At 73.5% G+C, this 56,287-nt stretch carries 50 protein-coding genes; 21 read left to right on the plus strand and 29 right to left on the minus strand.

The window, feature by feature from the left end; all coding sequences use genetic code 11:
• Window positions 1-142 precede the first annotated feature (142 nt).
• Window positions 143-721, minus strand: a complete 579-nt coding sequence (idi, locus tag ABT299_RS27810) for an isopentenyl-diphosphate Delta-isomerase (protein ID WP_190857452.1) — start codon at window positions 719-721, stop codon at window positions 143-145.
• 148 nt (window positions 722-869) lie between these two features.
• On the opposite strand from idi, the gene dxs reads away from it, so the two are divergent.
• Entirely contained in the window at window positions 870-2,780 is a 1,911-nt protein-coding gene (gene dxs / locus ABT299_RS27815) for a 1-deoxy-D-xylulose-5-phosphate synthase (protein ID WP_190857451.1), read from the plus strand.
• 27 nt (window positions 2,781-2,807) lie between these two features.
• Here dxs and ABT299_RS27820 read toward each other — a convergent pair whose 3' ends face one another.
• The 5 genes from ABT299_RS27820 to ABT299_RS27840 form a co-directional block, all read right to left on the minus strand.
• A complete protein-coding gene (locus ABT299_RS27820; RefSeq protein WP_190857449.1) occupies window positions 2,808-3,173 on the minus strand; it encodes a hypothetical protein in 366 nt (121 codons plus the stop codon).
• A gap of 117 nt (window positions 3,174-3,290) precedes the next feature.
• Window positions 3,291-4,640 carry an FAD-dependent oxidoreductase gene (locus tag ABT299_RS27825; protein WP_500252510.1) on the minus strand — a complete coding sequence of 450 codons (1,350 nt, stop codon included), beginning with the start codon at window positions 4,638-4,640 and terminating at the stop codon, window positions 3,291-3,293.
• A gap of 84 nt (window positions 4,641-4,724) precedes the next feature.
• Window positions 4,725-6,209 (minus strand): amino acid permease, encoded by a 1,485-nt coding sequence (locus ABT299_RS27830; RefSeq protein ID WP_387023972.1) that lies wholly within the window; start codon window positions 6,207-6,209, stop codon window positions 4,725-4,727.
• 103 nt (window positions 6,210-6,312) lie between these two features.
• Window positions 6,313-8,400 carry a 3-hydroxyacyl-CoA dehydrogenase NAD-binding domain-containing protein gene (locus tag ABT299_RS27835; protein WP_500252511.1) on the minus strand — a complete coding sequence of 696 codons (2,088 nt, stop codon included), beginning with the start codon at window positions 8,398-8,400 and terminating at the stop codon, window positions 6,313-6,315.
• Window positions 8,397-9,599 (minus strand): thiolase family protein, encoded by a 1,203-nt coding sequence (locus tag ABT299_RS27840; protein ID WP_433151161.1) that lies wholly within the window; start codon window positions 9,597-9,599, stop codon window positions 8,397-8,399. Before ABT299_RS27840 ends, ABT299_RS27835 begins: the two co-directional genes overlap by 4 nt.
• 231 nt (window positions 9,600-9,830) lie before the next feature.
• On the opposite strand from ABT299_RS27840, the gene ABT299_RS27845 reads away from it, so the two are divergent.
• A complete protein-coding gene (locus ABT299_RS27845) occupies window positions 9,831-11,678 on the plus strand; it encodes an AMP-binding protein (protein WP_500252512.1) in 1,848 nt (615 codons plus the stop codon).
• Between the two features lie 87 nt (window positions 11,679-11,765).
• Here the strand turns inward: ABT299_RS27845 and ABT299_RS27850 are convergent, their stop codons facing one another.
• The 6 genes from ABT299_RS27850 to ABT299_RS27875 form a co-directional block, all read right to left on the minus strand.
• Window positions 11,766-12,980 carry a sensor histidine kinase gene (locus ABT299_RS27850; RefSeq protein WP_500252513.1) on the minus strand — a complete coding sequence of 405 codons (1,215 nt, stop codon included), beginning with the start codon at window positions 12,978-12,980 and terminating at the stop codon, window positions 11,766-11,768.
• Window positions 12,977-13,639, minus strand: coding sequence for a response regulator transcription factor (locus ABT299_RS27855; protein ID WP_190857438.1), 663 nt, complete (start codon window positions 13,637-13,639; stop codon window positions 12,977-12,979). Before ABT299_RS27855 ends, ABT299_RS27850 begins: the two co-directional genes overlap by 4 nt.
• Before the next feature lie 60 nt (window positions 13,640-13,699).
• Entirely contained in the window at window positions 13,700-14,485 is a 786-nt protein-coding gene (locus tag ABT299_RS27860; RefSeq protein WP_190857436.1) for an SAM-dependent methyltransferase, read from the minus strand.
• A 100-nt stretch (window positions 14,486-14,585) separates the two neighbouring features.
• Entirely contained in the window at window positions 14,586-15,200 is a 615-nt protein-coding gene (locus tag ABT299_RS27865; RefSeq protein ID WP_190857434.1) for a TMEM175 family protein, read from the minus strand.
• Between the two features lie 14 nt (window positions 15,201-15,214).
• Window positions 15,215-16,081 (minus strand): hypothetical protein, encoded by an 867-nt coding sequence (locus tag ABT299_RS27870; RefSeq protein ID WP_500252514.1) that lies wholly within the window; start codon window positions 16,079-16,081, stop codon window positions 15,215-15,217.
• A 93-nt stretch (window positions 16,082-16,174) separates the two neighbouring features.
• Entirely contained in the window at window positions 16,175-16,942 is a 768-nt protein-coding gene (locus ABT299_RS27875; protein WP_500252515.1) for an alpha/beta fold hydrolase, read from the minus strand.
• A 209-nt stretch (window positions 16,943-17,151) separates the two neighbouring features.
• Here ABT299_RS27875 and ABT299_RS27880 point away from each other — a divergent pair, with 209 nt between their 5' ends.
• From ABT299_RS27880 to ABT299_RS27905, 6 genes are all read left to right on the plus strand, one after another.
• A complete protein-coding gene (locus ABT299_RS27880) occupies window positions 17,152-18,276 on the plus strand; it encodes a serine hydrolase domain-containing protein (RefSeq protein WP_500252516.1) in 1,125 nt (374 codons plus the stop codon).
• 159 nt (window positions 18,277-18,435) lie between these two features.
• Window positions 18,436-18,945, plus strand: coding sequence for a hypothetical protein (locus tag ABT299_RS27885; RefSeq protein ID WP_500252517.1), 510 nt, complete (start codon window positions 18,436-18,438; stop codon window positions 18,943-18,945).
• A complete protein-coding gene (locus ABT299_RS27890) occupies window positions 18,942-19,988 on the plus strand; it encodes a peptidoglycan-binding protein (protein WP_500252518.1) in 1,047 nt (348 codons plus the stop codon). The genes ABT299_RS27885 and ABT299_RS27890 overlap by 4 nt, the downstream gene beginning before the upstream one ends.
• Window positions 19,985-20,695 (plus strand): ABC transporter ATP-binding protein, encoded by a 711-nt coding sequence (locus ABT299_RS27895; RefSeq protein WP_190857424.1) that lies wholly within the window; start codon window positions 19,985-19,987, stop codon window positions 20,693-20,695. Before ABT299_RS27890 ends, ABT299_RS27895 begins: the two co-directional genes overlap by 4 nt.
• The gene (locus tag ABT299_RS27900; protein WP_500252519.1) at window positions 20,692-21,882 is read left to right on the plus strand and encodes an ABC transporter permease; all 1,191 of its coding nucleotides are present in this window, start codon (window positions 20,692-20,694) and stop codon (window positions 21,880-21,882) included. Before ABT299_RS27895 ends, ABT299_RS27900 begins: the two co-directional genes overlap by 4 nt.
• A gap of 98 nt (window positions 21,883-21,980) precedes the next feature.
• Window positions 21,981-22,343, plus strand: a complete 363-nt coding sequence (locus tag ABT299_RS27905) for a hypothetical protein (RefSeq protein ID WP_190857421.1) — start codon at window positions 21,981-21,983, stop codon at window positions 22,341-22,343.
• Between the two features lie 32 nt (window positions 22,344-22,375).
• Here ABT299_RS27905 and efeU read toward each other — a convergent pair whose 3' ends face one another.
• The 4 genes from efeU to ABT299_RS27925 all read right to left on the minus strand — a co-directional run bounded on the left by efeU (window position 22,376) and on the right by ABT299_RS27925 (window position 26,077).
• Entirely contained in the window at window positions 22,376-23,245 is an 870-nt protein-coding gene (gene efeU, locus ABT299_RS27910) for an iron uptake transporter permease EfeU (protein ID WP_387023918.1), read from the minus strand.
• A 172-nt stretch (window positions 23,246-23,417) separates the two neighbouring features.
• A complete protein-coding gene (locus ABT299_RS27915) occupies window positions 23,418-24,620 on the minus strand; it encodes a ribonuclease D (protein ID WP_500252536.1) in 1,203 nt (400 codons plus the stop codon).
• 487 nt (window positions 24,621-25,107) lie between these two features.
• Window positions 25,108-25,674, minus strand: coding sequence for a DUF3000 domain-containing protein (locus ABT299_RS27920; RefSeq protein WP_190857417.1), 567 nt, complete (start codon window positions 25,672-25,674; stop codon window positions 25,108-25,110).
• Between the two features lie 133 nt (window positions 25,675-25,807).
• The gene (locus ABT299_RS27925; protein ID WP_190857415.1) at window positions 25,808-26,077 is read right to left on the minus strand and encodes a hypothetical protein; all 270 of its coding nucleotides are present in this window, start codon (window positions 26,075-26,077) and stop codon (window positions 25,808-25,810) included.
• Window positions 26,078-26,317: 240 nt separating this feature from the next.
• On the opposite strand from ABT299_RS27925, the gene hemE reads away from it, so the two are divergent.
• The gene (gene hemE / locus ABT299_RS27930) at window positions 26,318-27,328 is read left to right on the plus strand and encodes a uroporphyrinogen decarboxylase (protein ID WP_387024024.1); all 1,011 of its coding nucleotides are present in this window, start codon (window positions 26,318-26,320) and stop codon (window positions 27,326-27,328) included.
• A gap of 58 nt (window positions 27,329-27,386) precedes the next feature.
• On the opposite strand, the gene ABT299_RS27935 is transcribed toward hemE, so the two are convergent.
• Together ABT299_RS27935 and ABT299_RS27940 are read right to left on the minus strand one after the other, a co-directional pair.
• Window positions 27,387-28,439, minus strand: coding sequence for a DUF4349 domain-containing protein (locus ABT299_RS27935; protein WP_500252520.1), 1,053 nt, complete (start codon window positions 28,437-28,439; stop codon window positions 27,387-27,389).
• Between the two features lie 145 nt (window positions 28,440-28,584).
• Window positions 28,585-29,715 (minus strand): hypothetical protein, encoded by a 1,131-nt coding sequence (locus tag ABT299_RS27940; RefSeq protein WP_500252521.1) that lies wholly within the window; start codon window positions 29,713-29,715, stop codon window positions 28,585-28,587.
• Window positions 29,716-29,830: 115 nt separating this feature from the next.
• On the opposite strand from ABT299_RS27940, the gene hemG reads away from it, so the two are divergent.
• The 3 genes from hemG (at window position 29,831) to ABT299_RS27955 (ending at window position 32,658) form a co-directional block, all read left to right on the plus strand.
• Complete coding sequence (hemG, locus tag ABT299_RS27945; protein WP_500252522.1) at window positions 29,831-31,321, plus strand: protoporphyrinogen oxidase; 1,491 nt, start codon at window positions 29,831-29,833, stop codon at window positions 31,319-31,321.
• The gene (gene hemQ / locus ABT299_RS27950; protein WP_190857406.1) at window positions 31,272-31,976 is read left to right on the plus strand and encodes a hydrogen peroxide-dependent heme synthase; all 705 of its coding nucleotides are present in this window, start codon (window positions 31,272-31,274) and stop codon (window positions 31,974-31,976) included. The genes hemG and hemQ overlap by 50 nt, the downstream gene beginning before the upstream one ends.
• Window positions 31,977-32,064: 88 nt before the next feature.
• The gene (locus ABT299_RS27955; RefSeq protein WP_500252523.1) at window positions 32,065-32,658 is read left to right on the plus strand and encodes a hypothetical protein; all 594 of its coding nucleotides are present in this window, start codon (window positions 32,065-32,067) and stop codon (window positions 32,656-32,658) included.
• Between the two features lie 27 nt (window positions 32,659-32,685).
• Here the strand turns inward: ABT299_RS27955 and ABT299_RS27960 are convergent, their stop codons facing one another.
• Window positions 32,686-33,378 carry a TIGR04222 domain-containing membrane protein gene (locus tag ABT299_RS27960; protein ID WP_500252524.1) on the minus strand — a complete coding sequence of 231 codons (693 nt, stop codon included), beginning with the start codon at window positions 33,376-33,378 and terminating at the stop codon, window positions 32,686-32,688.
• Window positions 33,302-33,703: a peptide-methionine (R)-S-oxide reductase MsrB gene (gene msrB / locus ABT299_RS27965; protein WP_433151264.1), complete on the minus strand. Its 402-nt coding sequence runs from the start codon at window positions 33,701-33,703 to the stop codon at window positions 33,302-33,304. Before msrB ends, ABT299_RS27960 begins: the two co-directional genes overlap by 77 nt.
• Window positions 33,704-33,767: 64 nt before the next feature.
• Here msrB and ABT299_RS27970 point away from each other — a divergent pair, with 64 nt between their 5' ends.
• The 3 genes from ABT299_RS27970 (at window position 33,768) to ABT299_RS27980 (ending at window position 37,661) form a co-directional block, all read left to right on the plus strand.
• Complete coding sequence (locus tag ABT299_RS27970; RefSeq protein ID WP_500252525.1) at window positions 33,768-34,853, plus strand: DNA polymerase domain-containing protein; 1,086 nt, start codon at window positions 33,768-33,770, stop codon at window positions 34,851-34,853.
• Window positions 34,854-34,926: 73 nt separating this feature from the next.
• Window positions 34,927-35,691: an MBL fold metallo-hydrolase gene (locus ABT299_RS27975; RefSeq protein WP_500252526.1), complete on the plus strand. Its 765-nt coding sequence runs from the start codon at window positions 34,927-34,929 to the stop codon at window positions 35,689-35,691.
• Between the two features lie 44 nt (window positions 35,692-35,735).
• Complete coding sequence (locus tag ABT299_RS27980) at window positions 35,736-37,661, plus strand: sensor histidine kinase (RefSeq protein ID WP_500252527.1); 1,926 nt, start codon at window positions 35,736-35,738, stop codon at window positions 37,659-37,661.
• Between the two features lie 82 nt (window positions 37,662-37,743).
• On the opposite strand, the gene ABT299_RS27985 is transcribed toward ABT299_RS27980, so the two are convergent.
• On the minus strand, window positions 37,744-39,717 hold the full coding sequence (locus ABT299_RS27985; protein ID WP_500252528.1) for a Xaa-Pro dipeptidyl-peptidase: 1,974 nt from the start codon (window positions 39,715-39,717) through the stop codon (window positions 37,744-37,746).
• A 222-nt stretch (window positions 39,718-39,939) separates the two neighbouring features.
• Between ABT299_RS27985 and ABT299_RS27990 the strand changes: the two genes are divergently transcribed.
• Window positions 39,940-40,131: a DUF4236 domain-containing protein gene (locus tag ABT299_RS27990; protein ID WP_190857340.1), complete on the plus strand. Its 192-nt coding sequence runs from the start codon at window positions 39,940-39,942 to the stop codon at window positions 40,129-40,131.
• Here the strand turns inward: ABT299_RS27990 and leuA are convergent.
• Window positions 40,128-41,813 carry a 2-isopropylmalate synthase gene (gene leuA, locus ABT299_RS27995; protein WP_500252537.1) on the minus strand — a complete coding sequence of 562 codons (1,686 nt, stop codon included), beginning with the start codon at window positions 41,811-41,813 and terminating at the stop codon, window positions 40,128-40,130. The two genes, ABT299_RS27990 and leuA, sit on opposite strands and share 4 nt — an antisense overlap.
• 305 nt (window positions 41,814-42,118) lie before the next feature.
• On the opposite strand from leuA, the gene ABT299_RS28000 reads away from it, so the two are divergent.
• Entirely contained in the window at window positions 42,119-42,814 is a 696-nt protein-coding gene (locus ABT299_RS28000; RefSeq protein ID WP_190857338.1) for a FadR/GntR family transcriptional regulator, read from the plus strand.
• On the opposite strand, the gene ABT299_RS28005 is transcribed toward ABT299_RS28000, so the two are convergent.
• Window positions 42,789-45,188 carry a HelD family protein gene (locus ABT299_RS28005; protein WP_500252529.1) on the minus strand — a complete coding sequence of 800 codons (2,400 nt, stop codon included), beginning with the start codon at window positions 45,186-45,188 and terminating at the stop codon, window positions 42,789-42,791. The two genes, ABT299_RS28000 and ABT299_RS28005, sit on opposite strands and share 26 nt — an antisense overlap.
• Window positions 45,189-45,400: 212 nt before the next feature.
• On the opposite strand from ABT299_RS28005, the gene ABT299_RS28010 reads away from it, so the two are divergent.
• On the plus strand, window positions 45,401-47,074 hold the full coding sequence (locus ABT299_RS28010) for an alkaline phosphatase D family protein (RefSeq protein ID WP_500252530.1): 1,674 nt from the start codon (window positions 45,401-45,403) through the stop codon (window positions 47,072-47,074).
• A gap of 42 nt (window positions 47,075-47,116) precedes the next feature.
• Here the strand turns inward: ABT299_RS28010 and ABT299_RS28015 are convergent, their stop codons facing one another.
• The gene (locus tag ABT299_RS28015) at window positions 47,117-48,208 is read right to left on the minus strand and encodes an ATP-dependent DNA ligase (RefSeq protein ID WP_387023884.1); all 1,092 of its coding nucleotides are present in this window, start codon (window positions 48,206-48,208) and stop codon (window positions 47,117-47,119) included.
• A gap of 64 nt (window positions 48,209-48,272) precedes the next feature.
• On the opposite strand from ABT299_RS28015, the gene ABT299_RS28020 reads away from it, so the two are divergent.
• Window positions 48,273-48,974, plus strand: a complete 702-nt coding sequence (locus tag ABT299_RS28020) for a dihydrofolate reductase family protein (RefSeq protein ID WP_500252531.1) — start codon at window positions 48,273-48,275, stop codon at window positions 48,972-48,974.
• On the opposite strand, the gene ABT299_RS28025 is transcribed toward ABT299_RS28020, so the two are convergent.
• Window positions 48,956-49,678: a pyrimidine reductase family protein gene (locus ABT299_RS28025; RefSeq protein ID WP_387023880.1), complete on the minus strand. Its 723-nt coding sequence runs from the start codon at window positions 49,676-49,678 to the stop codon at window positions 48,956-48,958. The genes ABT299_RS28020 and ABT299_RS28025 overlap by 19 nt on opposite strands.
• Before the next feature lie 154 nt (window positions 49,679-49,832).
• Between ABT299_RS28025 and ABT299_RS28030 the strand changes: the two genes are divergently transcribed.
• On the plus strand, window positions 49,833-50,234 hold the full coding sequence (locus ABT299_RS28030; protein ID WP_387023878.1) for a hypothetical protein: 402 nt from the start codon (window positions 49,833-49,835) through the stop codon (window positions 50,232-50,234).
• 65 nt (window positions 50,235-50,299) lie between these two features.
• On the opposite strand, the gene glgX is transcribed toward ABT299_RS28030, so the two are convergent.
• The 4 genes from glgX to ABT299_RS28050 form a co-directional block, all read right to left on the minus strand.
• Window positions 50,300-52,390, minus strand: coding sequence for a glycogen debranching protein GlgX (glgX, locus tag ABT299_RS28035; protein WP_190857321.1), 2,091 nt, complete (start codon window positions 52,388-52,390; stop codon window positions 50,300-50,302).
• Window positions 52,391-52,497: 107 nt separating this feature from the next.
• The gene (locus tag ABT299_RS28040; protein ID WP_433151306.1) at window positions 52,498-53,028 is read right to left on the minus strand and encodes a GNAT family N-acetyltransferase; all 531 of its coding nucleotides are present in this window, start codon (window positions 53,026-53,028) and stop codon (window positions 52,498-52,500) included.
• Between the two features lie 116 nt (window positions 53,029-53,144).
• Window positions 53,145-53,708 (minus strand): DUF4262 domain-containing protein, encoded by a 564-nt coding sequence (locus tag ABT299_RS28045; RefSeq protein ID WP_190857317.1) that lies wholly within the window; start codon window positions 53,706-53,708, stop codon window positions 53,145-53,147.
• Between the two features lie 75 nt (window positions 53,709-53,783).
• Entirely contained in the window at window positions 53,784-55,532 is a 1,749-nt protein-coding gene (locus ABT299_RS28050) for a CocE/NonD family hydrolase (protein ID WP_500252532.1), read from the minus strand.
• A gap of 325 nt (window positions 55,533-55,857) precedes the next feature.
• On the opposite strand from ABT299_RS28050, the gene ABT299_RS28055 reads away from it, so the two are divergent.
• Complete coding sequence (locus tag ABT299_RS28055; RefSeq protein WP_190857313.1) at window positions 55,858-56,181, plus strand: histone-like nucleoid-structuring protein Lsr2; 324 nt, start codon at window positions 55,858-55,860, stop codon at window positions 56,179-56,181.
• Window positions 56,182-56,287 lie beyond the last annotated feature (106 nt).

Consider the following 56,287-nt stretch of genomic DNA (forward strand, 5'->3'; position numbering starts at 1 on the left):
CCGTGACCGGCTCAACCCGGGGGACGTAAACGTCAACACGGGGTTCCGGGCGGGGGGCGGGGCGCGCGCCGCGCGCCCGGCCCCCGGAATGGTCCTGCGGACGGGGTCCCCCCGCCCCTCTCCGCGGCTACCAGGGACGCGGCTACCAGGGAAGGGCGGGCGGCAGCGTCGCGGTGCCCGCGTCGGGCCAGTCGCGCGGCTCGCCGAGCGGCGCCAGCTCTTCGAGCTGCAGCCGGTACCACGGCGAGGACTCGGGCCGCCCGGCGAGGTCGAGGCACTGCCGCCACGTCCACCACTCGGCGTCCTCGACCTCGTCGGGGTTGCGGCGGACGGGCGTGCCGGCCGGGACGTCGGCGCGCACCACCGGGCAGCGCTCGTTCTCGAGGGTGCCGTCCTCGGCGACCGCCCGGTACTGGAACGCCGGGAGGACGGATGTCAGAGACACGCCGGAGATGCCCAGCTCGTCCTGCAATCGCCGCAGCACGGCGTCCCGCAGCCCCTCCCCCGGACCGGGGTGGCCGCAGCAGCTGCCCGTCCAGACGCCCGGGAACGTCCGCTTCGACAGGGCGCGGCGAGTGATCAGAACGCGACCCTCCGTGTCCACCACATAGCAGGAAAAGGCCAGGTGGTACGGCGTGTCTCTATGGTGACTCGCGGCCTTGGGGGCGGTTCCGACCGCCTCGTCATCCGCGTTGAGCAGTACGATCTCTTCGACGGCCATGCTCTTTTCCTACCCCATCGGCCTCGCCGGGGTCAGTCGTTTCACACCCCGCGGGGAGGTCCCCTTCGGCGCGTCGCGGGCGAACCGGGATTAAACTCGGAACGGCCCGAGCCAGGGGAACCGGTCCCCGACGGAGGAGTTGACACGCGTGAGCCTGCTGGAGTCGATCAAGGGTCCCGACGACCTCAAACGACTGGACGCCGCGCAGCTGTCGAGCCTCGCGGACGAGATCCGCGACTTCCTGATCGACGCGGTCGCCAAGACCGGCGGGCACCTCGGCCCCAACCTCGGCGTGGTCGAGCTCACCATCGCGCTGCACCGGGTGTTCGACTCGCCCAAGGACAAGATCCTGTGGGACACCGGGCACCAGTCCTACGTGCACAAGCTGCTCACCGGCCGGCACGACTTCACCCTGCTCAAGCGGCGCGGCGGCATCTCCGGCTACCCCAGCCGGGCCGAGTCCGAGCACGACGTGATCGAGAACTCGCACGCCTCCACCGCGCTGTCCTACGCGGACGGGCTGGCCAAGGCGTTCGAGCTGCGCGGCGAGAGCGACCGGGTGGTCGTGCCCGTCGTCGGCGACGGCGCGCTCACCGGCGGCATGTGCTGGGAGGCCCTCAACAACATCGCCGAGGGCAAGGACCGCCGGGTCATCATCGTCGTCAATGACAACGGCCGCTCCTACTCGCCGACGATCGGCGGGCTGGCGAGCCACCTGGCCGCCCTGCGCGTCACCCCGACCTACGAGCAGGCCCTCGACCTCGTCAAAAGGACCGTTCCCAGGGCGCCCGTCGTCGGGAACGTCGCCTACGAGGCGCTGCACGGGATCAAGAAGGGCCTCAAGGACATCCTGCAGCCGCAGGCCATGTTCGAGGACCTCGGCCTCAAGTACATCGGCCCCATCGACGGCCACGACGAGCAGGCCGTCGAGCACGCGCTGCGCAAGGCGCACGCGTTCGGCGGGCCGGTGATCGTGCACTGCATCACCCGCAAGGGCCACGGCTACTCGCCCGCGGAGAACGACGAGGAGGAGCAGTTCCACTCGCCGGGCCCGTACGACCGCGAGACCGGCGTGCAGAAGCCCAAGGGCCGCATCTGGACCAACGTGTTCAGCGAGGAGATGGTCAAGATCGGCCGGGAGCGCCGCGACGTGGTGGGGATCACCGCCGCGATGCTGCACCCGGTCGGGCTGGCCGACTTCGCCGCCGCCTACCCGGACCGGATCTACGACGTCGGCATCGCCGAGCAGCACGCGGTGACGTCCGCCGCCGGGCTCGCCCTCGGCGGCCTGCACCCGGTCGTCGCGGTCTACGCCACGTTCCTGAACCGGGCGTTCGACCAGGTGCTGATGGACGTCGCGCTGCACGGCCAGGCGGTCACGTTCGTCCTGGACCGGGCCGGCGTCACCGGCGACGACGGGCCGTCCCACAACGGCATGTGGGACCTGTCGCTGCTCCAGCTCGTGCCGGGCATGCGGATCGCCGTCCCGCGCGACGGCGCCCGCGTCGCCGAGCTGCTGCGCGAGTGCCTGGCGGTCTCCGACGGCCCGACCGCGCTGCGCTTCCCCAAGGGCGCCGTGGCCGCCGACCTGGACGCCGTCGACCGCATCGGCTCGATGGACGTGCTGGCCCGGCACGAGGGCGCCAACGGCGCCGACGTGCTCATCGTCGCCGTCGGCGCGATGGCGACGGCCGCGGTCGAGGTCGGCGAGCGCCTGGCCGCCCAGGGCATCGGCGCCACCGTCGTCGACCCGCGCTTCGTCAAGCCCCTCGACCCGGCCCTGCCGGGCGCGGCCGCCGCGCACAGCATGGTCGCCGTCGTCGAGGACAACGGCCGCGTGGGCGCCGTCGGCGACGCCGTGGCCCGCCTGCTGCGCGACGAGGGCGTCGACACCCCGGTCCGCACCTTCGGCATCCCGCAGGAGTTCCTGGACCACGCCAAGCGCGACCTGATCCTCGCCGACTGCGGCCTCACCTCGCAGGACCTGGCCCGCGACATCACCGAGGCCGTCGCCCGCGTCACCGCCGCGGACGCGCCCGAGCCCGCCACCTCCGACTGACGCCCCGGGAGCGCCGCCGGGGGCGCGTCAGATGCCCTCGGCGGACAGCAGCTGCCAGAAGTGGGTGATGGACGCGGCGCGGGTGCCGAGCTCGCGGCCCGAGTAGGTCCACCGGCCCCGCAGCCGCCACGGCCGCCCGGCGCCGTCCTGCACGTAGACCTGGAGCGGGAAGCAGGCGTCATGGGCGCGGATGACCCCGGCCGGGTCGACGGACGGGGCGAGCCGGGGCTCGCCCTCGCACCGCACGCCCATCACGGACGTGCGCGGGTCCTGGCGCAGCAGTCCCTGCGTCAGGTCGTACACCAGTACGGAGACGTAGTCGGGTCCGAGCCACCTGAGGTCTGGCACCGTCTCGGGAGGGGGGAACCCGTACAGTTCAGGACCGACGGTCACAGGCGCACGGTAGCGGTCCGTGCACGCTTTCGTCACTAGTTTCCCGGCGGGTTCTTCCGTCTCACCGGTCCACGACCGGATCGGCGGCGCGGCCCGGAGGCGGGGACCACCGGGCGGCTACTCCGCCTCGCGGCAGGCGGACGTCATCGCCTCCCACCGGGCGAGCTTGACGCGTTCGCCGCGGTCGAGGGTGCGGGCGAGGGCGATCTCGGCGGCGTCGAGGTTGAGCCAGTCGTTGTAGGTGACGACCGGCAGCCCCCGCGCCTCGAGCAGCTCCTCGACGGTGCGCTTGGGCGCCGTGTCGGTGCCCTCCAGGTCCGCCAGGAGGTGACGGACCGTCTCGGCCGCGTCGGACTTGTTGGTGCCGACGACGCCGGACGGCCCGCGCTTGATCCACCCGGCGACGTACTCGCGGGGGACGGGGGAGCCGTCCGCGCCGAGGATGCGGCCGCCGTCGTTCGGCACGGTGAAGGACTGCTCGTCGAACGGGACGCCCTCCAGCGGGACGCTCTGGTACCCGACCGAGCGCAGCACCAGCCCGACGGGCAGCGTCTCGAACTCGCCGGTCCCGACGACGCGGCCCGACGCGTCCAGCGCGGTCCTCTCCAGCCGCAGCCCCTCGACGCGGTCGGTGCCGAGGATCTCGGCGGGGGCGCGCCAGAACCGGACGTCGATGTGGCGGGCGCGGCCGGCGGCGGGCTCGCCCGTCCAGCCGTTCAGCACCTTGACGTTGCCGCGCACGTGCCGGTCGTTCTCGGCGAGCTCGGCGCTGACCGGGTCGAGGTCCATGTCCTCGGGGCGGACGTGGATGCTGGCGTTCTCCAGCTCGCCGAGCTCGCGGGCCTCCTTGGTGGTGAACTTCGCCTGCGCGGGCCCGCGCCGCCCGATCATGTGCACGCGCTTCACCCGGCTCCGGCTCAGCGCCTCGATGACCTGCTCGGGGACGTCGGTGGCGCGCAGCTCCTCCGCCGTCTTGGCGAGGATCCGCACGACGTCGACGGCGACGTTGCCGACGCCGATGACGGCGGCCTCCTCGACCGACAGGTCGAAGGCGTGGTCGGCGGCGTCGGGGTGCCCGCAGTACCAGTTGACGAAGTCGGTGGCGGCGATGCTGCCCGGCAGCTCCTCGCCGGGGATCCGCATCTGCCGGTCGACCATCGCGCCGGTGCAGTAGACGACGGCGTCGTAGCAGTCGAGCAGGTCGGCGCGGGTGAGGTCGCGGCCGAGCTCGACGCAGCCGAAGAACCGCACGGCCGGGTTCTCCAGGACCCGCTGCAGGTACTTGGCGATCGACTTGATCGACGTGTGGTCGGGGGCGACGCCGTAGCGGACCAGGCCGTACGGGGTCGGCAGCCGGTCGAACACGTCCACCCGGACGTTCCCGTCGGTCTGCTTCACCAGGGCCTCGGCGGCGTAGATGCCGGCGGGCCCGGAGCCGATCACCGCGACGAGCACAGGGGTAGCCATGCGCGTATTGTGCCGACCCCCACGCCAAAAGAACACCGTGACACCGGTCACGGGATCCTTTAACGGCGGCTCGGGCGCGCCCCGTCAGGACCGCTCGGACGCCGCGGCGAGCCCGACGCGGCTGTGGTTCCGGCCGTAGCCGAAGTAGATGATCGAGCCGACCACCATCCAGGCCAGGAACCGGTACCAGGTCTCCAGCGGCAGGTTGATCATGACGAAGAGGCAGCCCAGCACCGACAGGATCGGGATCACCGGGACGAGCGGGGTGCGGAACGCGCGCGGCAGGTCGGGGCGGGTGCGGCGCAGGATCAGCACGCCGACCGACACCAGCAGGAACGCGAACAGGGTGCCGATGTTGACCAGCTCGGCGAGCTTGGCCAGCGGGATGAACCCGGCCAGCACGGCGACGACGCCGCCCATGATGACGGTCGACAGCCACGGCGTGCCGAACCGCGGGTGGATGGCCGACAGCCACGGCGGCAGCAGCCCGTCCCGGCTCATCGCGAAGAACACCCGGCTCTGCCCGAGCAGCAGGATGAGCACGACGGCGATGAGGCCGACGACGGCGCCGACGTCGATGACCGTGGCGAACGCGGAGTGCCCGACGGCCTTGAACGCGTCCGCGAGCGGCGCGGCGTCGGAGAGCTTCTTGTAGTTCTGCATCCCGGCGACGACCGTCGACACCGCCGCGTAGAGGAGCGCGGTGATGACGAGGGAGCCGATCAGGCCGATCGGCAGGTCGCGCTGCGGGCGGCGGGCCTCCTCGGCGGCGGTGGCGACGATGTCGAAGCCGATGTAGGCGAAGAAGACGATGGCGATCGCGGCGAAGATGCCGAGCCAGCCGTAGCTGACCGGGGTGATCCCGAAGATCACCTGCATCAGCGGCGCCGCCGCGCCCTTCACCGACGGGTTCGGCTCCGAGGGCGGGATGAACGGGTGGTAGTTCTCGCCCTTGACGAAGAAGAGGCCGGCGACGATGACCAGCAGGACGACGGACACCTTCACCACCACGACGACCGCGTTCACCCGCGAGGAGATCTTCACCCCGAGGACGAGCAGCCCCGTCACCACCAGCACCAGCGCGATCGCCGGGACGTTGACGACGCCGCCGCCGGTGCCCGGCGGGTTGAGGATCGCGGCGGGCAGGTGCACGCCCGCGCTGTCCAGCAGCGAGGCGAAGTACCCCGACCAGCCGACCGACACCACCGCCGCGCCGAGCGCCAGCTCCAGGATGAGGTCCCAGCCGATGATCCAGGCCGGGAACTCGCCGAGGGTGGCGTAGGAGAACGTGTAGGCCGAGCCCGCGACCGGGACGGTGGAGGCGAACTCGGCGTAGCACAGCGCGGCCAGCGCGCAGACGACGGCGGCGAGGATGAACGAGATCGCGACCGCCGGGCCCGCCTTCTCCTTGGCGACCTGCCCGGTGAGGACGAAGATGCCCGTGCCGACGATGACGCCGATGCCGAACACGACCAGGTCGAGCGCGGACAGGTCGCGGCGCAGCCGGTGCCCGGGTTCCTCGGTGTCCTTGATCGACTGTTCGACCGACTTGGTGCGCAGCAGGTTCATCGTCGCTCCTCGGCGTCACGTCGTTATGACACCCCTATGCCCGGATGCGCGCCGCTTATGATCACCCACCGCCCGCGATCGCGCGGGCGGTGGGCGACCCGGGTCAGGCGGGGAGCGAGGCCGTGCCGGGGGCGAGGAAGCGGCGCCCGGTCGTCTTCTCGGCGATGCCCGACCGGTCCAGGTACGGGGTGATGCCGCCGAGGTGGAACGGCCAGCCCGCGCCGAGGATCATGCACAGGTCGATGTCCTCGGGCGCCGCGACGACGCCCTCGTCCAGCATGATCCGGATCTCGTCGGCGAGCGCGGCGAGCGCCCGGTCGAGGACCTGCTCCTCGGTGGACGGGCTCCTCCCGCCGCCGAAGATCGCCACGACCTCGGGGTCGAGGGAGAAGTCCGGCAGGTAGACGCCCCGCTTGCCCGCCGCGACCATCTTCGCCAGGTTGTCCGACAGCGGGAACCGGTCCGGGAACGCGCCGTGCAGGGTCTCGTTGACGTGCAGCGCGATCGCCGGGCCGACCAGCCCCATCAGCACGAACGGCGGCATCGGCAGGCCGAGCGGCGCGGCGGCGCGCTCGGCGACCTCGATCGGGGTGCCCTCGTCGACCGTCGCCACGATCTCGGCGAGCAGCCGCAGCAGGACGCGGTTGACCACGAACGCCGGGGCGTCCTTGACCAGCACGCACGACTTCTTCAGCGCCCTGCCGGTCGCGAACGCGGTGGCGAGGGCCGCGTCGTCGGTCCGCTCGCCCCGGACGATCTCCAGCAGCGGCAGCACCGCGACCGGGTTGAAGAAGTGGAACCCGACGACCCGCTCGGGGTGCCGCAGCCCGGCCGCCATCTCGGTGACCGACAGCGAGGAGGTGTTGGTGGCGAGCACGCAGTCGGCGGAGACGTGCTCCTCGACCTCGGCGAACACCTTCTGCTTGACCGACATCTCCTCGAACACGGCCTCGATGACGAAGTCGGCGTCGGCGAACGCGTCCTTGGTCAGCGAGCCGGTGATCAGCGCCTTCAGCCGGTTGGCCTTGTCGGGGGAGAGGCGGCCCTTGCCGAGCAGCTTGTCGATCTCGCCGTGCGCGTAGCCGACGCCCTTGTCCAGGCGCGCCTGGTCGAGGTCGGTCAGCACGACCGGGACCTCGAGGCGGCGCGCGAACAGCAGCGCGAGCTGCGAGGCCATCAGCCCGGCGCCGACGACGCCGACCTTGGTGACCTTGCGGGCGAGGGACTTGTCGGGCGCCCCGGCGGGACGCTTCGCGCGCTTCTGGGTGAGGTCGAACGCGTACAGCCCGGCGCGCAGCTCGTCGCTCATGATGAGGTCGGCGAGAGCCTCGTCCTCGGCGGCGAAGCCCTCGTCGCGGCTCCGGTCCTTCGCGGCGGCGACCAGGTCGAGCGCGCGGGTGAAGGACGGCGCGGCGCCGTGCAGCTTGCCCTCGAGGTTCCAGCGGGCCATCGCGACCGCGTCGTCCCACGCCTTGCCCTTGTCGACCTCGGGCCGGGTCACGGTGATCTCGCCGTTGAGGACGCGGGCCGTCCAGGCGAGCGACTCCTCCAGGAAGTCGGCCGAGTCGAAGATCGCGTCCGCGATGCCCAGCTCGTAGGCCTGCCGGCCCTTCAGCATCCGGTTCTGCGCGAGCGGGTTGTCGATGACGACCTTCAGCGCCTTCTCCGCGCCGATCAGGTTCGGCAGCAGGTACGTGCCGCCCCAGCCGGGCACCAGGCCGAGGAACGCCTCCGGCAGCGCGAACGCCGGGACGCCCGACGAGATCGTCCGGTAGGTGCAGTGCAGGCCGATCTCGACGCCGCCGCCCATCGCCGCGCCGTTGTAGTAGGCGAACGACGGGACGCCCAGCTCGCCGAGCCGCCGGAACACGTCGTGGCCGAGCCTGCCGATGGCCCGCGCGTCCGCGTGGTCGGCGATCAGCGGCACGCCCTTGAGGTCGGCGCCGACCGCGAAGATGAACGGCTTGCCGGTCACGCCGACGGCGACGATGTCGTCCCGTCCGGCGACGCGGTCGAGGGCCGCGTCCAGCTCGGCGAGCCCGTTCGGGCCGAAGGTGTTCGGCTTGGTGTGGTCGTGGCCGTTGTCGAGCGTGATCAGCGCGAGCGTGCCCGCGCCGTGGGGGAGCGCCACGTCCCGGACGTAGGCGTGCGTGACGACCTCGTCCGCGAAAACCGCTGCCAGATCGCTCACTTGGAGCCCTCCCAGTTCACGTTCTCCCAGAGAACCGTTCCGCCCATGCCCATGCCGACGCACATCGTCGTGAGCCCGTAGCGCACGTCGGTGCGCTCCTCGAACAGCCGGGCCAGCTGGTTCATCAGCCGCACACCGGACGAGGCGAGCGGGTGGCCGAGCGCGATCGCGCCGCCCCACGGGTTCACCCGCGCGTCGTCGTCGGCGATCTTGAAGTGCTCCAGGAACGCCAGCACCTGCACGGCGAACGCCTCGTTGATCTCGATGAGGCCGATGTCGTCCATGGTCAGGGAGTTGCGGGCGAGCAGCTTCTCGGTCGCGGGGACGGGCCCGACGCCCATCACCTCCGGCTCGACGCCGGCGAACGAGAAGTCGACGAGCCGCATCCTCGGCGTGAGGCCGAGGTCGCGGGCGACGTCCTCGGCGGCCAGCAGGCACGCGGTCGCGCCGTCGTTGAGGCCCGCGGCGTTCCCGGCGGTGACGTTGCCGTGCACGCGGAACGGGGTCTTGAGCTTGGCGAGGTCGTCCATCGTGGTGCCGGGGCGCGGCGGCTCGTCCTCGGTCGCGAGGCCCCAGCCCTGCTCGGCGGAGCGGATCGCGGTCGGGACCAGGTCCGGCTGGATCTTCCCGGCGGCGTAGGCGGCGGCGACCTTCTGCTGGCTGCGCACCGCGTAGGCGTCGGCGCGCTCCTTGGTGATCTGCGGGAACCGGTCGTGCAGGTTCTCCGCGGTCGAGCCCATGACCAGCGCGGACGGGTCGACGAGCTTGTCGGCGAGGAAGCGCGGGTTCGGGTCGACGCCCTCGCCCATCGGGTGCCGGCCCATGTGCTCGACGCCGCCCGCGATGGCGACGTCGTAGGAGCCGAACGAGATGCCGGCGCCGGTCGTGGTGACGGCGGTCATCGCGCCCGCGCACATCCGGTCGATGGCGAAGCCGGGGACGCTCTTCGGCAGCCCGGCGAGCACGGCGGCGGACCGGCCGATCGTCAGTCCCTGGTCGCCGGTCTGGGTGGTGGCGGCGATCGCGACCTCGTCCACCCGCTCCGGCGGGAGGGACGGGTTGCGGCGCATCAGCTCGCGGATCGCGCGGACGACCAGGTCGTCGGCGCGGGTCTGCGCGTACAGGCCCTTGGGGCCGGCCTTGCCGAACGGCGTGCGGACGCCGTCGACGAACACGACGTCGCGTGCGGTGCGAGGCACGGGTCGTCCTCCCTGCGGATGGGCGGTGTGGTGGAAGCGTCGAGCCCCGTGCCGCCCGGCGCGTCCGTTCGGAGCGGATGGCCGTCGATCGGGCGGCACGAGTGCCCGCACCCGCGATGCTACTCGCAGGTAACCACAAAGGCTACTCGTCAGTAACCACTGACCGGGCGGCGCCCTTGTTCGGCCCGGGACTCGTGGGTAACGTGGCTCAAAATCACCGGAGGAGGCGCGGTGACGCACGCGAGGCCCGTATACCGGCCGGGACTGCGCCGGCGGATCGGGCACGTCCGCGACCTCGCCGCCCTCCTGCTGCGCACGGGACTGCTGCTGTCCGGCGGCCCCGGCCGCGTCGGCCGCCAGCTCGGCGCGCTGCGCCGCTGGGGCACCTCCCTCGCCGGCGTCCTCACCGCCGCCGCCGCGCACTCGCCGTCCCGCCCGGCCCTGATCGACGACGCGGGCGTGCTGTCCTTCGGCGAGCTGGACGACCGCGCCACCCGCCTCGCCCTCGGGCTGCCGCTGCACGGCCCCCGCCCGCGCGTCGGCGTGCTGTGCCGCAACCACCGCGGCATGGTCGAGACGCTCGTCGCGTGCAGCAGGCGCGGCGCCGAGGTCGTGCTGCTCAACACCGGCTTCGGCGCGGGCCAGATCCGCGCCGTGCTCGGCGAGCTGCGCCCCGCGCTGATCGTCGCCGACGCCGAGTTCGCGCCGCTGCTGGCCGAGGTGCCGATTGCGCTCCGCCGCACCGTGCTGTGGGCCGACCGCCGCCCCGGCCCGCGCGGCGGCTTCTCCGGCGATCCGCACGGGGCGGGGACGCCGCTGGCCGCGCCCGTCGCCGCGCCGCCCGCCGCCCCGTCCGCCGCCGTGCCGCCCGCCGCCGCGCCGTCCCGGCCCGATCCCGCCGAGACCGGGCCGAGCATCGACGAGGTGATCGCCTCGGTGCCCGCGCCGGAGACCGCGCCGGCCCCGCCGCAGATCCAGAGCCGGACGATCATGCTCAGCTCCGGCACCACCGGCCGTCCCAAGGGCGCCCGCCGCCCGCCCCGCCCCGGGCTGTGGCCGCTGGCCTCGATGACCTCCCGGATCCCGCTGCGCACCCGGCAGACCATGATCATCGAGGCGCCGCTGTTCCACACCTGGGGCTACGCCGCGCTGCAGATGGCGTGGGCGCTGCGCGCCCCGATCGTCCTGCACCGCAGGTTCGACCCCGAGCGGACGCTGCGCTCGATCGCCTCCCACCGCGACACCGTCGTGTTCGCCGTCCCCGTCATGCTCCAGCGCATCCTGGAGCTGGCGCCGCAGCGGCGCGAGCTGTACGACACCTCGTCCCTGCGGATCGTCGCGCTCAGCGGCGCCGCCCTGCCCGGCGACCTCGCCACCCGGTTCATGGACGCGTTCGGCGACCGGCTCTACAACGTCTACGGCTCCACCGAGGCGTCCTGGGTGTCCATCGCCACCCCGCGCGACCTGCGGATCGACCCGCGCACCGCGGGCCGGCCGCCGCGCAACACCTCGCTCGTCATCGTCGGCGCCGACGGCCGCCGCGCCGGCCGCTCCACCATCGGGGAGATCTTCGCCGCGAACGAGCTGCTCTTCGAGGGGTACACCGGCGGCGAGCCGATGCAGGTCCGCGACGGGCTGCTCGCCACCGGCGACCTCGGCCACATCGACCACCGCGGCCTGCTGTTCGTGGACGGCCGCGCCGACGGCATGGTCGTCTCCGGCGGCGAGAACGTCGTACCGCGCGACGTCGAGGACGCGATCCTGCGGCTCCCCGAGGTCCACGAGGCCGCCGTGATCGGCGTCCCCGACGACGACTGGGGCCAGCGCCTCGCCGCCTTCATCGTGCTGCGGCCCGGCGCCCGGCTCAACGCCGAGGCCGTCCGCGCGTACGTGCACGCGCAGGTCGCGCGGTACGCGGTGCCGCGCGACGTCCACTTCATCCCCGAACTGCCCCGCAACGCCACCGGCAAGGTCGTGCACCGCTGGCTCACCGCGGGCGACGACCAGCCCCGTCCCGAGGGCCGCGTCGACTGGCCGCAGCCGCCGCCCTGGCCGCTGCCCGCCGAGCACGCCGGCTGACCCGCCCGGGGCCCGGGCGCTCACGCGTGGGCGCGTCTCCCGCGTGGGCGCCTCTCCCGCGCCGACGCGTCTCAGGCGGGGCGCGTCTCAGGCGGGGGCCAAGGCGTCCCGCGCGACCGCGGGCAGCCGGATCGTGATCGACAGCCCGCCGCCGCGCCGCGGGACCGTCTCGATCGTCCCGCCGTGCGCGCCCACCACCGCCCGCACGATCGACAGGCCCAGCCCCGCGCCGTCCGCCGACCCCACCCGGTCCGCCCGCAGCCGCCGGAACGGCTCGTAGATCCGTGCCGCCTCGTACGCCGGGACGGGCCGCCCCGTGTTCACCACCTGCAGGAACGCCTCCCCGTCCCGGACCCCGGTGCGCACCCACACCCGGCCGTCCCGCACGTTGTACTTCACCGCGTTCTCCAGCAAGTTCATCGCGCACCGCTCCAGCAGCACCGGGTCGCCCGCCACCTCCGCCGGCGCCAGCCGCGCCTCCACCTCCACCTCGCCGGTGCGCCCGTCCAGGTCGCCGAGCGCGCCGCGCACCACGTCCGGCAGCGGCGTCGGCGTCCGCGTCGCCGGCTCCCGCTCCGACCGGGCGAGCAGCAGCAGCCCCTCGATCAGCCGCTCGTGCCGTTCGGTGTTGCCGAGCAGCACGTCCGCGAGCGCCTTGGTCTCCGGCGGGTTCTTCCGGCTGGCGAGGGCCACCTCCAGCACCGTCCGGTTGATCGTCAGCGGCGTGCGCAGCTCGTGCGAGGCGTTCGCGACGAACCGGCGCTGCGCGTCGAACGCCCGGTGCAGCCGGTCCAGCATCCGGTCGAACGTGTCGGCCAGGTCCTTGATCTCGTCCTGCGGGCCGTCCAGCGCGATCCGCTCGTGCAGGGTGCTCTCCGACAGCCGCCGCGCCGTCGCCGTCACCTTGTTCAGCGGGCGCAGCATCCGCCCCGCCACCAGGTACCCGATCACCACCGCCAGGACGCCGAGCGCCACCATCGTCAGCAGCGAGGTCTGCAGCAGCCGCTCCAGCACGTCGTGCTTCTGCTGCGCGAGCTGCCGGTCGGCGTCCGCCTTCAGCGCCAGCACCTGGCCGAAGTCCTTCTTCGACACGAGGATCCGCAGCTTCGCGGCGACCCGCGGGTCCACGGCGGTCCGCTCCGGAAGCCGCTGGTCCAGCGTCCGCGCCGTCAGCACGTACATCACCGCGACCAGCACCGCCGACGTCACCAGGAACAGCGACCCGTACACCAGCGTCAGCCGCGTCCGGACGCTCAGCCGCGGCGTCCGCACCCTCCCGCGCACCCTCCCGCGCACGCTCATCGCGCCTCCAGCCGGTACCCCGACCCGGTGACCGTCTCGATCACCGCGGGCTCGCCCAGCTTGCGGCGCAGCGTCGCCATCGTCACCCGGACGATGTTGCTGAACGGGTCGATGTTCTCGTCCCACGCCCGCTCCAGCAGGCGTTCGGCGCTCACCACCCCGCCCTCGGCGCGCAGCAGCTCCTCCAGCACCGCGAACTCCTTGTTCGTCAGCCGCAGCTCCCGGCCGTCCCGCGCCACCCGGCGGCGGTGCGGGTCGAGCCGGATCCCGCGGCGCTCCAGCACCGGCGGCACCGGCGCCCCCGTCCGCCGCGCCAGCGCGCGCACCCGCGCCACCAGCTCGCCGAACACGAACGGCTTCGGCAGGTAGTCGTCGGCCCCGAGCGACAGCCCGTCCACCCGGTCCTCGACGTCCCCGGCCGCCGTCAGCATGAGGATCCGCGCCGGGCCGCGCCGCTCCGCGAGCTCGCGGCACACCTCGTCGCCGTGCACGGTCGGCAGGTCCCGGTCGAGCACGACGACGTCGTACTCGGTGGAGAACGTCCGCTCCAGCGCGTCGTCCCCGTCGTACACGACGTCGACCGCCATGGCCTCCTCGCGGAGGCCCTCGGCGATCGTGTCCGCGAGCACCCGCTCGTCCTCCACGATCAGCACACGCATGCGCCGAGCATGGCCCAACGGGGGTTAAACGCCGATAAGCGCGGCGTGGTACCGCGCGGGTCAGGGCTTGCGCGCGACGCCCCCGGCGCAGGCCACCTCGGGAAGCTCCCCGTCCGGGTCGGGGCGCCACCGCGTCACGGGCACGACGCCGGGCGGCAGCACGTCCAGGCCGTCGAGGTAGCGGGCGATCTGCTCGCGGCTGCGCGGCGTGTACGGGACGGCGCCGCTCCCGGAGTTGAACGCCTCGATGGCCGCCAGGTACGCCGGATCGTCGTCGGTGCCGTCGTAGACCGCCAGGTAGCTGCCCGACGTCAGCGGCGCCATCAGCCGTCGGACGACGTCGCGGGCCTGGTCGTAGTCCTCGACGAGCCCGAGGATGCCCATCAGCATCAGCGCGACGGGCTCCCCGAGGTCCAGCGTCCGCGCGGCCTGCGCCAGGATCGGCTCGGGATCGCGCACGTCGGCCTCGATGTAGTCGGTGGCGCCCTCGGGGCTGCTGGTCAGCAGCGCCCTGGCGTGCACGAGCACCAGCGGGTCGTTGTCGACGTACACGACGCGGGCCTCCGGCGCGACCCGCTGCGCGACCTCGTGGGTGTTGTCCATGGTCGGCAGGCCCGTGCCGATGTCGAGGAACTGCCGGACCCCCGCCTCGGAGGCCAGGAAGCGCACCACCCGCGTCAGCATCTGCCGGGACCGGCGGGCCATGTCGACCATCCCGGGGAAGGACCGGAAGACCTGCTCGCCCGCCCGGCGGTCGACGGGGAAGTTGTCCGTGCCGCCCAGCAGGAAGTTCCAGATCCGCGCCGAATGCGGCACGGTCGTGTCGATCTCGGGCCGTTGGTCCATGCCAGCTCCTCGGTCTCCGGAGGCGGTGCCGACCCCCGGGAACCTTCCCCGGACCGCGCCCGGATACCCGTCGTACCCCGCCGATACGGCCGTCCGGGGGCTAGAGACCCACGAACCGCCAGCCCCTGCTCACCAGCGGCTCCAGGACGAGCAGCAGCAGGCCCCAGTAGGAGACCTGGGGGAACACGACCCCCACGGCCAGGGCGACGATCAGCAGCAGCACGGTGGAGAGGCCGCCGCGCATCGCCGCGGCCGTCGGCGGGTCGTCCTCCGACGCCACCCCGGCCGTCCGGTAGGCGATCACGGTGATCAGGGTCTGGCACACCGCCGCGGCGAGGACGTTGCCGATGTAGAACCCGATGGTGAAGCGGTCGTGCGCGGAGTAGGAGGCGACCATCTCGGTGGTGAACGGCAGCACGACGATGGCCAGCACCCACCCCGCGTTCCACAGCATCAGGGCGCGCGTGTAGCCGCGGATGTGCTCGAACGTCCGGTGGTGCACCAGCCACAGGCGGATGATCACCACGAAGCTGAGCAGGAAGCTGTAGATCTGCGCCTTGTGCTCGGTGATCACCTCGCTGGACGCCCCGTGCCCGCGCACCGTCTCCGGCACCACGTCGACCAGCGGCAGGACCAGCAGCGTGACGGCGATGGCCACGACCGCGTCGGTGAAGAGGACCAGCCGATCGGGGTCCCGGGAGATCGCTCGCGACATGAGGCGTGATGCTACTAGCGGCGCCAGCAGGTGTAGGAGACGGTGGCGGTGCCGCCCGGCGAGAAGCCGACCGACCCTCCGCCGCCCCCGCCCATGTAGCAGAGCACCGTCGGCCGCACCACCACGGTCACCGTCGTCGAACGGCCCGCCTTGAGCGTCCCCGCACCGGACGCGCTGACCCGCCCGCCCCGCGACCGCACCGACGCCACCGCCCAGTGGACCGTCCCGCCCACCGCCGTCAGCCGCACCGGGCACGACCTCGGCAGCCCGGCGACACCGAGGCCGTGGCAGCCGCCGTCGCTCACCGCCAGCCGCCCTGCCCCGCCCCCGGCTCCGCCGCCCGGCTCGTGCTTCGCCGGCCTCTTCCCGGCGGGCTCGTCCTTCTTCCCGCCTTTCTCCTTCACATCCTTCTTCTCCTGCTCGTCCTTCTGCGCGGGCGAGACCGTCACCGGCGGCGCGCTCGGCTCCGGCGTCGCCGCCGCCACCGTCGGCGCCCGCCGGGGCGCCGCGTCCCCGCCGCCCGTCTCGAACGCCGCGACCACCCCGGCCGCCAGCACCGCCGCGGCCGCCGCCCCGATCACCGCGATCCGCCGGCGCCCCCGTTCGGGCCTGCGGCACTCGTCGCGGACCACCTCGTACAGCCAGTCCCGGAACGTTCCCGCGTCGGGGACGTCCGCCCCCTCGGCCCGCCGCAGCGCGAGCAGCGCCGCCCGCACGGCCGCCACCGCCCGCCCGTGGTCGCCGAGCAGCCCCTCCGCGTACTCGACGAGCTCGGGCCCGTACACGTTGTAGACGTGGCCGACAGCCCCGGGCCGCTGCCTCCGGAGCCCCTCGACCAGCCGGAAGTCCTCGTTCAGCGGGGGCGCGGCGTTGCTGGGCACGAACGGATTATGGCCGACCGCGCACGCTCGGTTATGTGCCTCACCGCACAGCGTCACCCCGCCGTTTATCACCGAACCAACAACCCGCCCGTCTCACCTGGATTCCGTGTTCACGGTGGTCAGGAACGCGGTGATCTCGTGCGCGACGACATCGGGCCTTTCGAGACCGCACAGGTGGCCGAGGTCGCTCAGCAGGACCGCGCGGCCGCCCGGGATGCGCCGTACGTCGTCGAGCTGCGCGGCCTGGTCGACGACGACGTCCTTGCCGCCGATGATGGAGCAGGCCGGCACGCGCAGCCCCGGCAGCTCGTCGGCCTGGCTCGTCAGGGCGCCTCCGGCGAGCCAGCCGTGCCACATCGGCTCGGTGACGGTCAGCATGCCGTCCACCAGACCCGACGTCTTCGACGGGTCCACGGAGATCGCCGCGACTCCCTGAGCGAGGGCTTCGGTGTCGCCGTACGCGGCATCGAAGGCGGCGATCACCTGGTCGTCGGCGGTCGTCCCCGCGGCGTTCCACGGCACGATGCCGACCAGTGCACGCACCTCGTCCGGGTGGTCGAGCGCCATGCGCAGCGCGATCGCACCGCCGAGGGAACAGCCGGCCAGGAAGTGCGCGCCGACGCCGGCGTCCTTGATCGCGTCGTGCAGGGTCGCGGCCAGCGCGGGCAGCCTCCCGTCCGCCGGCGCGCCGGCGGACCGGCCGTGTCCGGGCAGGTCGAAGACCAGGACGCGGAATCCGCTCAGGTGCCGCGCGATCCCGGCCATCAGTCCGGCCGTGGCGCCGAACCCCGGCAACAGGACGAGTGTCGCCGGCCCCTGGCCGTGTTCTTCCCAGTACATGCCTGAACCGGTCTGCGGCATCGCGTTCCCCTCGGCTCGGTGAGATCCCGTCGGTCACAGGTCACTGTCGCCGCAGCCGGGGGCCGGTGGCTTGTACGAATGTCCGCCGTTCCCGGATCGCTCGGTACGCGCGGCGTCGGCCACGGGTGCGGACATTTCTCCAAGACGGCCGGCCGTGCGGTTGCGATGGTGGCGGCCATGCCTGGTCATGAAGGAGAACGCTCATGTGGATGAAGCGCTGTGCCGCCCCGGTCATCGCCGCGCTGATCGGGGTCGCCGCCTCGCCGCCGGCGCACGCCACGGGTGCCCCGTCCCGCGATGCCCGCTTGCGGACGGAGATCCAGGAACTCGTCGACGTCGACGGTGTGCCCGGCGTGGCCGCGGTCACGAGCCGCGACGGACGGCCGGCGCGGCGGATGGCCGCGGGCCTCGCGGACGTCTCCGCGAATCGGGCGATGCACCCCGGCGACCGGTTCCGGATCGCTTCGATCACCAAGACCTTCGTGGCCGCGGTGGTGCTGCAACTGGTCGCGGAGCACCGGCTCGCCCTCGACCAGCCGATCGCGGGGCTCCTCCCCGAACCGGTCCCGCACGCCGACCTGATCACCGTGCGGGACCTGCTCGAACACGCCAGCGGACTCTTCGACTACTCGGCCGATCCCCGCTTCGACCCCGGCGCCGCGTACACGCCCGCGCAGCTCATCGCTCTGGGCGCGGCGCATCCGCCCTACTTCATGCCGGGGACCGGCTTCTACTACTCCAGCACCAACTACATCGTCCTCGGCGAGATCGTCCGCCGGGTCACCGGCCACACGATCCAGGACGAGGTGCGGACGCGCCTGATCCGCGCCCTCCACCTGACCGGCACAACGTTCCCCACCGCGACCACGGTCGCACCCCGCCAGGCACGCGGCTACGTCTTCGCCGCTCCGCTGCCGCCCCGTTCCGGCCCCGCACTCGACGCGACCACCCGGACGAGCGCCGGCGCGGCCGGGGCGGCGGCCGCGATGGTGTCGACGGGCGACGACGTCGACCGGTTCCTCGGCGCGCTGCTCGGCGGGCGGCTCGTCCCGCGGCACCTGCTCGCGGAGATGGAGCGGCCCACGCCGGGAGCCGATGCGTTCTTCACCGCCGCCGGTATGCCCGGCGTCGGCTACGGCCTCGGCCTGACGATCACCTCGACGCCGTGCGGAACCGCCTACGGCTCTCTCGGAGACATCGACGGATACACCTCCAGCGTGATGCAACTCGGCCATAACCGCGTCGCGCTTCTCCTGAACACCAACTCCCTACAGCCCTCGCTGCGCCGGCAAACGCTCTCCATCGCCGAACAGGAACTCTGCCGCGCCGACTAGCCGCACTGCGCCGGGACCGCCAGCGGCTGAGAAGCCCTCCAAAGCGGGTGCGGACACCCACCCGCACCCGCTCCGATCACACACCGCCTAATGCACGTTTAACGCGGGGGTGGGTTTGGTGGGGGCCGCTGGGCCGGGTGGTCTGGCGGAGAGGGAGGCATGAGGATTCGGGTGATCGTGGTGGCCGGGGCCGTTCTGGCCGGGGCGGTGGCGTGCGGGGGCGGGGGTGACGGCGGGGACGGGGTCGCGAGCGCCGGGGGCGCGGCGGTGAAGGCGTCCGCGTCGCCGAGCCGGTCGCTGAGCCCGGAGGACGCGCAGCTGAAGTTCGCGCAGTGCATGCGGCAGAACGGGGTGGACGTCCCGGACCCGGGGAGCGGGCACGCGGAGACGATGCGGATCGGGAAGGGCGCCGGCCGGGAGAAACTGCAGGCCGCGATGAAGAAGTGCCAATCGTGGCTGCAGGCGGGCGGGAAGCTGCCCGATCTGAAGGACCCGAAGGTGCGCGACCAGTACGTGAAGTTCGCGCAGTGCATGCGGGAGCACGGGGTCGACATGAAGGACCCGGATCCCGACGGGACGATCCGGATACCGACGGGGAAGGCCGACCCGGGGACCGTGAACAAGGCGCGGGAGGCGTGCAAGGCCCTCGTGCCGGGAGCGGGGAAGTGAGGCGCGCCATGGCGGCGGGCGGGGCCGCGGCCGTCGTGGTGGCGGCCGGCGGGGGAGCGCTCGCCTGGACGTCCGGCGACGGGAAGGGCGCCGAACCCCCGGCGGCGCGGCTCGGTACAGCGGCCGTGACCAGGGGCGACCTCGTCGACACCGAGAAGGTGGACGGGAAGCTCACCTACGGCGACGAGCGCGAGGTATGGGCGGGGGCGTCCGGGGTCGTGACGTGGGCGCCGGAGCAGGGCGCGACGGTCCGGAGGGGCGGGACGCTGCTGCGGGTCGCGGGCGACCCGGTCACGCTGATGTACGGGGGCGTGCCGATGTACCGGGTCCTCAAGGAGGGCGACTCGGGCAAGGACGTCCGGGAGCTGGAGGAGAACCTGCGGGCCCTCGGGTACGGCGGGATGACCGTGGACGACGACTTCACCGGCGCGACCGAGGCCGCGGTGGAGGAGTGGCAGGACGACCGGGGCCTCGACCGGACCGGGACGCTCTCGCCGGGGCAGGTGGTGTTCCTCGCGGGCGCCGTGAAGGTGAAGGAGGTGAAGGCACCGGAGGGGAAGCGGGCCGTGCAGGGGCAGCCGGTGCTGACGGTCGCCGGGACGCGGCGGGTCGTGCACATCGACCTGGACGCCGACAAGCAGGACATGGCGCGCGTGGGGGAGAAGGTGCGGGTCGAGCTGCCCGGCGGGAGGACGGTGGACGGGACGGTCGCGAAGGTCGGGAGCGTCGCCGAGACGACCGGCTCGGGGCAGGACCAGAAGACCACCGTGGGCGTCGACGTGTCGCTGGGCGGCGAGGGGACGGGCCGGCTCGACGAGGCGCCGGTCGGCGTCGAGCTGGAGAGCGAGCGGCGGAAGGACGTGCTGTCGGTGCCGGTGGAGGCGCTGCTGGCGCTCAAGGAGGGCGGCTTCGGGCTGGAGGTCGTGGACGGGGCGCGGCGGCGGCTCGTCCCGGTGCGGACGGGGGCGTTCGGCGGAGGGCGCGTCGAGGTGGAGGGCGACGGCGTCCGCGAGGGCGTCCGGGTGGGGGTGCCGGCCGAATGAGGCTCGGAGACGGCGCGGCCGGCGACGCCATCGTGGAGCTGGCCGGGGTGACGAAGGAGTACGGGAGCGTCGCGGCGCTGCGCGGCGTGGACCTGGTGATCGGGACGGGGGAGCTGGTGGCGATCGTCGGACCGTCCGGGTCGGGGAAGTCGACGCTGCTGCACATGATCGGGACGCTGGACCGGCCGACGGCGGGACGGGTGAGGGTCGCGGGACACGACGTGGCGCGGCTGAGCGACCGGGAGCTGTCGGCGCTGCGGGCGCGGCACATCGGGTTCGTGTTCCAGCAGTTCCATCTCGCGCCGGGCGTCAGCGCTCTCGACAACGTGGCCGACGGGCTGCTCTACAGCGGCGCGGGCTTGAAGGAGCGGCGCAAGCGCGCGCGGGAGGCGCTGGAGCGGGTGGGGCTCGGCGAACGGACCGGGCACCGGCCGCACCAGCTGTCGGGCGGCGAGCAGCAGCGGGTCGCGGTGGCGCGCGCGGTGGCGGGCGGTCCGGACCTGCTGCTGGCCGACGAGCCGACCGGCAACCTCGACACGGCGGCCGGGTCCGGGGTGCTGGCGCTGCTGGACGAGCTGAACCGGGCCGGCACCACCGTCGCGATCATCACGCACGACCCGGACGTCGCGGCCCGCGCGCCGCGGCGGGTCCGGGTCCGGGACGGGCTGGTCGTCGAGGACGAGCGGGCGGGGGCGAGGAGCCGATGAGCGGGCTCGCCCCGGCGCGGCTCGGGCCGCGGGACGTCGTGCGGGCCGGGCTCGCGGGGCTGCGGACGCGTCCGGCGCGGGCGGTGCTGTCGGCGCTCGGCATCGCGATCGGGATCGCGACGATGGTCGCGGTCATCGGGATCTCGTCGTCGAGCAAGGAGGACCTGCTGCGGCGGCTGGACCGGCTCGGCACGAACCTGCTGACGGCGAAGCCGGGCAGCACCCTGTTCGGCGGCCAGGCGGAGCTGCCGGAGACCGCGCCGGAGATGGTGCGGCGGATCGGCCCGGTCACCGGGGTCGGCGCGACCGGGTCGGTGGACGCGACGGTGCGCCGCACCGACCGCATCCCGGTGGAGGTCACGCAGGGCATCGCGGTGCAGGCGGCCTCGCCGGACCTGCTCGCGACGCTCGGCGCCGGCACCGCGAGCGGCCGGTGGCTGAACGCGGCGACCGAGCGGTATCCCGGCATGGTGCTCGGCTCGGAGGCGGCGCGGCGGCTCGGCGTGGACGCGGCGGGCGGCCGGGTGTTCGCGGGCGGCCGCTGGTTCACCGTGCTGGGCCTGCTGCGGCCCGCGGAGCTGGCGCCGGAGATCGACCGGTCCGCGCTCGTCGGGTGGGACGCGGCGGAACGCTACCTCGGCTTCGACGGGCACCCGACGACGATCTACGAGCGGTCCACCGACGCGTCGGTGGACGGCGTCCGCGACGTCCTGGCCCGCACCGTGAACCCGGAGCACCCCGAGGAGGTCGAGGTCGCCCGGCCGTCGGACGCGCTGCGGGCGAAGGCGGAGGCGGCGGGCGCGTTCACCGGGCTGCTGCTCGGGCTCGGCGCGGTGGCGCTGCTGGTCGGCGGCGTCGGCGTCGCGAACACGATGGTGGTGTCGGTGCTGGAGCGGCGCCGCGAGATCGGGCTGCGCCGCTCGCTCGGCGCCACCCGCGGCCAGGTGCGGACGCAGTTCCTCGCCGAGTCGCTGCTGCTGTCGGCGTCCGGCGGCGCGGCGGGCGTGCTGCTCGGCGCCGCGGTGACCGCCGGGTTCGCGGCGGCGAAGGGCTGGCCGCCGGTCCTGCCGGGGTGGGCGCCCGCCGGCGCGCTCGGCGCGACGCTGCTCATCGGCACGGTCGCGGGCCTGTACCCGGCGGTGCGGGCGGCGCGGCTGTCGCCGACGGTGGCGCTGGCCGCGGTGTGACGGGTCTCCGATCCGGATCCGGCTCTGGCCCGGATTCGGCGAACCGGTGCATGATGGGGGCGCCGACGACGTCCTCCCCGGGAGGTGCCCGCACAGCCATGCCCGTGCCACGTCCGCTGCGCGAGCGTTGCCGCGAGTTCCTCGGTACCGACGGCCAGATCCGCTACATCTTCCCCGCGAGGTCCTACGGCGGCGGAGCGGGGTTCATCTTCGTCGTCACCGACGACCAGGTCGCCGTGATCTCCACCGGTCCGCTGGGGCGCAGCACGCCGAAGAGCATCTGGGGCGCCTACCCGCGCGGCACCCGGATCGGCCCGGTGGAGACCGGCGCGGGCGCGTCCTTCGAGTTCGGCGGCGCCGCGTTCGAGGTGGACGACGAGTACGTCCCGGTCGTCAACGCCGCCGACAGCGAGGTCTTCGCCCGCGACACCCTGCCCCGCGACCCGCTGCCGGACCTCTAGCCGGGGCGACGGCCGTCACGGGTTCGGGCCGGTCAGGAGCTCGGGGCGGGCTCGACGGCCTTCTTCGGGGCGGGGGCCGGCCGGCTCGGGCCGGTCTTGCGCAGGAACAGCGCCATCACCGGCACCAGGTACGCCGCCCACATGACCAGCTGCAGCCAGGTGATCTGCGGGGTGACGTTCAGCACGCCCTGCAGGACGGTCTGCAGCCAGTCGCCGGGGGTGCCGAGCTTGTCGAAGAACACGTGCGGTTCGAGCGCGACCGCGTTCAGGCCGGGCAGCACGTCGGCCTCCTGCAGGTCGTGGAAGCCGTAGCCGAACACGCCCGCCGCGACGACGATCAGCGCGCCGCCCGTCCAGGTGAAGAACCGGCCCAGGTTGATCTTGAGGCCGCCGCGGTAGAGCAGGTACCCGAGCACGATCGCGACGACCAGGCCGAGGGCCGCGCCGATGATCGGCTGGGTGGAGCCGCCGGACGAGCTCTGGATGTTCGTCCAGAGGAACAGCACGGTCTCGATGCCCTCGCGGCCGACCGACAGCAGCGCGACGGCGGCGAGCGCGAGCGGCCCGACGTTCAGCGCCCCTTCGAGCCTGCCCTCCAGCTCCGACTTCATGAACCGGGCGGTCTTGCGCATCCAGAAGACCATCCAGGTGACCAGGCACACCGCGACGATCGACAGCACGCCGCCGAACAGCTCCTGGGTCTTGAACTGCATCTCCGAGGACGCCGCGGTGAGCGCGATGCCGAACCCGACGGCGAGCGCGACCGCGATCGCGATGCCCGTCCAGACGGGAACGAGGGCCCGGCGGTTGCCGGTCTTCACCAGATAGGCGATGAGGATGCTGACGACCAGGGCGGCCTCCAGCCCCTCCCGCATACCGATGAGGAAGTTGCCCAGGAGCATCGCTGACCTCCTCCAGAGACACGAGTGGTTTAGGCAAAGCTAACCTAAGCCAGTGTGTGCCTCCGCGGCGCCCCCCGCAAGACCCGATCGCGTCACCTCATCCGACGAGACGTGCCTCACATGCGGATGAGGGCACCGCCCGCGCGGTGAACCCGGCCGCGATCCGCCCCGATCACGGCGCGGGGAAGTCGAGCCGGAGGAACGCGCGCGCGATCGGCTGCGCCGTCAGCTCGACCTGCCAGCGGCGCGCGCCCAGCCCGCGCAGCGCGGCGCCGATCGCCGACGCCGACGGCTCCTCCGGCGGCGTCCACGCGAGCCGCCGGACGAAGTCGGGCTGGATCAGGTTCTCCGACGGCATCGAGTGCTCGTCGGCGAGCGCGGCGACGACGGCGCGGGCGGCGGTCAGCCGCTTGGCGGCCTCGGGGTCGCGGTCGGCCCAGCGGTGCGCGGGCGGCGGCCCGTCGCCGGGCAGGTTCGCCTCGGGCAGCTGCCGGTCGGGCACCGCGCGGGCCCGCGACACCGCGCGCAGCCACGCCGACTGGTGCCGGCGGGCGCCGCGCCCCCGCATGGTGGGCAGCGACTGAAGCTCGGCGGGGGTCTTCGGCGGGTTCAGCGCCAGCTCGACGATCGCCGCGTCCTGCAGCACCCGGCCGGGGGACAGGTCCCGCTCGCGCGCGATCTTGTCGCGGGCCTCCCACACCTCGCGGACGGTCGCCAGCGCGCGCCGGTTGCGCACGCGGTGGATGCCGGAGGTGCGGCGCCACGGGTCGGGGCGCGGCGGCTTCGGCGGCGTGGTCAGGATCGCCTCGAACTCCTCCAGCGCCCACTCCAGCTTCCCGGCGTCGCGCAGCTCGGCCTCCAGCGCGTCGCGCAGCTCCACCAGCAGCTCGACGTCCAGCGCCGCGTAGCGCAGCCAGTCCTCGGGGAGGGGGCGGGTGGACCAGTCGGCGGCGGAGTGGCCCTTCTCCAGCAAGAAGCCCAGCACGTTCTCGACCATGGAGCCGAGGCCGACGCGCGGGTAGCCGAGCAGCCGCCCCGCGAGCTCGGTGTCGAACAGCCGCTTCGGGACGAGGCCGACCTCCGCCAGGCACGGCAGGTCCTGGTTGGCGGCGTGCAGCACCATCTCGGTGTCGGCGAGCGCCGCGTCCAGGCCGGTGAGGTCGGGGCAGGCGATCGGGTCGATCAGCGCGGTGCCGGCGCCCGCGCGGCGCAGCTGGATCAGGTAGGCGCGCTGCCCGTACCGGTAGCCGGACGCCCGCTCGGCGTCGACGGCGACCGGGCCGGTGCCCGCGGCGAACGCGGCGATGACGCGTTCCAGCTCGGCGGCGTCGACCACGACCGGGGGGACGCCCTCGCGCGGCTCCAGCAGCAGCACGGCCGGGGGCCGCTCGTCGCCGGCCGCGTCCTCGGCCGCCTTCTCACCGGCGGCCTTCTCACCGGCGCCGTTGCCCGCCGCGGTGGCCACGCCGGCCGCCGTGGCGCCGGCCGCGCCGCCGCCGGGCACCGTCGCGCCGGGCGCGGGACCCGGCGGCACCGCGCCGGGCGCGCCGCCCGTGCCGGTCTGCTCCTCCGCCGTGCCGGGCTCCGCGGGCACCGCCTTGCCCGCCTTCTTCGCGCCCGCCGGCCGTGCGGCGGGCTCCTCGCCACCGGAGTCCCGGTCGGGACCGGTGGCACGCGTTTCGGACACTCCCACTTTTCCCGTGTTCTCCCCCGCCGCCTCGGTTCCGGACGCTGTGCTCACGTCCCCTACCGTACGTCGCTCTCAGGACCTCCCGAGGAGGGACGACCCCCGGTCGCGCCGGCCGGTGCCGCCGGGGCCGGTGCCTCCGCGGAAGGGACGCTCCGCGGCCGGCCCCGCGGGCTCAGGGGCCCGCGCCGCCGGGCCGGTCCGGGAGCGCGGAGACGCCCGCCGGGGGCAGGCCCGCGGTGGTGCACATCACCTCGCACCAGGCCGCGACGTGCCCGGCCAGGTCGTCGCCGGTCGGGGACCAGGAGGCGCGCAGCTCCAGCTCGGTCGTGGACGGCTCGTCGCGCTTGTCGCCGAAGCTCTCCGACACCGCGCGGGTGATCGTCCCGGAGACGCCCGCGTAGCCGGCCGGCTCGAGCGCCTCGAGCAGCCAGTCCCAGGCGACGGAGCCGATCAGCTCGTCGGCGGCGATGTCGGGTTCGAGGTCGGCGCGGATGTAGGCGACGATCCGGAAGCCGTTCGTCCAGCCCTTGGCGCCGTCGGGGTCGTAGAGGACGATCAGCCGGCCCATCGCGACCTCGGTGTCGTCGTCGCGGTAGACCGACCCGGACAGGGCCGCGGCGTACGGGGCCAGGCTCTGCGGGGCGGGCATGTCCTCCAGGTCGAGCTCGGGCCGCGGGCCCGGCCCGTCGAGGATCTCGCGCAGGGTGTCGAGGGCCCGCTGGAAGGCGGGAGGGTTCATGGGCGGACCGGCCTGGGTGCGGGGGCGGGACTCGTGTCGGTGGTGCCGGGACGGGACGCCGCCGCGCGCGACCGGAGGGTACGGAGGGGATGCAGGCACAGCACAGTGGGTTTCGTCTCGGGGGCCGCGGCGTTCAGGCCACGGCCCGCGCGGATGCGGCCGGCGAGGAGCCGGCGCGTCTGGGGCCCGTCCCGCCGGGGGACGCCTGGACCGCCGGGCCCGCGGGGGACGCGGCGGGCCGGCCGGGGGGCGCGTGCGCGGGGTCGGGGGACGTCAGCGGCGGGTCGACCAGGACGGCCGCTCCGCAGTCGACGCAGACCCGCTCGGGGCACTCCGCGCCGTGCCCGTCGGGACACGGCGGCTGCTCGAACTCACGCTCATCACCGCAGGTGGAGCAGTGCAAGGGGGAACCTCCCTCGGCTATGACACGCATCACGTTCGCACGCGCCGGTGACAGAATGCGGGACTTCGCTCGGCGTGTCCGGAACTTCGTGGCTCACCGCCGCCGCCTCGTCGTCACCCCGGTGCGCCGGGAACGCGCTCTCGTGGGACCATTCACAACGTGACCGCTGACGCCGCCCGCCCCAACGACGCCGCCGCGAACCCGTCCGCCGATCCGGGTCCGCTCGCGGAGAGCCCGTTCCTGCTCGCGTGCCGCCGCCGTCCCGTGCCGCGCACCCCGGTGTGGTTCATGCGCCAGGCGGGCCGCGCGCTGCCAGAGTATCTGCGGCTCCGCGAGGGCGTGCCGATGCTGGAGTCGTGCGCCCGCCCGGACATGATCGTGGAGATCACGTTGCAGCCGGTGCGGCGGTACGGCGTGGACGCGGCGATCTTCTTCAGCGACATCGTGGTGCCGCTGAAGGCGATCGGGATCGACCTCGACATCAAGCCCGGCGTCGGCCCGGTGATCGCCGACCCGATCCGGGACGCCGCGGGCCTGGACGCGCTGCGCCCGCTGGAGCCCGATGACGTGCCCTACGTCACCGAGGCCGTCGGGGGGCTGGTCGGGGAGCTCGGGGCCACGCCGCTGATCGGCTTCGCGGGCGGCCCGTTCACGCTGGCGTCCTACCTGATCGAGGGCGGGCCGTCGAAGAACCAGGAGCGCACCAAGGCCATGATGTACGGCGAGCCCGAGCTGTGGGACCGGCTCATGGGCAGGCTCGCCGACCTCACGATCGCGTTCCTGAAGGTGCAGATCGCCGCGGGCGCGAGCGCGATCCAGGTGTTCGACTCCTGGGTCGGCTCGGTCGCGCCGGAGGACTACCGCGCCTCGGTGCTGCCGCACACCAGCCGGATCTTCGCCGAGATCGAGCCGCTCGGCGTGCCGCGCATCCACTTCGGCGTCGGCACCGGCGAGCTGCTCGGCCTGATGGGCGAGGCCGGCGCGGACGTGGTCGGGGTCGACTGGCGCGTCCCGCTGGACGAGGCGGTCCGCCGCGTCGAGCCGGGCAAGGCGCTGCAGGGCAACCTCGACCCGGCGGTGCTGTTCGCGCCGTGGGAGACGGTCGAGCGGCGCGCGCTGGACGTGCTGGCCCGGGGCCGGACGGCCGAGGGCCACGTCTTCAACCTCGGCCACGGCGTGCTGCCGTCGACGGACCCCGACGTGCTGACCCGCCTCGTCGACCTGGTCCACGAGGCGGGCTCCGAGCACTGACCCGCGCCCCCGCCTTTGATTCGGCGGGTGGCGGCTCTCATCCGGCGGGCGGCGCCTCTCAGTCGGCGGGCGGCGTCTCCGGCCGGACCGGCTCGCCGGCGGGGTCATCCGGGCCGCCGGCGCCGCTCGCGCCGCCCGTCCCGACCGCGACGGGCCGCTCCTCGCGGCCTCCGCCGGTGTCCGGTTCCGCCGGCCCGCGGCTCCGGCGCCGGTTCCGGTAGGCCACGATCGGCGCGACGATGATCGCGGCGGCGACCAGGAACGGCAGCAGCCAGCCGAACACGACGGCGACGCCGCCGAGGAATCCGGTGAACGCGTGCCAGCCGTCGCCGAGCGCGCCAACGAACCCGCCTCGGTCGCCGTGGTGCCGCGCGGGCGTCGCCGCCGCCTCCAGCGTGACGGTCACCGTCGCGTACTGCGTGCTCTGGCTCAGCGCCTTCTGGCGGGCCTGCAGCGACTCCAGGTCCGCCTCCCGCGAGGCGATCTCCTGCTCGACGTCGATGATCTCGCCGACCGTCGTGGCCTTGTCGAGCAGCTTGCGGAACGACGCCAGCGCGGCCTTCGCGGACCGCACCCGGCTGTCGACGTCGGCGACCTCGCCGGTCACGTCGTCGGCCTGCTGGGACACCGACAGCTTGGTGCCGAGCCGCCGGGACAGCTGGTCCAGCACGCCGGCGTACCGGTCGGACGGGATCTTCAGCGTGATCGTCGAGCCGGGCGGGTCGCTCGACCCGGACTCGTGCTCGACGTACCCGCCCGCCGCGCTCACCAGCTCCTTGGCCCTGGTCGCGGACGCGTCCACGTCCTTGGCCCGGATCCGCATCGTCGCGGTGTAGACGACGGCGCGGCCCGCCGGCGGCAGCGGCTGCGGCTGCGCCGCCGCGCCCCCGCGCGCGCCGGACCCGGACGTGCCGGACGCCCCCTTCCGCTGGGCTTCGACACCGCCCGGCGTGGCCGCCGGGGCGGGGACGCCGCGCGCCGCGCTCCGCTCCGACGAATCGGACGACGGTCCGCTGCCGCCGCACGCCGCGAGCGTCCCGCCCAGCACCCCGGCCAGCAGAAGGACGATCAGCGCGTACGGGATCTGCCTGACGCTTCTGACGTTCAGCATGAGGTTTGGACGGAGTGGTGCAGATCACCGTTCCGGCGGCCGCGTCGCGATCCGGCCACGGCCGGGGCACACCGGGGTCACGGCCGTCCCCGCGCGGCCGTGCCCCGGCGCATCCGTGCCCTTGCGCATCCGTTCCGGGGGCGCGTCAGCGGTCGGAGAGGACCATCACGCCGGTGTTGACGGTGCCGACGGTGGTGGTCCCGAGCGTCCAGAGGGCGCCGGTGCCGGGGACGACCGCCAGCTGCGTCGCGTTGATGTTGGTCCGGTTCGGGACGGCGCTGGTCGGCACCCGCGACCACGTCCCGCCGCTGTAGTGGAGCAGGCCGGGCTTGGCGGGCTCGTCGAGCGTGTGCCCGAGGGCCCACAGGTCCCCGTCCGCGCCCTTGATGATCCTGGTCAGCCCGTTGAGCCCGGCGGGGACGGCGGCCTTCGACCAGGCCGTTCCGTCCCAGTGCATCAGGACGGGCGTGGCGGGCGACGTGTGGTTGTCGGTGCCGGCGGCCCAGGCGTCGGTGGGGGAGATGGCGACCATGTCGGCGAAGCCGAACCCCACGCCGAGGCCGTCGGTGTTCATGGGGACGCTCTTCCAGGACCGCCCGTCCCAGTGCTGCGCCACGAACGTCGTGCTCCACTCGGAGGTGGTGCCGAGGCGCCAGATGTCATCGTCGGCCCGGATGTAGCCCGTGTCGAGGCTGATCTCCGGGAAGGTGGTGACGTGCGTCCACTTGTCCGTCCAGATGTCGCCGGTCCAGCGGTACACGTCGGTCAGGGTGCTGTACCAGACGCCGGACGCGCCGGCCTGCAGCGTCCCGGCGCCGCCGGCTCCCGGAGGCAGCGGCACCTCGTTGAACGCCGAGCCGCGGAAGTGCCCCAGGTAGGGGGACGTCGTCTTGTCGTCGCCGTACCTGACGCCCTTGATCCACACGTCTTCGGGGGCGACCGCGTCGACGTCCTGGATCGAGGCGTGGTTCGGCAGGTTCAGCAGGTCGTACTCCACCCAGTCGCCGTTCTGCCAGCGGCGCACGACCGGGTTGCCGGGAATCTGCGTGCCCATCCCGGGGATCGGTCCGGGGAGGGTGATCGCCCCCTGGTACCCGGTGATCCAGACGCTGTCGGGCGAGGCGGCGTCGACGTCCGTGATGCCGTTCTCCGGCCAGAAGAAGGGCAGGGACACGGGCTTGAAGTCGCCGCGGGTCGCGGCGGACGCGGGGGCGGTCAGGCCGGCGGCCAGGACCACCGCCGCGGCGGCGGCGAGCGGGACTCTCCAGATCTTCATGCTTGCCAGTATTCACTGGCAAGGTCTGAAGATCTTGTCACTCCCGGATAGAAACCGGCCCGCGCTGCGGGCGCCCCGGTGCGCGGTTCCGCGGGGCGTCTGGAAGGCTGGACGCATGACCCCGTCTCGACCCGCCTCCCACGCCGTCGTGGTCGGCGGCGGCATCGCGGGCCTGACCGCCGCGCGCGCGCTCGCTCACGCCGGCGTCCGCGTGACCGTGCTGGAGGGCTCCCCTCTGATCGGCGGCAAGCTCCGGGTCAGCGACATCGCCGGGATCCCGGTGGACGAGGGCGCCGAGTCCATGCTGGCCCGCCGCCCCGAGGGCCTCGCGCTCGTCCGCGCCCTCGACCGCGGCGACGACCTGGTGAACCCCGGCACGACCTCCTCGGCGATCCTCAGCCGCGGCGCGCTCCGCCCCATCCCGTCCGGGCAGGTGATGGGCGTCCCGTCCGACATGAAGGCGCTCGCCGCCTCGCAGGTGCTGTCCCCGGCCGGGCTGGCCCGCGTCCCGCTCGACCTGGTGATGCCCGAGACCCAGCGCGGCGACGACGTCTCGGTGGCCGACTACATCGGCGCCCGGATGGGCCGCGAGGTCGTCGACCGGCTCGTCGAGCCGCTGCTCGGCGGCGTCTACGCGGGACGCGCCGAACTGCTGTCGTTCGACTCCACGCTGCCCGCCGTGGCCGCCGCCGCGCGCGCCCACCGCTCGCTGATCAACGCCGTCCAGGGCATCCGGGAGACCGCGCCGAAAGACGCCGGTCCGGTGTTCGCCACCCTGACCGGCGGGCTCGGCTCGCTGCCGTCGCTGATCGCCGCCGACGTCGAGGCGGCCGGCGGGACGGTCCGCGTGAACGCCACCGTCCGCGAGCTGCGGCGCCGTCCCGCCGGCTGGCGGCTCACCGTCGGCTCGGCCCGCGACCCCGAACTCCTCGACGCCGACGCCGTCGTGATCGCGGTGCCCGCGGCGCCCGCGTCCCGGCTGCTGGCCGACGAGGTGCCCGCCGCCGGGCGCGCGCTCGCGGGCATCGAGTCCGCGAGCATGGCGATCGTCACCCTCGCCTACCAGGCCACCGCGTTCCCCAAGCCCCTGGACGGCAGCGGATACCTCGTCCCCGGCGTGGAGAGCGACACCGAGGCGGGCGGCCGGGGCGTCAAGGCCGTCACCTACAGCTCGGTAAAATGGCCGCATCTGCGCGACCGCAACCCGGGCCTCATCGCCGTCCGGTGCTCCATCGGGCGGTTCGGCGAGGAGCACGTGCTCCAGAGGCCCGATGAGGAGCTGAAGGCCGCCGCGATGGCGGAACTGGCCGCCACCTCCGGCGTCACTGAGCTGCCCGTCGACAGCCGGGTGACCCGCTGGGGCGGCGGCCTGCCGCAGTACAACGTGGGCCACGCCGACCGCGTGGCCGCGGTCCGCGCCGCGGTCGCCCGCCAACCGGGGCTCGCCGTCGCGGGCGCCGCCTACGACGGCCTGGGGATCCCCGCCTGCATCGCCTCGGCGAACGCGGCGGCCGACCGGGTGCTGGACCATCTGCGCAGTCGAGGAGGAACGAACGATGTCAGGGACGGAGCCGGCGGCCAGGCCGAAGGCGCGCGAACTCAATAACGTCATCCGCTACACCATGTGGTCGGTGTTCCGGGTGCGCGACACCGGCACGCTCGGCGAGCAGGACGCCGCCGAAGTGCGGGACCTACTCGACCAGATGGCCGAGAAGGACGTCACCACCCGCGGCTCCTACGACGTGGCGGGCCTGCGCGCGGACGCCGACTACATGTTCTGGTGGCACGCGCCCAGCTCCGACGACCTCCAGGAGGTCTACACGCGGTTCCGCCGCACCGCCGTCGGCCGCGCCAGCGAGCCGGTGTGGTCGCAGATGGCGCTGCACCGCCCCGCGGAGTTCAACAAGAGCCACATCCCGGCGTTCCTGGCCGACGAGGAGCCGCGCGCGTACGTGTGCGTGTACCCGTTCGTCCGGTCCTATGAGTGGTACCTGCTGCCGGACGAGGAGCGCCGCGCCATGCTCGCCGAGCACGGCAAGATGGCGCGCGACTACCCCGACGTCCGCGCCAACACCGTGTCGGCGTTCGCGCTCGGCGACTACGAGTGGATGCTCGCGTTCGAGGCCGACGAGCTGCACCGCATCGTCGACCTCATGCGGCACCTGCGCGGCGCGCGCGCCCGGCTGCACACCCGGGAGGAGATCCCGTTCTACACCGGCCGCCGCAAGCCCCTGGCCGAACTCATAGCGAACCTCCCGTAACCGGAACATTGGGGATCTTGCCCGACGGGAACGTATAGATCCCAGGATCCGCCCAGAATCCGGACGCAACGCCAGTAAAGTGCCGCCCGTGAACGAGACTCCCGCCGGTGCCTCCCGCGGGCGGCACGCCAAGCCGCCGTCCGAGCTGTCCACCCGCTGGAACCGGATGCTCGCGGCGGCGTCCAGGCGGCGCCGCCTCGTCGCGGTGGGCGCGGGCGGCGCGTCGCTGGCGGTCGTGGCCTCGCTCGCCGCGGTGGCGCTGACCGGCGGCGGCTCCGGCACCGCGCCGAGGGCGGCCGCCGCCGCGCACACGGCCCGGTCCGCACCGTCCTCCGCCGGAGCGACCCTCGCCGCGGTCGGCGACTCCGGCGATCCCGACGAGCTCTCCTCCGAGGCCCTGCCGTACCTGCGGTCCAAGGACCCGGGCGGCGAGATCGTCAAGCACGTCAAGGACGTGCGGCGCAGCGGGACGTTCGTCCGGGTCTACACCGACCTCGGCGAGGACGACGAGAACTCCACGTCCGCCGTCTCCCTCTGCGAGTGGACGGTCGGCTACCTCAAGGACGGCGGCGACGACGAGCCGCGCGTGTTCGTGCACGGCAAGAGCAGCGACAACGGCAGCGTCGTCCTCGCCAACAAGCAGAGCGACTCCGACGACTGCAAGGTCCCCGACACCCCCTAGGCCCGGCTGGGGCCCGTATCGGCCCGGTCAGAGGCCGTACTGGTTGTCCGAGAGGTTGCTGGATTCCAGGTTCTGGTGGCCGTGCCTGCGGCCCTGGTCCAGTTTCAGCGGCTTCGGGTCCCTGGTCAGCAGGATCTCGCGGAGCCTGGCGTCCTCGACGCCGTCCGGGCCCAGGGCGGCGCAGCGTCCCGGGCCGTCCGGCGGGACGTCCTCGACGGCCCGGTTCCGCGCCGCCCGGCCGGCTCGGGTGGGGCGGAGCGCGCCGCGCAGGCCGCCCCGGACCAGTCCCGCCTCCTTGAGCGCCTCCCCGATGGCGCGGACCTCCTCCGACGCGGCGGCCCCCTGGAGGAGGTCCCCCAGCAGGATGCCCGTGCCGGGGACGAGCGCCAGGAGCGCGGCCTGGACCGCGTCGTCCGCCTCCCGGTTCACGGCCTGCACCCGGTGCGTCCCCCGGGACACGCGGACGCGCCGCCCCTCGTGCAGGGCGACCAGGGCCGTCTGGGCGACCCGGACGGCGCCTCCGGTCAGGAACGCGATCTCGTAGGGACCGTGCTCGCTCTCGTACGGACCGTCCTCGCCCATGATGGCCTCCCGCGGGCGCGTCGTCGTCCTTAGGACGCGCGGAGCGTGCCCGCGGTTGCGGTCATTCGGCGGGTTCGAGCGTGAGCGACACCGAGTTGATGCAGTACCGGTCGTCGGTCGGGGTGGCGTAGCCCTCACCGTGGAACACGTGGCCGAGGTGCGAGTCGCAGACGGCGCAGCGCACCTCGGTCCGCACCATGCCGAGCGAGCGGTCCTCGATCAGGGTGACCGCGTCGGAGTCGGACGGCGCGTAGAACGACGGCCAGCCGCAGTGGCTCTCGAACTTGGTCTCCGACCGGAACAGCTCCGTCCCGCAGGCGCGGCAACGGTAGACGCCGACGGTCTTGGTGTCGGTGTACTCGCCGGTGAAGGGCTTCTCGGTGCCCGCCTCGCGGAGCACGTGGAACTCCTCGGGGCTGAGCCGGGCCCGCCACTCTTCCTCGCTCTTGCGGATCTTCTCCATGCTTCGAAGGTACCCGGAGAGGCCGCTCCCGGAGACTGTCGTATCCCTGGGTTAACGTGCAGTCATGGCCTCGCCCTTCATCGAGATCCCGGTAGGGGATCGGCTCGTCAAGGTGACCAATCCCGACAAGGTCTACTTCCCCGAGCACGGCTACACCAAGCGGCAGCTCGTGGAGTACTACATCGCCGTGGGGGAGGGCATCCTGCGGGCCACCCGCGACCGGCCCACCACGCTGGAGCGCTGGCCGGCCGGCGTCTTCGAGGGCGCGAAGATGGCCACCCGGGAGGACTACGCGCGCGGCCAGGCGGGCTTCGGCGCGGGCAGGTCCGACGCGTTCTACCAGAAGCGCGTGCCCAAGGGCGCCCCCGACTGGGTGCGGACGTCCCGGATCGCCTTCCCCAGCGGGCGGTTCGCCGACGAGGTCCGGCCGACCGAGGTCGCGGTGATCGCCTGGGCGGCGAACCTCGGCACGCTGACGTTCCACCCGTGGCCCGTCCGCGACGGCGACGTCGACCACCCGGACGAGCTGCGCATCGACCTCGACCCCCAGCCCGGGACCGACTTCTCCGACGCCGTGCGGGTCGCGCTCGGCCCGGCCCGCGACCTGCTGTCCGAGCTGGGCATGACGGGGTTCGTGAAGACCTCCGGCAAGGGCGGCGTGCACATCTACGTGCGGATCGAGCCGCGCTGGACGTTCACCGAGGTGCGCCGGGCGGCGCTGGCGTTCGGCCGCGAGGTGGAGCGCCGCGTCCCCGACGAGGTCACCACCCGGTGGTGGAAGGAGGAGCGGGGCGAGCAGGTCTTCATCGACTTCAACCAGAACGCCCGCGACCGGACGATCGCGTCGGCCTACAGCGTCCGGCCGGCCCCGCACGCGCCCGTCTCGGTGCCGGTGACCTGGGACGAGCTGGCCGACGTCGACCCGCGCGACTTCACGATCGCCACCATGCCGGAGCGGTTCGCGAAGGTCGGCGACCTGCACGCGTCGATCGACGACGAGGCGTTCTCCCTGGACGGGCTGCTGGAGCTGGCCGACCGCGACGAGCGCGACCACGGCCTCGGCGACATGCCGTACCCGCCCAACTACCCGAAGATGCCGGGCGAGCCGAAGCGGGTGCAGCCCAGCAAGGACACCGGGAACCGGTCCTGACCCGGGAATTCCCGGCGCGCCCGCCGGCTTTCATGATCGGACGCGTGCCGACGACGATCATGAGGTGAGGGCGATGACCGAGTCCCTGACGGTCCGGTATCTGGGCGGGCCGACGGCGGTCCTGGAGACCGGCGGCCTGCGGCTGCTGGTCGACCCGACGTTCGACGCGGCCGGCGAGCATCCGGTCGGCGACCGGGCGCTGACCAAGACGATGGACGCGGTCGCCGGGCCGGACGAGGTCGGCCCGGTCGACGCGGTGCTGCTCTCGCACGACCAGCACCCCGACAACCTGGACGACGGGGGCCGCGCCTACGTGGCGCGGGCGCCGCTGACGCTGTCCACGCAGGCGGCCGCGGACCGGCTCGGCGGCACCGTCCGCGCGCTGCCGACCTGGGGGGACGCCGAGCTGGCGCGCCCCGGCGGGGGAGTCCTGCGGATCACCGCGGTGCCCGCGCTGCACGGTCCGGACGGCACCGAGCACCTGACCGGCCCGGTCACCGGGTTCGTGCTGACCGGCGACGGGCTGCCCACCACCTACGTGAGCGGCGACAACGCGTCCCTGGACGTGGTGCGGGAGATCGCGGCGCGGTTCGCGCCGTTCGACGTGGCGCTGCTGTTCGCCGGGGCCGCCCGCACGCCGCTGCTGGACGGCGAGCTGACGCTGGGCAGCGCCGGGGCGGCCGAGGCCGCCGCGATCCTCGGCGCCCGGCAGGTCGTCCCGCTGCACTTCGAGGGCTGGGCGCACTTCTCGCAGGGGCGCGACACCCTGGCGGCGGCCTTCGCCGGGTTCGCCGGCGGGTTCCACCTGCTCGACCCGGGGCAGCGGGTCACCGTGTAGCGATCAAACCCGGACATTGCCCAAGGTAAGGGTAGATTTCCGCCATGCAGCGTGTGGCGGCCGTCGTCCCGCGTGTGGCGCAGGCCGTCATCGCGATCGTGACGATCGGGTTCTTCTTCGGCGGGTTCGTCGGGATCATGACGTCCGGCATGCCGCCGTCCCGGCGTGTCGTGCCGCTGGTGCTGCTCGCCGCGCTGCTCGCGCTGCACCTGCGCAACTGCGTGCGGCGGCTGGACGGCGGCAGGCCCGCCGGCTGGCGGTGGACGCTGGCCGCGCAGGCCGTCCTGACGTTCGTCCCGATGATCTGGTACTCGTCGACCTGGTACGGGAACGTCGGGTTCCTGTGCGGGGCGGTCCTGCTGCTCGTCCGTCCCGGACGGCTCGCGTGGGCCGGGTTCGGCGCGGTGCTCGCCGCGGACCTGCCGCTGTCGCTGGCCGAGCGCCCCACGGTCGCCGAGGCCCTGTACTTCCTCGTCGGGCAGGCCGCGTTCGTCGGCGTCGCCGTCTACGGCATGGCGCGGCTGGCCGACCTGGTGGCCGCGCTGGAGGAGACCCTCCGGGCGCTGCCCGCGGCGCGGGTCGCCCGGGAGCGGCTGGCGTTCACACGGCGGCTCCAGGAGAACATCGGCGTCGCGCTGGCCGGGACGATCGAGCGGGGCGAGCACGCGCTCACGCTGATCGGGGAGCGACCGGACGAGGCGCGCGACCTGCTGGACGACGGGGTGCGCGGGGCCCGCACGGCCCTCGCCACGACCCGCCGGGTCGCCCACGAGTACCTCGCCCGGCTGGACGCCCCGGCCGAGCCGGCGCGGGCGCGGACCGTCGCCGGGGACCTCACCGCCCGGACGGTCGCGGGGCTGGGCGCCGCGACGCTCGGACTGATGATCGTCCCGTATCCGCTGCGGTTCCTGGCGCGCGGCGGGCACTCCGCATGGTCGGCGGCGCTGTTCGTGCTGCTGCTCGCCGCGTACGCCGCGCTGTACGTGTACGGGTGCCTGCGGGCGTACGGGCGTCCGCTGGGCGCCGTGCGACGGTACGGGGTCCTCGGCGGGCTGGTCGTCCTGACGTTCGCGCCGATGCCGTTCTACGGGCCGACGACCTGGGCCGTCCTGCCGTTCCTGCCGGGCGCGGCGGCGGTGCTGCTGGGGCGCCGGCTGCGGTGGCCGGTCGCCGCCCTGCTGGTGTGCCAGGACGTCCCGTTCGGCATCTGGGGCACCGCGCACTGGGGCACCGCCTACTTCGTCGTCTGGACGGCCGAACGCGCGGCCCTGGTGTACGGCCTGGCGCGGATGGCCGGGTTCACCGCGACGCTGCAGGACGCGCGCGAGGAGATGGCCGCCGCGGCGGTCGCGCAGGAGCGGCTGCGGTTCTCCCGGGACCTGCACGACCTGCTCGGATACAGCCTGTCCACGGTCGTGGTGAAGAACGAGGTGGCCGCCCGCCTCGCGGCCGCCAGGCCGGACGAGGCCCGCCGCCAGCTCGCGGAGGCCCTCGGCATGTCCCGCCTGGCGCTCGCCGACATGACCGGCGTGACCAGCGGCTACCGGGACATGTCGGTCGCGGCGGAGGCGGGGGAGGCGCGGGCGACGCTCGCCGCGGTGGGCATCGAGGTCGCGCACGCGGTGGACGTCGCGGACCTGCCGGCCGACCTCGACACCGTCCTCGCGACCGTCCTGCGCGAGGGGGTCACCAACATCCTGCGGCACAGCCGCGCCACCCGCTGCTCGATCGAGGCGGCCGTCATCGACGGCGTCGCGCGGCTGCGGCTCACCAACGACGGGGTGGACGGGCCGCCCGCCGTCCCCGCGGTGGAACGGGCGGGGCCGGGCGGCATCGGCCTGCCCAGCCTCGGCGAGCGCGTCGCGGCGCGGGGCGGGGTGCTGACGGCGGAGCGGACCGGTGACGGCTTCGTCCTCAGCGTGGAGGCGCCCCTGCCCGTGGAACGCCCGGCCGAGGCCGCGCCCCGCTGAACCCGCCGCGCTCGGGATGCGGCGAGGCCGCCGCGCCCGGGGTGCGGGTGCGGCGGCCTCACCGGTCCGGAGATGGGGCGGATCAGTACAGCGTGCGGTCCTGGCGCGGCAGGGTCACGTTGGACGGCCCGTGCCAGGTGGTCTTCGGCGCGGGGACGTCCAGCGCGCTCGCCCCGTCCTGCCCGGCGACGACCGGGAAGCGGATCGAGCTGGCCGACAGGTCGACCGTGACCGTCGCGCCGGTCGGCGTCTCGGTGTTGTTGTCGGCGTCGGTCCCGGCCAGCACCAGCGCGAGGCGGTGGCCCTTCTTGAGCATGTACTCCTGGCTGAGTGTCTGCCAGCGAATGCCGTAGTACTTGCCGGGCGTGACCGGCTTCGGGTCGCTCAGGGACGAGGCGTTCTGCACGTCCAGCCAGCCGCGCCCGACCACGTTCACGTCCGAGGTGACCGTGGCGACCTTGGTCTGCTTGTAGCAGGCGTCGTCGCCCGGTGCGCTCTCGCCGTGGCAGTCCTCGGTGGTCAGGGTCGTGATGCCCGAGCCGTCGCCGAGGTAGTCGACGCGGGTGTCGGTGCCGTAGTCGACGAGCAGCGCAGTCACGTTCGAGGTCGGCCTGTCGAGCTTGACCGACAGCCGCACGTCCGGGGTGCCGGACAGCCGTCCCGTCTGCTGCAGCGGGCCCGACGTGAACGCGAGCCGGAACGGCTTCGCGGTCGTCGGGTCCGAGACCATGTCGCCCTCGGTGTAGCCGAGGTCCTGCGGGCCGGCGGCGTCGGTGAACGACGCGGTCGTGCCCGTCGCGGCGCGGCGGTCACCGAGCGAGCCGTCCGCGCCGGGCCGCAGGACGGTGGTCCGCGCGCCCTTCGCCGGCCAGTCCGACTGGGTGATCCACTGGTCCGGGCCCACCTCGATGTCGGCGCGCGGCTGCTTCAGCACGTCGTTGGGGACCTTCATCAGCTCGTGGTCGAACCACTTGTGCAGCGTGTTCACCCAGTCGTCGCGGCGGATGTCGAACGGGTCGACGTGGCCGCGCTGGTGCAGCCACACCTTCCGGGTGACGCCGCGCTGCGCGAGCGCCTGCCACCACTGCGCGAACTGGTTGTCCTTGACGTTCAGGTCGTTGACGCCGTGGACGGCGAAGATGCTCGCGTGGACGGCGCCGACGTGCGTGACGGTCCCGCGCAGGTAGTTCGTCGTCTTCCAGTAGGCGTTGTAGTTCCCGGTCGCGTCGTCCTCGCCCTCGTCGAGACCGGCGTTGACCGCGGCGCACTTCTCGGGCGGGTCGGTGTCGACGACGTCGGCGAGGCCGGGCTGCTCGTCCGTCCAGTACTTCACGCCGTTCATGCGGCTGTAGTCGTACCAGCTGCTGATCGCGGAGATCGGGACGATCGTGTCGAGCCCCCGCACGCCCGTCGCGGCGACGCCGTTGGCGAGCGTCCCGTCGTACGACTTGCCGATCATGCCGGTGTGGCCGGTCGTCCAGGTCGCCTTGACCGGGGTGCCGTCCGCCTTGAACGCCTTGGCGCGGCCGTTGAGCCAGTCGACGACGGCCTTGCCGCCGAGGACGTCGGACGGGCCGCCGCTGACCGGGCAGCCGTCCGAGCGGGTCGTCCCGTCCATGTCCACCGCGAGGAACGCGTAGCCGCGCGGGACGAAGTAGTTGTCGTAGAACAGCGGGAACTTCACCGGGTTCCCGTTGGCGTCGTAGGTCTTCTTCTCGCTCTCGTTGCCGCGCCCGACGTTGTCGTAGTACGGGCTCTCGTCCATGATGACCGGCACCTTGAGGCCCTGCTCGGTCTCCTTGGGCCGGATGATGTCGACATTGATGCGGTCCGGCTTGCCGTCCCGGTCGCTGTCGACGCTCGACTGTACGTACACGTGCTCGCGGATCGCGTCCTTGTAGGAGAAGACCGGCTGCGTGACGCCGTCCTTCACCACGATCTTGGGGACGGTCCGGGCCATGGCCGTCGCGCCGCCGCCGGCGACGGCGACCGCCGCGCCGGTGAGCACGGCGAGCGCCGCCGTCCGCCGGGTCCGTCTCAGGGATCGCCTGGCCAACCCGCACCTCCGTATGAGCGGATGATCTCTACGGGGGCACAGGCTCCTCGCGGAGCGGCGCCGCGTAAAGGGCGCCGCTCCGGCGAACTCCGGCCGGATTTGGGCACGAATTGCTCTTGCGTCCCGGGAGCCGGACGAGAGGGACCGTCCCTAATGCGGATCCCGGACGGTCCGGACAGGGGCCGGACGTTTCCGGCCCACCGGCCGGGCATCCTGCCGATCATGGGTTGGAGTTACCGGAAATCGCTACGCAAGGGGCCTTTCCGCCTCAACTTCTCGAAGAGGGGCGTCGGGCACAGTGTCGGGGTTCGCGGCGCCCGGTACAGCCGGTCGGCCGACGGGCGCCGCGAGATGACGTTCCGCATCCCCGGGACGGGCCTGTCCTGGCGGCGCCCGCTCCGGCGCCGCGACTAGCCGGCCTTGGCGCGGTTCACGGCCGACAGCACCGCCTGCACGGACGCGGTGAGGACGGACGTGTCGCGCCCGGCGCCCCAGCTCGCCACGCCGTCGACGCGGCACTCGGCGTAGGCGACCGCGGGGGAGTCGTGGCCTGATTCGGTCGCGTGCTCGGTGTACTGCAGCACGTCCACCTTCACGCCCGCGGCCGCCAGCGCGTCGGCGAGCGCCGCCAGGGGGCCGTTTCCGGACCCGGTGTACTCCTCCTCGCGGCCGTCCACGCGCAGCACGCCGGTGAAGTCGTGCCGGCCGGGGCCGGTGTGGGACGTCCGCCATCCGGTGAGCGCGACCGGGCCCGCCCGGTCGACGTACTCGGCGCGGAACAGCTCCCACAGCTCGGCGGCGGTGATCTCCTCGCCGCTGCCGTCCGTCGCCTGCTGGACGACCCGCGAGAACTCGATCTGCAGGCGGCGCGGCAGCTCCAGGCCGTACCCGGTGCGCAGCAGGTACGCGATGCCGCCCTTGCCCGACTGGCTGTTCACCCGGATGACCGCCTCGTAGCCGCGCCCCACGTCGGCCGGGTCGATCGGCAGGTACGGCACCTCCCAGGGCGCCTCCTCCGCCGGGACGCCCAGCTCCGCCGCCCGCGCGGCGTGGTGCGCCATCCCCTTGGAGATCGCGTCCTGGTGGGTGCCGGAGAACGCGGTGTACACCAGGTCGCCGCCGTACGGGTGCCGCTCGTGGACGGGCAGCCGGTTGCAGTGCTCCACCGTGCGCCGGATCTCGTCGATGTCGGCGAAGTCCACGCGGGGGTCGACGCCCTGCGCGTGCAGGTTCAGCGCGAGCGTGACCAGGTCGACGTTCCCGGTCCGCTCGCCGTTGCCGAACAGGCAGCCCTCGACCCGCTGCGCGCCGGCCAGCACCGCCAGCTCCGCGCACGCCACGCCCGTCCCGCGGTCGTTGTGCGGGTGCACCGACAGGATCACCGCGTCCCGCCGGGCCACGTTCCGGTGCATGAACTCGATCTGGTCGGCGTACACGTTCGGCGTCGCGATCTCCACGGTCGCCGGCAGGTTCAGCACGACCGGGCGGTCCGGGGAGGCGTCCCACAGCTCCGTGACCGCGTCGCATACCTCCAGCGCGTACTCCGGCTCGGTGAAGTTGAACGTCTCGGGCGAGAACTCGAACCGCACGCCCGGGCGGTCCCCGGCGAGCCGCGCGACGTCCGCCGCCCCGTCCAGGATCAGCCCGCGGACCCCGTCGCGGTCCTGCCGCAGCACCACGTCGCGCCACGCCGGCCCGGTGGCGGTGTACAGGTGGACGACCGCGCGCGGCATGCCCTCGATGGACGCGAACGTCCGCTCGATCAGGTCGCGGCGCGCGGGCGTGAACACCACGGGCGTCACGTCGTCGGGGACGGCGCCCGACGTCGCCAGGTGCCGGACGAAGTCGAAGTCGGTCCGGCTCGCCGACGGGTAGCCGACCTCGATCTCCTTGAACCCCATCGTCACGAAGAGGTCGAACATGCGGCGCTTGCGGGCCGGGTCCATCGGCTCGGCCAGCGCCTGGTTGCCGTCGCGCAGGTCGACCGGCACCCACAGCGGCGCCTGCTCGATCCGCCGCGACGGCCAGGTCCGCTCGATCTCGGGCACGGGCGACGGCACCCGGTCGTGGACGGACCGGTAGCGGTGCGACGGCATGGCGCTGCCGCGCTGCGGGTTCCAGAAGGGCGCGCCGTCGGCCAGGGGGCCGGACGGGGTGCGCAGCGTGGGGAAGGCGGTCCTGGTGGGCTCGTTCATGGCGGTCTCCTCGCCGTTGCCGGACGACCGGCAGCACCTGACCCCGCGGCGGGGTGCCGGTCGGATCAGGCCCCGCCGCGGCGGCCGAGAAGGAGGGCCTGCCACGCCATGCCGGTCACTCTAGCCACACCTCAGCTCCTCAGACAAGCTGAGCGGTACGCGGGAGGCGCTAGCGTAGGACGCCCGCCCGGAAAGGACACCACCGCATGCCGCTCGGCCCGCTCCGCCGCAGCCCGCTCGTCGAGCAGGCCGCCCAGCGGCTCCGCGACCAGATCACCGACGGCTCCTGGCCGGTCGGCACCCGGCTCCCCGGCGAGACCACGCTCGCCAGGGAGCTCGGCGTCGGCCGCTCCACCGTCCGCGAGGCGCTGCGCGCCCTCGCCGGGGCCGGCCTCGTCCAGGCCCGGCAGGGCGCCGGTGTCTTCGTCACCGCCACCGAACCGGACGAGGACTTCGCCGCCCGGCTCCGCCGCGCCTCCGTCACCGATGTCTACGAGATCCGGATGATGATCGAGGTCCGCGCCGCCGAGCTGGCCGCCGAGCGCCGCACCGACGCCGACCTCGCCGCGCTCGACGCCGCCCTCGCCGCCCGCGACGAGGCGTTCGCCGGCCCGTCCCTGGAGGACTTCCTGGACGCCGACATCGCCCTGCACGCCGCCGTGATCGCCGCCGCGCACAACCCCGTCCTGGTCGACCTGCACGCCGAGTTCGTCCCGGTGCTGCGCGCCGGCCTCCTCGACCTGGTCGCCCTGGTCGACGTCCGGGCGTCCGACGAGGCGCACGGCCGCGCCGCGCACGCCGCCCTCGTCGAGGCGATCCGCGCCGGCGACCCCGCCGCCGCCGGCCGCGTCATCACCGCCGAGCTGACCGAGACCCTCACCCGGCTGCGAGGCTCCCGCTGAGCAGCGGCGGCAGGTCGCCGTCGTGCACGATCGTCAGGCGGCGGGTCGGGCGGGTGAGGGCCACGTAGAGGTCCTGGCCGCCCTTCGGGGACTCGGCGAGGATCCCCGCCGGGTCGACGACGATGACCGAGTCGAACTCCAGGCCCTTGGCCTCCTCGGCGGTCAGCACGACCGAGGGGGAGTCGAGGGCCTCGGGCGTGGCGCCGACCGCGGCGTCCGGCAGGACGGCGCGGACCCGCGCGTGCCGGGCCGCCGACGTGATCATCGCGAGGCGGCCCTCCGCGCCGTCGCCGAACCCGGCCAGCTCCTCGGCGACGAGCCCGGGCAGCCCGTCGACGGGCAGCTCGACCGCGCGGGGCGGCGGCCCGTCGTCGCGGACGGACTCGGGCGGCGTCTGGTCCGGGGCGACGGACGCCAGGACCTCGGACGCGACCCGCATGATGGCGGCGGGCGTGCGGTAGTTCACCATCAGCCGCTGCTCCCGCCAGCGGCCCGGGACGTACCGGTCGAGCATCTGCCCCCAGGACGCGGCGCCCGCCGCGCTGCCGGTCTGCGCGATGTCGCCGACGACGGTCAGGGAACGGGTCGGGACGCGGCGCATCACCGTCCGCCAGGCCATCTCCGACAGCTCCTGCGCCTCGTCGACGATGACGTGGCCGTAGGCCCACTGGCGATCGGCCATGGCGCGCTGCGCGGTGGTGAGGGGCGGGCCGCCGTCGCCGTGGCGTTCGGCCAGCTCGCTCGCGGAGATCAGGTCCTCGATGGGGATCATGTCGGTGCCGCCGGTCGTCTGCATGACCTCCGCGGCGTAGCGGGCCTCCTCGGCGCGGGCCGCGTCGGCGGCGCGGCGGCGGGCGCGCTCGGCGGAGTCGTCCTTGCCGAGCAGCTCGGCGGCCTCGTCGAGGAGCGGGACGTCCGAGACCGTCCAGGGCGCGCTGGCGGGGCGGCGCAGGAGGGCCGCTTCGGCGGGGTCCAGGCCGGCCGCGGCGGCGACGCGGTCGAGGCGCTCCGGGTCGGAGTACAGGTCGGACAGGAGCCGCTCGGGGGTCAGCTCCGGCCACAGCGCGTCGATCGCCCCGCGGACGGCGGGGTCGTGCCAGAGCGCCTCCTTGGCCAGGCGCAGGTCCGTCTCGTCCAGCAGCGGCTCGTCGGCGGACTCGTCGATCAGCTCCTGGAGCCAGCCGGGCAGCTGGCCGGACCTGGTCAGCTCGTCGAGCGGCTCGTCCATGATCCGGTCGTACTGCTCGGCCCGGTCGTAGGCGAGGGCCTCCAGCAGGTCGTGGACGAACCGCCGCCGCTGCACGTTGTGCGGCAGCCGCAGGCCGCGGGCGGCGTCCCGGACGGCCGCGCACTTCTCTGCGTCCACGCGCAGGGTCAGGCCGTCGTACTCGACGCGCAGGCCGTCCGGCGGGGCGCACTGCCGGTCGGCGACGGCGGCCTCGACGAACCGGACCATCCGCTCGGAGCCCTTCACGACGGCGACGGCGGGCTCGTCAGCCGCGGTCGCCTTCAGCCCCGGGTGCAGCTCGCCGACCGTGGCGAGGACGACGTCGGTCTCGCCGAGACCGGGGAGGACCTGCTCGATGTAGCGCAGGAACGTCGCGTTCGGGCCGACGATGAGCACGCCGCGCCGTTCCAGCACGTCGCGGTGCGTGTAGAGGAGGTAGGCGGCGCGGTGCAGCGCGGCGACCGTCTTGCCGGTGCCGGGACCGCCCTGCACGACGAGCACGCCCTGCAGCGCCGACCGGATGACCTGGTCCTGCTCCTCCTGGATGGTCGCGACGACGTCGCTCATCCGGCCCGTGCGGCCGCGGCGGAGGGTGGCCAGCAGCGCCGCCTCGCCGACGAGCCCGCGGCGCTCGGCCTCGTCCAGCCCCTCCAGGTCGAACACCTCGTCGTCCAGCCGGACGACCTCGCGGTGCCGCAGGTGCAGGTGGCGGCGGCGCGCGACCGTCCCGGGCGCCCCCGGGGACGCGGTGTAGAACGGGCGCGCCGCCGCCGCGCGCCAGTCGATCAGCATCGGCTCGTGCTCGGCGTCGCGCAGCCCGATCCGGCCGATGTAGAAGGTGTCGCCGGGGCCGTCGGCATCGGCGACGTGGTCGACGCGGCCGAAGCAGAGCCCCTCCTCGACCCCGTTCAGCCGGGCCAGCCGCCGCGCGGCCTCCTCCGTCACGACGGCGCTCTCCACCCGGGCCTGCAGCACGCTCCCGCCGCCCGCCGCCGGACCCTGCCGCAGCGCCGCCTCGGCCCTGCTCCGCTCCTCGTCCAGCCGCCCGTACAGGCGGTTCACGTACTCCTGCTCGGTGCGCACGGCGGCCTGCCGGGCGGCTTCCGCGCCGGCGGGCTTGACAGATTCGGCTTGACGGAGTCCCATGCCTCGGCTACACTCCTATTCATAGGATGCGGTTTGTTGTGCGCAGTTCGTAAGTCGCCAGCGTAGCACCGCCTGCCCGCGCTCGCCCGCGGGACGCAAAAGATCATCTCTGTTGCGGTGGACGTCATCCGCGCGGTGCCCCACGGTCATCGGCCGCGATGAGGCTTTCCGGCGATCACCCCGGACAACCTCCGAAAGGTCACCGCCCCCCCATGGCCGAACTCGCACGCCCCCTGAGCAGGAGATCCTTCCTCGTCGCCGGCGGCCTGACGGCCGGCGTCCTCGCCGCCCCCGGCATCGCCCAGGCCGCCCCCCGGCTGCGGACCGCGGCGCCCGGCGACCCGTTCACCCTCGGCGTCGCCTCCGGCGACCCCGCCCCCGACGGCTTCGTCCTGTGGACGCGGCTCGCCCTCGACCCGCACGCCGACGACGGGCTCGGCGGCATGCCGTCCACGCCCGTCCAGGTGAAGTGGGAGGTCGCAGCCGACGAGCGGTTCAAGCGGATCGAACGGCGCGGCATCGCCACCGCCCGCCCCGAGGCGGCCCACTCCGTCCACGTCGAGCTGAAGGGCCTGCGGCACGGCCGCGACTACTGGTACCGCTTCCGCACCGGGAACCACGTCTCACCCGTCGGCCGCGCCCTCACCTCCCCGCGCGCCGACTCGTTCGGCCCCGCCCTCACGATGGCCTTCGTCTCGTGCGCCCAGTACGAGCACGGCTACTTCACCTCCTACCGGCGGCTCGCCGAGGACCACCCCGACCTGGTCCTGCACCTCGGCGACTACCAGTACGAGTACAAGAAGGGCGTGTACGTCGCGTCCGGCGGCAACGTCCGCGACCACGACGGCCCCGAGACCGTCACGCTGGCGAACTACCGGCAGCGGCACGCCCAGTACAAGGCCGACACCGACCTGCAGGCCGCGCACGCCGCCGCGCCGTGGCTCGTCGTCTTCGACGACCACGAGGTCGAGAACAACTGGGCCGGCTACATCCCCGAGGAAGGCTCCGACACCCCGACCTACGAGGCGTTCCGCGCCCGCCGCGCCGCCGCGTTCCAGGCGTACTACGAGAACATGCCGCTGCGCCGCTCCTCGATCCCGCACGGCCCCGACATGCAGATCTACCGGCGGGTCCGCTGGGGCAAACTGGCCACCTTCCACATGCTCGACACCCGCCAGTTCCGCGACGACCAGGGCTGCGGCGACGGCTACAAGGACTGCCCCGAGGCCGCCGACCCCGAGCGCAGCATCACCGGCGCCGCGCAGGAGAAGTGGCTGATCGACGGGTTCCGCAAGTCGGCCGCCCGCTGGGACGTCCTCGGCCAGCAGGTCTTCTTCGCCCAGCGCGACAACACCGCCGGACCCGTCAAGAAGACCTCCATGGACGCCTGGGACGGCTACGTCGCCTCCCGCGACCGCATCACCAAGGGCTGGGTGGACGCCGGCGTCCGCAACCCCGTCGTGCTCACCGGCGACGTCCACGCGCACTGGGCGAGCGACCTCAAGGCGGACTACGACGACCCCGACTCGGCGACGGTCGGCTCGGAGCTGGTGTGCTCGTCCATCAGCACCACCGGCGACGGCGCCGACTCCGACCCCGCGAGCCAGCCCTTCCTGGCGATCAACCCGCACCTGAAGTTCTACAACAACCAGCGTGGGTACGTGCTGACGAGGATCGGCAAGGAGGAGATGAAGGCCGACTTCCGGACGGTCGCGTCCGTCCGGACGCCGGGCTCCCCGGTGTCGACCAAGGCGACGTTCGTCATCGAGGACCGCGTCCCCGGCGTCAAGCAGACCTACCTGCGCCCCTACGCCGCATCGAAGACGGCCGCGAAGTCGGACCGGTCCCTCATCGACCAGACCATCCGCAACGAGACCCAGCCCTGACCCGGAACCCGCCCCTGACCCGGAACCCGCCCCGCCCCCGCGTCACCGATCGGCGCGGGGGCTGGTGGCGGGGCCGCTGAGGATGTCGTCGAGGTCGTAGGCCACCGGCACCTCGAGCTGCTCATAAGTGCAGGACCGGGGAGTGCGGTCGGGGCGCCAGTTGCGGAACCGGGCCGTGTGCCGGAACCGGCTGCCCTCCATCGCCTCGTACGCCACCTCGACCACCAGCTCCGGACGCAGCGCCACCCAGCTCAGGTCCTTCTTGCCGGTCCAGCGGGAGACGGCGCCGGGCATGCGGTCGGCGGTCGCCTCGTCCTGCCGCGCCCACTCCGCCCACGGATGGCCGGAGAGGTCCTCCATCCGGTAGGGCTGGAGCTCCTCGACCAGCTCGGCGCGGCGCTTCATGGTGAACGAGGCCGCCACGCCGACGTGCTGCAGGTTGCCCTCGGAGTTGTACAGGCCGAGCAGCAGCGACCCGACGATCGGCCCGGACTTGTGCCAGCGGAAGCCGGCCACCACGCAGTCGCACGTGCGCTCGTGCTTGACCTTGAACAGCACCCGCTTGTCGGGCTGGTACTCGGTGTCGCGCGGCTTGGCGATCACGCCGTCGAGCCCGGCGCCCTCGAACTCCTCGAACCAGCGCAGCGCCAGCTCGTAGGAGTCGGACGCGGGCGTCACGTGGATCGGCGCCTTCGCCCCCGCCAGGGTCTCGACCAGCCGGCGGCGGCGCTCGCCGAGCGGCGTCTCCATCAGCGACTCGTCGCCGAGGGCCAGCAGGTCGAACGCGATGAACGAGGCGGGCGTCTCCTCCGACAGCAGCTTGATCCGCGACGCGGCCGGATGGATGCGCTGCTGCAGGGTGTCGAAGTCGAGGCGGGTGCCGCGCGGCACGACGATCTCGCCGTCCACCACGCACCGCTCGGGCAGCTCCCGCTTCACCGCCTCGACCACCTCGGGGAAGTACCGGGTCAGCGGCTTCTCGCCGCGGCTCGACAGCTCCACCTCGTCGCCGTCGCGGAAGACGATGCAGCGGAAGCCGTCCCATTTCGGCTCGTAGAGCAGGTCGCCCTGGGGCATGGTCTTGACGGCCTTGGCCAGCATCGGCGGCAGCGGCGGGCTGATCGGCAGGTCCATGCCCCCCATCTTGCGCCCCGGCACCGACAGAACGGAGCATCGGGGGCTCGGTAACCTGCAGGTCATGCGCCGTCTGCTGCCCGGACCCACCGCCGAGGACATCGACCCGTACGAGGCGTACGGCGACGCCCCCGCGCTGCGGCTCGGCATGGTGATGAGCGCCGACGGGTCGGTCACCGACGCCGAGGGCTGGACCGACGGCATCGGCGGCGCCGCCGACTTCCGGGTGTTCCGGACGCTCCGGGCGCTCGCCGGCGCGATCCTCGTGGGTGCCGCCACCGCCCGCACCGGGCGGCTCGGCCCCGCCCGCCTACGCCCGGACCTGCGCGCGCGCCGGGGCGGCCCGCCCGCGCCCATCGCCGTGGTGAGCCGCTCCCTCGATCTCGACTGGACGCTCCCGCTGTTCACCGAAGCGGAGACACCGACGATCGTGGTGACGACAGAGCGCGCGCGGGACGCCGTCCCGTCCGGGATCCCGGTGGTCGCGGCAGGGGACGACGACGTCGACCTCCCCGAGGCCCTGCGCGTCCTGCGCGAGGACCTCGGCCACGAGCACCTGCTCTGCGAGGGCGGTCCGGCACTGGCCACCGCGCTCATCCGGGCGTCACTGGTGGACGAGCTGTGCCTCAACATCGCGCCCGCGCTCCTCGGCAGCCCGCGCCACACGCGCCTCCTCGGCGTCCTCGACGCCGAGGTCCCCGTCGAGCCGGTGGCCGTCCACCTGGACGAGGGCGTCCTGTTCGTCCGCTACCGGCTGCGCGCGTAGCGCAGGAACAGGAAGTCGTCCTCCTCCAGCGCGTGCCCGAGCCGGAACTCCGCAGGGACGGGGAACGGCGGGCCGTTCAGGATCCGCGCCGGGTGCCCGGCGAGCAGCATCGGGCTGAGCGTCAGGCACAGCTCGTCCAGCAGCCCGGCCTCCACGACCTGCGCCAGCACCCAGGGGCCGCCCTCGCACAGCAGCCGGTGGAACCCGCGCGCCGCCAGCTCGCGGACGGCGACCGTGAAGTCGAGCGCTTCGTCGCCGGCGACGATGACGTCCGCGCGCTCCTTCGCCGCCCGCAGCCGCGCCGGATCGGCGGCCGCGGCGGTGAGCACGATCGTCGGGACGGCCGCCTCGGTGAACAGGGGCGCGTCGAAGTCCAGGTCGAGGGTGCGGGAGACGACCGCGAGCGGCGGCACCGGCGGCCGGCCGTCGCGCACCGAGCCCCAGCTCTCGCGCGCCTTGACCGGCCCGTACCCCTCGGCGCGGACCGTCCCGGCGCCCACGATCACGGCGTCGGCGAGCCCGCGCAGCAGCAGGAACAGCTCCTGGTCGGCGGCGTTGCCGAGGCCGCCGCTGCGCTCGTCGCGCTGCGCCGCCCCGTCCAGGCTGGCGACCATGTTGGCGCGCAGCCACGTCCCGCCGCCCGGCGGGTAGGCGTAGCGCTCGATGAGGTCGACGGGCTCGGAGGACGGCGTCAGGGTGCGCATAGAAGTCACAAGTTACTGCACCCGCAGGACAGGCCGATCTGACCGTTCTGCTCACTCAGCGTACGGCAATATGCACGAATCCGTCATGGCGCGGCGATCGGCACGCGACACTTGGTGCGGGGACACCGTAGAACTGCACCGAAAGGAGCGGGGGGTGGAGTTCGCCGCACTCGTCGCGTGGGTCCTCGCCGCCACGGCCGGCGGCTACCTGCTGATCAAATGGCTGACGAGCGGAGGCCGGGGCACGAAGGTCACCCGGTTCCCGGTCCTGGTGGTCATCGGGCATCCGCTGGCCGCCGCCGTCGGCCTCTGCGTCTGGATCGGCTACCTGGCGACCGGCCGCGCCGCGTTCGCCTGGGTCGCGTTCGCCGCGCTGCTGGTCGTGATCCTCCAGGGGTTCATGCTGCTGACGCGCTGGCTCGTCGGGGGCGGCGGCCGGCACGCGCGCGGCCGCGACCAGACGTTCCCGGCCGCCGCCGTCGCCTTCCACGGCCTGATCGCGGTCACCACGTTCGTCCTGGTCTTCCTCACCGCCATGGAGGTGAGTCGAACCTGAGGCAGTGGAACCGAACTTGAGGCAGCGGAACCGGACCCGGCCCCCGCGGGCGCGCCTGCGGAGTGTCAGCCCCTGCGCAGCACCGTGAGGGAGCGGTCCGGGACGGAGACCTCGTCGCGGGCCTTGACGCGGGGCCGCTCCCCGGCCCCGGCCGGGTCGGCGGTGTCGAGGACGAACTCCCAGCGCTCGCCGTACTCCGCGCCGGGCAGGGTGAACTCGACGGCGTCGGACCCGGCGTTGACCAGCAGCAGGAACGAGTCGTCGCGGACGCGGCGGCCCCGCGGGTCGGGCTCGGTGATGGCGTCGCCGTTGAGGAACACGCCCAGCGACTTGGCGAAGCCGACGTTCCAGTCCTCGTCGGTCATGCTCTCGCCGGCGGGCGTCAGCCAGGCGATGTCGGCGGCGGCGCCCGTCCCGGTGCCGGTGAAGAAGCGGCGGCGCCGGAACACCGGATGGTCGTGGCGGAGCCGCGACACGATCCGGATGAACTCCATGTCGCCGGGCTCGTCCCAGTGCACCCACGCCAGCTCGTTGTCCTGGCAGTAGGCGTTGTTGTTGCCCCGCTGGGTGCGGCCCAGTTCGTCGCCATGCAGCAGCATCGGGACGCCCTGCGACAGGAACAGCGTGGCGAGGAAGTTGCGGCGCTGGCGGGCCCGCAGGTCCAGCACGCCGGGGTCGCGGGTCGGGCCCTCTTGCCCGCAGTTCCAGGACCGGTTGTCGTCGGTGCCGTCGCGGTTGGACTCGCCGTTGGCCTCGTTGTGCTTGTGGTCGTAGGAGACGAGGTCGGTCAGCGTGAACCCGTCGTGGCAGGTCACGAAGTTGATGGACGCGAACGGCCGCCGCGCGCTGTGCTCGTACAGGTCCGACGACCCGGTCAGCCGGGACGCGAACTCCGGCATCGTCGCGTACGAGCCGCGCCAGAAGTCGCGGACGGTGTCGCGGTACTTGCCGTTCCACTCCGTCCACAGCGGCGGGAAGTTGCCGACCTGGTAGCCGCCCTCGCCGACGTCCCACGGCTCGGCGATCAGCTTGACCTGGGAGACGACGGGGTCCTGCTGGACGAGGTCGAAGAACGCGGCGAGCCGGTCGACGTCGTGCAGCTCGCGGGCGAGCGCGGAGGCGAGGTCGAACCGGAACCCGTCGACGTGCATCTCCAGGATCCAGTAGCGCAGCGAGTCCATGATGAGCTGCAGCGCGTGCGGGTTGCGGACGTTGAGGGAGTTGCCGCAGCCGGTGTAGTCGAGGTGGTAGCGCTTGTCGTCGTCGCGGAGCCGGTAGTAGGACGCGTTGTCGATGCCGCGGAACGACAGCGTCGGGCCGAGGTGGTCGCCCTCCGCGGTGTGGTTGTAGACGACGTCCAGGATGACCTCGATGCCCGCCTCGTGCAGGGCGCGGACCATCGCCTTGAACTCCAGTACCTGCTCGCCGGCCTGCCCGGACGAGCTGTAGGAGTTGTGCGGGGCGAAGAACCCGATCGTGTTGTAGCCCCAGTAGTTGTCCAGTCCGCGCGCCACGAGCGCGTGCTCGGGGATCGACTGGTGCACCGGCATCAGCTCGACGGCCGTCACGCCGAGGTCGACCAGGTGGTCGATCATCACCGGGTGCCCGAGGCCCGCGTAGGTGCCGCGCTGCTCCTCCGGGACGCCCGGGTGCAGCTTCGTCAGCCCCTTGACGTGCGCCTCGTAGATCACGCTCTCGTGGTACGGGACGCGCGGCGGCCGGTCGTCCCCCCAGTCGAAGAACGGGTTCACGACGACGTTCTTCGGCATGTACGGGGCGCTGTCGTCCTCGTTCAGCGCGTCGGGGTCGTCGAACCGGTAGGAGAACAGCGACTCGTGCCAGCGGACGCCGCCCTCGACGGCCTTGCCGTACGGGTCGAGCAGCAGCTTCGCGGGATTGCAGCGGTCCCCGTCGCGGGGGCTGAACGGGCCGTGCACCCGGTAGCCGTAGCGCTGCCCGGGGCCGACGCCGGGCAGGTACCCGTGCCAGACGAACCCGTCCACCTCGGGCAGGTCGCGCCGGGTCTCGGTCCCGTCGGCGTCGAACAGGCACAGCTCGACCCGCCGGGCCACCTCCGAGAACAGCGCGAAGTTCGTGCCGGTGCCGTCCCAGGTGGCGCCCAGCGGGTACGGATCCCCGGGCCAGACCTCCCGCATGTGCTCCCTCTCGTCGACCGACCGATGCCGCCTGCCCCGCAGCGCGTTCCCCGTCGATTCTGGACTACTCGCGCCTTGCCCGCCCGCCACGGCGCGATATCAGAGTGTCACGGAGGCGGGTCCGCGCGGGGAAGGCGCCAGATCGTCTCGCCGTCGGCGGTCTCGCCGGTGGGGCGCAGCCCGAGGCGGGACGCGACGGACGCCGAGGCCCGGTTGGCGGGGTGGATCGCGGCGGTGAGCACCGCGATGCCGTGCCCGGTGAGCCAGCCGGCCAGCGCGCGGGCGGCCTCGGTGGCGAAGCCGAACCCCTGGTAGGGCATGCCGATCACCCAGGCGAGCGCGGCCTGCGGCCCGCCGGGCGCGGGCGTGACGGTCGCCTGGACGTAGCCGACGGCCTGCCCGTCGCGGGCGCGGCGGACGATCCAGTTGAGCCAGTACTCCTGGTGGAAGGGGGCGGGCCCGGCGACGAGGTGCTCGTAGCGGGCGCGGAGCTCGTCGAGGGTGAGGGGCTCGCCGCCGATGTAGGCGTGCAGGCGCGGGTCGTCCAGGACGGGGGCCATCTCGTCGGCGTGGTGGACCGCCAGCGGCTCCAGGACGAGGCGCTGGGTCCGGATGGTCTCGGCGATCGGCCCGTACACCCGCCGATCGTATGCCCTGCCCGCCCTGCGCACCGCTCGTCGCGGGCACTGCTCGTCGTGCGCCCTTCCCGTGGTGCCCGCACTGTCCGTGGTGTCGCACTGCCCGGCGCGGCCGGTCAGCCGTGGCCGGCGGTGTGGCGGCGCGTCCAGGCTCCGGCGGGATGCTGGGTGGGGGCGAGCCACAGCCACGGCTGGGAGTGCCGGAACGGCAGGTCGGTGCCGGGCTGCCAGGGGAACAGGCCCTCGGCGTTGGGCCAGACGACCTGGAGGAACGGCAGCGGCGGCCGGCGGTAGAAGGCGACCGCGCCGCGGAACAGGCCCTCGTACCAGCGCGGGTCGACGGCGCGGAACGCGGCGGTCTGGCCGCGGACGGCGCCCTCGCGGCGCTCGCCGTCGGCGGGCGCCCGGCCCTCCGCCGCCTCCCGGCCGAGGGCGTTGAGCACCTCCTCGGTCTCGTACACGTCGCCGCCGAACATCGCCAGCTCGGGCGCGCGGTGGCTGTGCCACAGCCCGATGGTGTACGCCCAGCCGGGGCCGTCGGCGTCGGGGTGGACGAGGACGACGCTCCACCCGTACTGGGTGATGTGCACGATGGTGCGGAGCTGGAAGTTGTCCAGGCGGTCGCGGTCCCCGTAGTCGCGGCAGATCACGCAGGTGCATGAGGGGCGACCGTCGGACATGCCGTCAGCTTACGATCATTTCGGCCGCCGGTCCGCCCCCGCGGGAACGGACCGGCGACGGTCCCCGCTACGCGCTCACCGCAGCGTGGGCAGGGTGAGCACGCCGGGGTCGGCGGGCCCGGTCCGGACGGTGACCGGCAGGACGCCGCGGTTGCCCAGGTAGGACAGGTCGCTGGAGGCGATCGCGACGCGCAGCCGGTGGCCCTTGGCGAACCGGTGCACGATCGACGGCAGCGCGACCGTCAGCGGCCTGCGGACGTCGGCGACCCGCACGGGGGAGACGAGCCGGTGGACGAGCGAGACGGAGCCGTCCGGCGCGACGTCGTACAGCTTGGCGAACAGGATGAGGCGCCCGTTGACGCCGGACTTCTGCGACCGCACGGCGGCGGGGGAGTCCAGCCGGACCGTGAGGGCGGGGGAGCCGACGACGTCGGTGTCGGCGGCGAGCGGGGCGCCGGTCCAGGCGACGGCGGTGCCGGGGGCGTCGGCGGGCGGGACGTCGTCCAGGCCGAGCGCGCCCTGCACGGCGGAGACCTCGGAGAACGACGTCGGGATCCAGGGCAGGTTGGCGTAGCTGGCGGCGCCCTCGGCGACGGCCTTGCGGTCGGTGACGAGCCTGTCCTTGCCGGAGAGGTAGAGCGTCCTGTTCCGCGCGGCCGCGGTGCCGTAGGCGGGCGCGGCGTTGCCCTGGTAGTTCACCCAGGGGCGGAAGTAGGTGAACGCCGGGCCGGTGCCGGTGGTGCGGCCCATGAGGTAGTGGTCGAACCAGGCGGCGACGCGCTGCCCGGTGTAGCTGCCGGTGACGTCGGCGAGGTCGCCGTCGCCGGGGACCTTGCCGCCGCTGTGCCCGGACGACTGCCAGATCATCTTCACCGGGGTGCGCTGCGCGGTGAGCTGCTCGTAGGTGGCCGTGGCCTCCTGGAGGTCGAAGAGGCTGTCGGTCTCGCCCTGGACGATCAGCGTCGGCACCTTGATCTTCGGCATGTAGGACGCGACGGACGCGGCCTTCATGTACGCCATGCTCGCCTGCTGCGGCACGCCGAAGACCAGGCTCTCGCCGACGGCCTGGCACAGGATCGTCGGGAAGTTCGGGCAGCCGAGCAGCCGTCCGGGGTCGGCCTTGCCGTTGGTGAGCCCGGCGGACACGCCCTCGCCGAAGAACCCGAGCGCCCAGACCAGCTTGGTGACGCCGGGGTCGGTGCTCGGCCTCCCGTCGACGACCTGGTTGTTCGGGGCGAGCGAGTAGCGCAGGTCGCGCCAGGTGATCATCGGGACGATGGTGTCGATCCGGCGGTCGACGCCGGCCGCGGCGAACTGGATCTGGCCGCCGTAGGAGCCGCCGACCATGCCGACGCGCGGGTCGCCGGCCCGGTCCAGCCTGACGGCGTCGAGCCGCGTCCCGTCCTTGGCGGCCTTCTTCCCGGCCAGATAGTCGACGAGCCCGCTCGCCGCGGCGCCGTCCCAGTCGGGGTGGTCGAGCGTGATGCGGCAGCCGCTGCCGCCGAATCCGAGTCCGGAATAGGACAGGACCGCGTATCCGCGCTGCGCGTAGGTCTTGCCGAGCCCGGCCTGGTCGTCCTTGGACCCGCCGAATCCGTTGGTCGTGAGGATGGCGGGCACGCGGTGCGCGGCGGACGCCCCGGATGGCAGGTACAGGTCGCCGACCACGTCGCAGTGCTGGTCGTGCTTCGGCCCGACCGCGACGTCGAAATGCAGTGTCCTCACCGTGTAGGCATCGGCCGCGTGGGCCGGGAGGGCGCTCACGCCGCCCGCCGCGATGAGCGCGGCGGCGGAGGTGGACAGGAGGGCGCGACGGCGCGGCATGGGGCGGCTCCGGGACCGGGGGAACAGGGGGCTGATCTTTACTACCGTCTGGTAAGGCAGCTGTCCAGATATGAACGTGAACTTTCTTCGGACGCGTCTTGGGGGGCGGCGTCCGGGGGCGCGGCGGGCCTGGGCCGCGTCCCGAGGGTCAGGCGCGCTTGGTGTCCCGCTGACCCGGACGACGGATTCGGCGCCCCGGCCATGCGCGCGCATGACGAAATCCTCACCCGTTGAGGAAATACATTAATCGGGGTTCCGCCAATACCGCGGCCGCCGAGCATCTACTATTCTTCGAACTGAGCAATAAACGGAACGGAGATGGCTCATGGCGCAGAAGGTCCAGGTCTCACTGGTGGACGACCTCGATGGCGGCGCGGCGGTGGAAACGGTGTCCTTCGCCCTTGACGGCAGGGCGTACGAGATCGACCTGAATAAGAAGAACGCGGCGAAGTTGCGCAAGGTCATCGCGCCCTACCGGGACAGCGCCCGCAAGGTCCGCCCGGCCGGCCGCAAGACCGCGACGCGCACCGCGAGCACCCGCGAGCGCAGCGCGGAGATCCGCGACTGGGCCAGGTCGGCGGGTATCCCGGTCAACGACCGGGGCCGCATCCCGGCGAACGTCGTCCAGCAGTACGAGGCCGCTCACTGAGCACTCTTCCCGGCCGCCGGACAGCCTGCCGGAGACGGTCCCGACGCCTTTCCGGCGACCCTGTCCCGGAACGGTTTCCCTGGATGACCGGCCGTCTTAGGAAGTG

Origin of the sequence: Spirillospora sp. NPDC000708 (genome assembly GCF_040299565.1) — a bacterium.
Lineage (GTDB): Bacteria > Actinomycetota > Actinomycetes > Streptosporangiales > Streptosporangiaceae > Spirillospora.

What these genes read in the sequence shown, in the direction of transcription:
- idi (WP_190857452.1), bottom strand. Translation starts at nt 721, where the DNA reads ATGGCCGTCGAAGAGATCGTACTGCTCAACGCGGATGACGAGGCGGTC.
- ABT299_RS27825 (WP_500252510.1), bottom strand. Translation starts at nt 4,640, where the DNA reads ATGGCTACCCCTGTGCTCGTCGCGGTGATCGGCTCCGGGCCCGCCGGC.
- ABT299_RS27830 (WP_387023972.1), bottom strand. Translation starts at nt 6,209, where the DNA reads ATGAACCTGCTGCGCACCAAGTCGGTCGAACAGTCGATCAAGGACACC.
- ABT299_RS27850 (WP_500252513.1), bottom strand. Translation starts at nt 12,980, where the DNA reads ATGAGCGTGCGCGGGAGGGTGCGCGGGAGGGTGCGGACGCCGCGGCTG.
- ABT299_RS27855 (WP_190857438.1), bottom strand. Translation starts at nt 13,639, where the DNA reads ATGCGTGTGCTGATCGTGGAGGACGAGCGGGTGCTCGCGGACACGATC.
- ABT299_RS27860 (WP_190857436.1), bottom strand. Translation starts at nt 14,485, where the DNA reads ATGGACCAACGGCCCGAGATCGACACGACCGTGCCGCATTCGGCGCGG.
- ABT299_RS27865 (WP_190857434.1), bottom strand. Translation starts at nt 15,200, where the DNA reads ATGTCGCGAGCGATCTCCCGGGACCCCGATCGGCTGGTCCTCTTCACC.
- ABT299_RS27875 (WP_500252515.1), bottom strand. Translation starts at nt 16,942, where the DNA reads ATGCCGCAGACCGGTTCAGGCATGTACTGGGAAGAACACGGCCAGGGG.
- ABT299_RS27880 (WP_500252516.1), top strand. Translation starts at nt 17,152, where the DNA reads ATGAAGCGCTGTGCCGCCCCGGTCATCGCCGCGCTGATCGGGGTCGCC.
- ABT299_RS27885 (WP_500252517.1), top strand. Translation starts at nt 18,436, where the DNA reads ATGAGGATTCGGGTGATCGTGGTGGCCGGGGCCGTTCTGGCCGGGGCG.
- ABT299_RS27895 (WP_190857424.1), top strand. Translation starts at nt 19,985, where the DNA reads ATGAGGCTCGGAGACGGCGCGGCCGGCGACGCCATCGTGGAGCTGGCC.
- ABT299_RS27900 (WP_500252519.1), top strand. Translation starts at nt 20,692, where the DNA reads ATGAGCGGGCTCGCCCCGGCGCGGCTCGGGCCGCGGGACGTCGTGCGG.
- ABT299_RS27905 (WP_190857421.1), top strand. Translation starts at nt 21,981, where the DNA reads ATGCCCGTGCCACGTCCGCTGCGCGAGCGTTGCCGCGAGTTCCTCGGT.
- efeU (WP_387023918.1), bottom strand. Translation starts at nt 23,245, where the DNA reads ATGCTCCTGGGCAACTTCCTCATCGGTATGCGGGAGGGGCTGGAGGCC.
- ABT299_RS27920 (WP_190857417.1), bottom strand. Translation starts at nt 25,674, where the DNA reads ATGAACCCTCCCGCCTTCCAGCGGGCCCTCGACACCCTGCGCGAGATC.
- ABT299_RS27935 (WP_500252520.1), bottom strand. Translation starts at nt 28,439, where the DNA reads ATGCTGAACGTCAGAAGCGTCAGGCAGATCCCGTACGCGCTGATCGTC.
- ABT299_RS27940 (WP_500252521.1), bottom strand. Translation starts at nt 29,715, where the DNA reads ATGAAGATCTGGAGAGTCCCGCTCGCCGCCGCCGCGGCGGTGGTCCTG.
- hemG (WP_500252522.1), top strand. Translation starts at nt 29,831, where the DNA reads ATGACCCCGTCTCGACCCGCCTCCCACGCCGTCGTGGTCGGCGGCGGC.
- hemQ (WP_190857406.1), top strand. Translation starts at nt 31,272, where the DNA reads ATGTCAGGGACGGAGCCGGCGGCCAGGCCGAAGGCGCGCGAACTCAAT.
- msrB (WP_433151264.1), bottom strand. Translation starts at nt 33,703, where the DNA reads ATGGAGAAGATCCGCAAGAGCGAGGAAGAGTGGCGGGCCCGGCTCAGC.
- ABT299_RS27970 (WP_500252525.1), top strand. Translation starts at nt 33,768, where the DNA reads ATGGCCTCGCCCTTCATCGAGATCCCGGTAGGGGATCGGCTCGTCAAG.
- ABT299_RS27975 (WP_500252526.1), top strand. Translation starts at nt 34,927, where the DNA reads ATGACCGAGTCCCTGACGGTCCGGTATCTGGGCGGGCCGACGGCGGTC.
- ABT299_RS27980 (WP_500252527.1), top strand. Translation starts at nt 35,736, where the DNA reads ATGCAGCGTGTGGCGGCCGTCGTCCCGCGTGTGGCGCAGGCCGTCATC.
- ABT299_RS27990 (WP_190857340.1), top strand. Translation starts at nt 39,940, where the DNA reads ATGGGTTGGAGTTACCGGAAATCGCTACGCAAGGGGCCTTTCCGCCTC.
- leuA (WP_500252537.1), bottom strand. Translation starts at nt 41,813, where the DNA reads ATGCCGTCGCACCGCTACCGGTCCGTCCACGACCGGGTGCCGTCGCCC.
- ABT299_RS28000 (WP_190857338.1), top strand. Translation starts at nt 42,119, where the DNA reads ATGCCGCTCGGCCCGCTCCGCCGCAGCCCGCTCGTCGAGCAGGCCGCC.
- ABT299_RS28005 (WP_500252529.1), bottom strand. Translation starts at nt 45,188, where the DNA reads ATGGGACTCCGTCAAGCCGAATCTGTCAAGCCCGCCGGCGCGGAAGCC.
- ABT299_RS28010 (WP_500252530.1), top strand. Translation starts at nt 45,401, where the DNA reads ATGGCCGAACTCGCACGCCCCCTGAGCAGGAGATCCTTCCTCGTCGCC.
- ABT299_RS28015 (WP_387023884.1), bottom strand. Translation starts at nt 48,208, where the DNA reads ATGGACCTGCCGATCAGCCCGCCGCTGCCGCCGATGCTGGCCAAGGCC.
- ABT299_RS28020 (WP_500252531.1), top strand. Translation starts at nt 48,273, where the DNA reads ATGCGCCGTCTGCTGCCCGGACCCACCGCCGAGGACATCGACCCGTAC.
- ABT299_RS28025 (WP_387023880.1), bottom strand. Translation starts at nt 49,678, where the DNA reads ATGCGCACCCTGACGCCGTCCTCCGAGCCCGTCGACCTCATCGAGCGC.
- glgX (WP_190857321.1), bottom strand. Translation starts at nt 52,390, where the DNA reads ATGCGGGAGGTCTGGCCCGGGGATCCGTACCCGCTGGGCGCCACCTGG.
- ABT299_RS28045 (WP_190857317.1), bottom strand. Translation starts at nt 53,708, where the DNA reads ATGTCCGACGGTCGCCCCTCATGCACCTGCGTGATCTGCCGCGACTAC.
- ABT299_RS28050 (WP_500252532.1), bottom strand. Translation starts at nt 55,532, where the DNA reads ATGCCGCGCCGTCGCGCCCTCCTGTCCACCTCCGCCGCCGCGCTCATC.
- ABT299_RS28055 (WP_190857313.1), top strand. Translation starts at nt 55,858, where the DNA reads ATGGCGCAGAAGGTCCAGGTCTCACTGGTGGACGACCTCGATGGCGGC.